Raw genomic sequence first — 57,097 nt, 5'->3', positions numbered from 1 at the left:
ACTCAACCAACCGGACATGCCGGCGGCTCATCACACGTGGTATTGCCACAACTTCGGCGGTGTACTTAAGCCCCGCTACATTATCGGCGCGGAATCACTTGACCAGTGAGCTATTACGCACTCTTTCAAGGGTGGCTGCTTCTAAGCCAACCTCCTGGTTGTCTTCGCAACTCCACATCCTTTCCCACTGAGCACACGCTTAGGGGCCTTAGTTGGTGGTCTGGGCTGTTTCCCTCTCGACTACGAAGCTTATCCCCCGCAGTCTCACTGCCACGCTTACACTTACCGGCATTCGGAGTTTGGTTGACGTCAGTAACCCGGTGGGGCCCATCAGCCATCCAGTAGCTCTACCTCCGGCAAGCAACACGCAACGCTGCACCTAAATGCATTTCGGGGAGAACCAGCTATCACAGAGTTTGATTGGCCTTTCACCCCTAACCACAGGTCATCCCCTCCATTTTCAACTGAAGTGGGTGCGGGCCTCCACACGCTCTTACACGTGCTTCACCCTGCCCATGGCTAGATCACTCCGCTTCGGGTCTAGGACACGCGACTGGGACGCCCTCTTCGGACTCGCTTTCGCTACGGCTACCCCACCAGGGTTAACCTCGCCACGCACCGCTAACTCGCAGGCTCATTCTTCAAAAGGCACGCCATCACCCCGAAAGGCTCTGACGGCTTGTAAGCACATGGTTTCAGGTACTATTTCACTCCCCTCCCGGGGTACTTTTCACCATTCCCTCACGGTACTATCCGCTATCGGTCATCAGGGAGTATTTAGCCTTACCAGGTGGTCCTGGCAGATTCACACGGGATTACACGAGTCCCGTCCTACTCGGGAACCATCACACACAACCAGCACACGTTTCGTCTACGGGACTCTCACCCACTCCGGTCAGGCTTCCCAACCTGTTCGACTACGCACACAACAGCCATGCCCAAGGAATGCAGCCCTCAGACGGATAGCCCCACAACACCGCACATGCAACACCTGCACGCTTGACACACACACGGTTTAGGCTCTTCCGCTTTCGCTCGCCACTACTCACGGAATCATTCTTATTTTCTCTTCCTGTGGGTACTGAGATGTTTCACTTCCCCACGTTCCCCCCACACACCCTATATATTCAGATGCGGGTCACGACACATGACATGTCGCGGGGTTCCCCCATTCGGACACCCTCGGATCACCGTTCGTTTACCAACTCCCCGAGGCTTATCGCAGGTTACAACGTCCTTCATCGGCTCCTGATGCCAAGGCATCCACCATGCGCTCTTGAACACTCACACACCCCCACACACTGACACGCAGCATGACCAGGAGCATCCGAGTCGGATAACACAAGAAACACAACAACAAAATCACACAGAACACCCCACACACACCCACGGCATGTATGCGATGTCCAGATGCTCGCGTCCACTATACGATTCTCAAACAACCAGCAGACCCCACCCCACACACCAACCCGAACGGTTGATGCCGGCAGCAGGACCGCCATCCACAGAAAAACACCCACCCACAAATGTGGGGGCCTGTTCTCCCAGGACCCAACAGCGTGCCCATCCCCCACCAACCGGACCGCACCCTGTGCGACCCGCCGGCAAGCACCCCCACCCGGATCCGAAGACCCCAGTGAGAGCAGTTCTTGTGATGTTCCACCCATGAGCAACCACCACGGACACGAACGGCCCGAGCGTGGCAACACGTAATGTGTTAGCTCCTTAGAAAGGAGGTGATCCAGCCGCACCTTCCGGTACGGCTACCTTGTTACGACTTAGTCCCAATCACCAGTCCCACCTTCGACGGCTCCCCCCCACAAGGGTTAGGCCACCGGCTTCGGGTGTTACCGACTTTCGTGACTTGACGGGCGGTGTGTACAAGGCCCGGGAACGTATTCACCGCAGCGTTGCTGATCTGCGATTACTAGCGACTCCGACTTCACGTAGTCGAGTTGCAGACTACGATCCGAACTGAGACCGGCTTTCTGGGATTCGCTCCGCCTCACGGCTTCGCAACCCTCTGTACCGACCATTGTAGCATGCGTGAAGCCCAAGACATAAAGGGCATGATGATTTGACGTCATCCCCACCTTCCTCCGAGTTGACCCCGGCAGTCTCCTATGAGTTCCCACCATCACGTGCTGGCAACATAGAACGAGGGTTGCGCTCGTTGCGGGACTTAACCCAACATCTCACGACACGAGCTGACGACAACCATGCACCACCTGTACACCAGCCCAAAGGGCTGAACCATCTCTGGCACATTCCGGTGTATGTCAAGCCTTGGTAAGGTTCTTCGCGTTGCATCGAATTAATCCGCATGCTCCGCCGCTTGTGCGGGCCCCCGTCAATTCCTTTGAGTTTTAGCCTTGCGGCCGTACTCCCCAGGCGGGGCACTTAATGCGTTAGCTACGGCGCGGAATCCGTGGAATGGACCCCACACCTAGTGCCCAACGTTTACGGCATGGACTACCAGGGTATCTAATCCTGTTCGCTCCCCATGCTTTCGCTCCTCAGCGTCAGTTACAGCCCAGAGTCCCGCCTTCGCCACCGGTGTTCCTCCTGATATCTGCGCATTTCACCGCTACACCAGGAATTCCAGACTCCCCTACTGCACTCTAGTCCGCCCGTACCCACTGCACGCGCAAGGTTGAGCCTTGCGTTTCCACAGCAGACGTGACAGACCACCTACGAGCTCTTTACGCCCAATAATTCCGGACAACGCTTGTACCCTACGTATTACCGCGGCTGCTGGCACGTAGTTAGCCGGTACTTCTTCTGCAGGTACCGTCACCCGAAGGCTTCTTCCCTACTGAAAGAGGTTTACAACCCGAAGGCCGTCATCCCCCACGCGGCGTCGCTGCATCAGGGTTTCCCCCATTGTGCAATATTCCCCACTGCTGCCTCCCGTAGGAGTCTGGGCCGTGTCTCAGTCCCAGTGTGGCCGGTCGCCCTCTCAGGCCGGCTACCCGTCGTCGCCTTGGTAGGCCATCACCCCACCAACAAGCTGATAGGCCGCGAGCCCATCCCCAACCGAAAAACTTTCCACCACCACTCCATGCGGAGAATGGTCATATCCGGTATTAGACCCAGTTTCCCGGGCTTATCCCAGAGTCAGGGGCAGGTTACTCACGTGTTACTCACCCGTTCGCCACTCATCCACCCACAGCAAGCTGCAGGCTTCAGCGTTCGACTTGCATGTGTTAAGCACGCCGCCAGCGTTCGTCCTGAGCCAGGATCAAACTCTCCATAAGAAAAATACAATCCCAGCCAAAAGAAAAAGACAGAGAAAATGATTTCTCCACCAAATTTTCAATCAACCAGTTACAACAAAAAAACTGGCATCACAAAAACAAACAAACACGCTATTGAGTTCTCAAAGAACAGACGCTGTCCGCAGTTCACCCAACGTTTCCGTTGTGCTCTCCGCAGCGCGGCCGAGTTCCTACTCTAGACCCGAGCCGACCTGCTGCGCAAGTCGTATCTGCTGTGACCTGAGCCACATTCCATCAGCCGGCGGATGTCCGCCGAGAGACTTCATCGGGTGCTGCTCTTCTGCCGTTCCAGTGGAAGCGGGGCGCTGTGATCGGTTCGTATCCGACCGATCCGGCCCGCTCGCTTCGGTGTTTCCGTCGAGCAACAGAGATGACTCTAGACGAGCTCCGCCCGGCGATGCAAATCGGCCGGCGGTGCGTGTCCCGCGGCCCCGGATCCGCGCCTCGAGCGGGGGCCCGCACCCGTTCAGGGGACCCGCATCTCGTCGACGGGCGCCATGAGGTCGGCGGACTGGTTCCGGACGTTCCCCACGGCTCGATCCACCCGGTAGCGCTCGACCCGGTTCGGATCGAAGCCGTCGACGAGCGTGCGGAGGAGTTCCTGCGCCTCGTCCTTGCCCGCTGTCGGATCAGCCCACGCGTTGATGTCTGCGGCGGTGATCATCACCGGCATCCGGTCGTGGACCTCGGCGAGGTGGCCGGCGGCCGGCGCGGTGATGATCGTCGTCGACACCAGCCAGCCGTCCTGCACTGCCGGGTCCGAGGATCCCGGGCCGGCAGTCGCGTCGGCCTCGGCGCCGGCGAAGACCTGCTTGCGGAACTCGAAGAGGCCGGCCATGAAGAGCGGGCCGTCCGCGGCCTGCATGAGCCAGGGCGTCTTGGCGCCCGATGCGTCCGTCTGCCATTCGTAGTAGCCCCCGACGGGAACTGCGCAGCGCTGGCGGGCGAACGCGGAGCGGAACATCGGCTTCGACCCCACCGTCTCCGACCGCGCGTTGAAGGCCCGGAAGCCGATCTTCTCCTCCTTCGCCCACCCCGGCACGAGCCCCCAGCGCGCGGATTCGAGGCGGCGGACGAGCTCACCGGACTCCGCCGGCCGGTCGATGATGATGGGCAGGACCGCACCGGGCGGCACGTTGTACCGGGGAGCGAATCGATATCCCACGGTGTCGATGTCGAGCTCGTCGACGAGGTCGGTCGGATCGAGGTGCATATTCAGTCGTCCGCACATGGCGCCATCCTCTCACCCCACACCGGTCTGCACCGGCTCCTCACCCCACACCGGGCTGCGCGGGCACTGCTGTGCACCGGCCCCTCACCCTGGACCGGCCTGCGCCGGCGCTGCTGCGCACCGGAGCCGCGCACCGCGATCATCGCACCCCCGGGTGTTTCACTAGACTGGACGGCGGCGAAGGATCCGGCCGAGCGACGCAGCGGAGAGAGATGCTCGACGGAGACGACCGGAACAGCGAAGACTGCCGGGACGGCGGAGACGACGAAGGTGAGGGGACGGTCGATGCGCGCGGAGTTCGATCCCATCGAGGAGTCGCGCAAGCAGTGGCTCGCGCACGGCTGGTCCGATTCCGCCGACGGCATGACGCTGGTGACCTCCATCATGCGCGCCCACCAGCTCCTCCTCGCCCGCGTCGATCGCACCCTCAAGCCGTTCGCCCTGACCTTCTCCCGGTACGAGGTGCTCGCGCTCCTCTCCTTCACCCGCCGCGGATCGCTGCCGATGAACAAGATCACCAAGCGTCTGCAGGTCCATGCCACGTCGACGACGAACTCCGTCGACCGGCTCGAGGCAGCGGGCCTCGCCGCCCGGCGGCCGCACCCCGCCGACGGGCGGACCACCCTCGTGGAGATCACCGAGGCCGGTCGCACGCTCGTGGCTCGGGCGACCGCCGCGCTCAACGCCGAGGTGTTCGACTCCCCCGGCCTCGAGGCCGCGCCGCTGCAGCGCCTCCTCGGCGACCTAGCCGCCCTGCGCGCCGGGCTCGAACCCGAGGCCTGACCGGGCCCGGCACGCGGCGGCCGCGCCCGGCGCCCTCCGCACTGCCGCTCCCCGCGCCCCCTCCCCTCGGGCCATCTAGGGTCCATCCAGAATTAGTTGGACGTCCAAGTATTCGCGTCTAGACTGGCCGTGATCGCCGCCACACCGAACAGGCCGCCGCACCGAACGGAAGGAGTCGCCATGGCACGCAGCACCGCAGCTGCCCTGACCTTCGGGCTCACCGAGGACCAGATCGAGCTCGCCGGCATGTGCCGGGAGTTCGCCGACGCCGAGATCGCCCCCCATGCCCTCGACTGGGACGCCGAGCACCACTTCCCCGTCGACGTCATCAAGCGCACCGCAGAGCTCGGGATGGGCGGGATCTACGTGCGCGAGGAGAACGGCGGCTCCGGCCTGGGCCGGATGGACGCCGCACTGATCTTCGAAGCCCTCTCCACCGCCTGCCCCTCCGTGGCGAGCTACATCTCGATCCACAACATGGTCGCCTGGATGCTCGACAAGTACGCGTTTCCCGAGCAGCAGGAGAAGTGGCTCACGCCGCTGACCTCGTTCGAGGCGCTCGGCAGCTACTGCCTGACCGAGCCCAATGCCGGCTCCGATGCCGCCGCCCTGCGCACCACCGCCCGCCGCGACGGCGACCGCTACGTGCTCAACGGCGTCAAGCAGTTCATCTCCGGCGCCGGCGAATCGGAGATCTACCTCGTCATGGCCCGGACCGGGCAGGAGGGCGCGCGCGGGATCTCGACCTTCGTCCTCGAGAAGGGCATGGAGGGCCTGACCTTCGGCGCCAACGAGAAGAAGATGGGGTGGCGCGCCCAGCCCACCCGCCAGGTGTTCATGGAGAACGTCAGTGTGCCGGCGGAGAACCTCATCGGCGAGGAGGGACAGGGATTCAAGATCGCGATGTCCGGCCTCGACGGCGGCCGCCTCAACATCGGCGCCTGCTCGCTCGGCGGCGGCCAGTCCGCGCTCGAGAAGGCGATCACCTACATGGGTGAGCGGCAGGCCTTCGGCACCGAGCTCACCGGGTTCCAGGCGCTGCGCTTCACGCTGGCCGACATGCAGGCCCGCCTCGAGTCCGCCCGCTCCCTGCTGTGGCGCGCGGCCACAGCCTACGACGCCGGCGATCCGAACACCTCGCTGCTGTCCGCGATGGCGAAGCTCACCGCGACCGACACCGGGTTCGACGTCGCCAACGACGCCCTGCAGCTGTTCGGCGGCTACGGATATCTGACAGAGTATGGAATCGAGAAGCTGGTCCGCGATCTGCGGGTCCACCAGATCCTCGAAGGCACGAACGAGATCATGCGGGTGATCATCTCCCGCAAGAGCACAGGAGTGGGATAAATGACGACCTCCCCCGATGACGAGGCGACAGTCATCATTCGGACAGTCGGTGCGCTCGGTCGCATCGAACTCAACAAGCCCAAGGCGATCAACGCCCTGTCCACCGACATGGTGCAGACGATCGACCGGGCGCTGCGGCAGTGGGCCACGGACACCCAGGTGGCCGCGGTGCTCATCACCGGCCGCGGCGAGCGCGGACTGTGCGCGGGAGGTGACATCAAGGCGATCCATCGCGACCTCACGGAGGGCGCGAACGCCGGCAACATGACCTTCTGGGCCGACGAGTACGCGATGAACCACCTCATCGCCGAGTACCCGAAGCCCTACGTCGCGATCCTCGACGGCATCACCATGGGCGGCGGCGTGGGCGTCTCCGTCCACGGCTCGCACCGGCTGGTCACCGAGACCACCAAGGTGGGCATGCCGGAGACCGGGATCGGGCTGTTCCCCGACGTCGGCGGCACCTACCTGCTCGCGCAGCTCCCGAGCGAGGTCGGGATGTACATGGGACTGACCGGCCAACCGGTCGGACCCGGAGCGGCGATCGCCTACGGCCTCGCGGACACGTACATCGACCGCGACCGGATCCCCGAGCTCGTCGAGGCCCTCGAGGCCGAGGCCTTCGCCGTCGACACGGTCATCGCCCGCTTCGCCGAGGAGGCCCCCGAGAACGAGCTCTCCGTGGCCGAGGGGTGGATCGCCGCGTGCTTCTCCGCCGACTCCGTCGTCGAGATCATCGACCGGCTGCGGCAGCACCCGAACGAGGACGCGCAGAAGACGGCGGAGCTGCTCGGGACGAAGTCCCCGCGCTCGCTCGCGGTGACCTTCGAGATGATCCGCACCGCGAAGGACATGAAGCTCGAGGAGGTCCTCGAACGGGATCTCCGCGCCGCCTCGGAGATCGGCCGGCGGCCCGACCTCACCGAGGGCATCCGCGCCCAGGTCATCGACAAGGACCGCAATCCGCAGTGGGACCCGCCCACGCTGGCCGGGATCACCGAGGACGAGATCCGGGCTATTCTCGACACCGAACAGGAGAGGACGGTCTTCCCATGACCGATTTCGACACCGTGCTCGTGGAGAAGGGTGAGGGCTACGGCATCATCACTCTCAACCGCCCCAAGGCCCTCAACGCGCTGAATCTGCAGGTGCTCACCGACGTCACCGCGGCCGCCGCGCAGCTCGATGCCGATCCCGAGGTGTCGGCGATCATCATCACCGGCGCGGACCGCGCGTTCGCCGCCGGAGCCGACATCAAGGAGATGCAGAGCCTCGACTTCGCGACCGCGTACAAGGCCGATTGGTTCGCCGGGTGGACCCGCCTGTCCGAGGTCCGGGTGCCGATCATCGCCGCGGTCAACGGCTTCGCGCTCGGCGGCGGCTGCGAGCTCGCGATGATGTGCGACATCCTCGTCGCCTCGACCAAGGCGAAGTTCGGCCAGCCCGAGATCAACCTCGGGGTGCTCCCCGGGATGGGCGGCTCCCAACGACTGACCCGTGCGATCGGCAAGGCCAAGGCGATGGACCTGTGCCTCACCGGCCGCATGATCGGCGCCGAGGAGGCCGAGCGCTCCGGGCTCGTCGCCCGCGTCGTCGAGCACGAGCAGCTGCTCGACGAGGCGAAGGAGATCGCCGCGACGATCGCGGCGAAGTCGCAGATCGCCTCGGCGATGGTCAAGGAGGCGATCAACGTCGCCTTCGAGACCACGCTCGAGCAGGGGCTGCGCTACGAGCGCCGGCTGTTCCACGCCTCGCTCGCGACGAACGATCAGAGCGAGGGCATGGCCGCCTTCGTCGAGAAGCGCGAGCCGGGCTTCACCCACACCTGAGCCGGCGGCTGCGCGGCCCGGGCTCGCCGGCGGCCTTGGCTCGTCGGCGACTTCGGCTCGTCGGCTTCGCGGCCCGGGGCACGGGCACGACCGCGGTCGGACCGCCCTGCACGCCCGGCGCCCTGTCGTGTACCGGACGTTCGTTCGCCGATGCGCACGAACGCACACCTCGCAGCTCACCCAGGAGCACCGAAAGTTCCCCCAGGTCAGAACATCGACCTGGGGGAACGTCGCATTCAGTCAGCCCTGACTCTTTCACCTTCCATGCAGTTGCGTTAAAGTCCTAGAGGAGAGGCGTCCGCGGACGCCCGCGCCATCGTCGACATTCTGAGGAGAACTCATGGCTCTGCCCGATGTGCTCACCCGCCCGCTGCGACTGCCCGTCATCGCATCCCCGCAGTTCATCGCATCCGGACCGGAGCTCGTCAAGGCCCAGTGCCAGGCCGGCGTGATCGGGGCGTTCCCCACGCTCAACGCCCGCCCGCTGCCGATGCTCGACGAGTGGTTCCACGACATCCGGGAGTCCAACGAGGCCTATGCCAAGGCCCATCCGGGCGAGCCCGTGGGCACCTTCGCCGCGAACTTCATCGTCCACAAGACGAACAACCGCCTTGAGGAGGACCTCGAGCTCGTCGTCAAGCACGAGGTGCCGCTCGTCATCACCTCGCTCGGCGCGCGCGAGGACGTGTACGAGGCCGTCCACTCCTACGGCGGTGCGGTGCTCCACGACGTCATCAACAACCGGTTCGCCCACAAGGCGATCGAGAAGGGCGCCGACGGCCTCATCCCCGTCGCCGCCGGAGCCGGCGGGCACGCCGGACCGCAGTCGCCGTTCGCTCTCATGCGCGAGATCCGTGCCTGGTTCGACGGACCGATCGCCCTGTCCGGCGCGATCGCCCACGGCCAGTCGGTCCTCGCCGCCCTCGCCACAGGCGCGGACTTCGCATACATCGGCTCCGCCTTCCTCTCCACCCCGGAGGCGAACATCCAGGACGGCTACCGGAAGATGATCGTCGAGTCCGGGGCCGACGACATCGTGTACTCCAACCTGTTCACCGGCGTCCACGGCAACTACCTGCGCGGATCGATCGAGGCGGCCGGCCTCGATCCGAACGACCTCCCGGAGTCCGATCCCTCGAAGATGAACTTCGGCTCCGGCGGCAACACCGAGGCCAAGGCCTGGAAGGACATCTGGGGCTCGGGCCAGGGTGTCGGCGCGATCACCGAATCGCTCCCGACCGCGGACCTCGTCGCACGCCTGGCCGACGAGTTCGAGCAGGCGAAGAAGGACCTCTTCGCGCGCCTCGGCGACTGAGTCCCGCCGCCGCTGCCGTCGCCGCGATGGCCGGGCTCTAGGCTGAGCCCATGGGAGTCCTCGCCGCGGCGGCGTTCGCCTTCATCTGGTCGACGGGTTTCGTCGTCGGCCGGTTCATCCACGGCGCCGCGGAGCCCAACGTCTTCCTCGCGCTGCGGTTCGGGATCGCCGCGGTGCTCCTCTTCGCCGTGTGCGCGATCCGGCGCCCGCCGATGCCGGATGCCCGCACCGTCGGGGCGCACCTGGGGATCGGCGCGCTCGTCAACGGCGTGTACCTGTGCCTCGTCTACATCGCGATCGCCGACGGACTGCCGGCCGGCATCATGGCCCTGTTCGGCGGCTGGCAGCCGGTGCTCACCGTGCTCGTCGTCGCCCTGCTCACCCGCCGAGCACCGCGGGTCACCGTCGTCCTCGGCATCGCCGTGTCGCTCACCGGGCTCGTGCTCGTGCTCGGCCCCGGGATGCGCAGCGGTGCGATCACCGGGCTCCTCCTCGTCCTCGCCGTGCTCGCGATCACCGGGCTGACGATCGGCATCATGCTCCAGCCGCGCGTGCGCACCGCGGCGATGCTGCCCTCGCTCGCCTGGCAGATGACAGGCGGCGCGCTCGTCGCCGTGCTCGCTGCGCTCCTGCTCGGCGAGCGCCTGCCCGGGCCGAGCCTGCAGCTGTTCGGCGCGCTCGCATGGTCGGTGCTCGGGATCTCCGTCGTCGGGATGGCGCTCATGCTCCACCTCGTGCGCACGACCTCCCCGACGACCGTGGCGATCGTCGTGCTCGCCGCCCCGCCGCTCGCCGCCGTGCAGACGTACCTGCTGTTCGGCGACACCCTCACCCTCCTCCAGGTGGCCGGCGTCGTGGTGTCACTCGTCGGGGTGGGAGTGGCCCGGGTCGCCGAGGCGCGCTCAGCTCTTCCTGGACGCGTCGGCCCCGCGTCGGAGGCCGACGGAGAGGATCCCGCCGGCCGCCGGCTCGGATGAGCGGGCCGCCGGCGCTGATGAGCGGGCCGCCGGCGCTGATGAGCGCAGCGCCGACTGAAATGGGCGGTCGCCTGCTCAGAGGAGCCAGAACACGAGGCCGACGAGCATGAAGTAGAGCGAGTTCGGCAGCGCGAGGAGCATCGTCTTCACCGGATCGACCTTCGTCTTGAGCGTCGCACCGACGAGCCCGCACACGACGAAGGCGGTGAGCCCCACCGGTGGGAGGTTCTGCGCTCCCGAGGCGATGTGCGAGGCACCGAGGGCCACGTTCACCGGGTCGGCGGCCGAGGCGAGCAGGATGGGGGCGGCGAACGGGATGACGACCGTCTGCGCGGTGGTCTGCGAGCCGGTGAGCATGCCGAGCACCGCGAGACCGATCAACCCGCCGAATGCCACCGCCTGGGAGTCGAGACCCTCGGCAGCCGCGGAGACCTGATCCACCGCGCCGGAGGCGTAGAACATCCCGACCATGAAGCCGGCGCAGAGCTGGATGAGCAGTGTCTGCCGCACGTTCCCGAGGCCGGTCGCGACGATGCTGCCGGCCTGCCGTCGGGCACGGGGGTAGCACAGGGTGACGAGGGTGGAGACGATGATCGCGAGCACGACGACGTGGACGAGTCCCTTGACGACCGGCACGGTCTCGAGCGTGGCGACGAGTCCGCCGAGGCCGGGCACCGCGGTGAAGACGTTGAGGCCGAAGCCGCTGTTGAGGATGACGATGGCGATGAGCACGGCGAGCGGCCCGAACACCGGCCAGGTGCGGCCGAGCATCGTGCCCAGCGGTTCGCTGGGACGCAGCTCCGGCGGCAGGGTGCGGCCCTTCACGAAGCGGAAGGATTCGAGGACCGCGAGGACGAGGGCGATGCTCACGGTGATGTAGGCGATGAGGACGACGGAGCCCGGGTCGGTCCCGACGAGGGAGGCGGAGAGGAAGACCGCCTGAGCGATCGGCGGCATGATCGAACCGATCGAGGCACCGACCATGATCATCATCGCGATCTGCTCGGGCTTGACCTTGAGCTCGGCGAGCGCGGTGATGACGAGGAAGCCGATGACGGTGGCGGCGGCGATCGCGTCGCCGAGCAGGGAGCCGGCGAGGGTCAGAGTGATGAAGATCGCTGCGATGAGGCCTTTGGGCGAGCCCCCGAACAGGCTGCGCAGGGTGTCGAGGACCGCGGTCATCGTGCCGAGCCGCACCTGCGATTCGGCATAGATCGCGCCGAACAGGCTCAGCGCCATGACCCAGGCGAGCTTGTCGACGCCGTCGACCACGCCGAGCGCGAACTCCCCCGGGCCCACCCCTCCGATCAGCGCGGCCGCCACGCCGGCGATGAGAAGTGCCGCTCGGATGTCCCCTCCGATGAGGGGGATCCGTCTGACGAGCGCGATGAGGAACAGCAGGGCGATCGGAACGATGACGACGAGCACGGACACCCCCGGAGCGGACTCGGGCAGGCCTGGGTGTCAGGCGCGAACCGATGTGCTGTGCATCATATCCGGGCGCACGGACGCACTGACGCACAGAGGGCAGGGTACCGGAGGCGCCGCGCCAGCTGGGTCTTAGCCGGTCCCGGAGCCGTGCCGGTTGTCGACCTCGGCGGCGTCCTTGTCATCGCGGTGGATGCCGGTCCGCGGATCGATCTCTAGGAGGAACGCACGGATCTCCACGAGGTGGTCATCCGGGGTGGGCCGACTGACGATCGGGCTGCCGGAGAACCCGTACCCGGGATTCGGCCCGCAGAGCCAGTCGTGGTCCACGGTGCCGTCCGCGCGCCGGGCGATCGCGAACACCTCGCCCTCGATGGTGACCCGCATGGATGGCATGAAGCCCGGGACTGCTGAGGGTTTAGTTGGGACTGCTGGGCTGTGTCAAGGAATGTGGACAGTCCCTACGAGTTTTCCTTCTCTGCTCAGGCCGCCTGGACGAGGTCTTCAGCGGCGCCGTGGTGATCGTTCCAAGCTTGTACCGGTGTCCGGTAGCTCAGCGCTGAGTGGCGCCGACGGCGGTTGTAGAACACCTCGATGTACTCAGCCACCGCCAGCCGGGCTCGACCGCGGGTCTCGAAGACTTGCTGGTAGTACATCTCGTTCTTCAAAGTGGCGAAGAACGATTCGGCCGCCGCGTTGTCCCAGCACACCCCTGTCCGACCCATCGACTGGAAAACCCCGTTCTCACTGCAATAACGGGTGAACTCATCCGAGGTGTACTGCGATCCATGGTCGGAATGGAAAATCGCTCCTGCCGTGGCTCCGCCTTGCGTGCGCGCCATCTCAAGAGCATCGACGACCAGGCTGGCGCGCATGCGCTCGGCGATCTGCCAGCCGATGACCATGCGCGTAGCCAAATCGATCACCGTGGCCAGATACAACCAGCCTTGGCCGGTGCGCAGGTAGGTGATGTCGCCGACCAGCGCCTGCCCCGGCGCATAAGAGTCCGGGTCGAAGTCGCGTTCCAGCCGATCGGTGAAAACCTGGGCCTGCTCATCGACGACGGTAGTGCGCTTGTAGGCGCGCTTCTGGATCGCAGCCAGCCCCAGTTCGCGCATCAGATCGGCCACCAGTCCCACAGAGCAGGGGAACTCGTTGTCGTTGAGCTCGGCCGCGATCCGCCGGCATCCCGCAGTCCCGCGCTGCTGTGCGAAGACCCGTACGATCTCGCTCTTCAGAGCCTCGCGACGCGCCTGCGTCGCCGTGAGGGTCCCGACTCGAGCCCGCCACGCGTAGAACGACGACCGGGCCACGCCCAGCTTCTGACACATCCAGCTGATCGGATAGTTTCCCTTCTCCGCCTCGATCAGGGCTGACTTCTCATTCAGTCCTGCTCCCTGGCGAAGAAGGCCGCGGCTTTTTTTAAGAACTCGTTCTCCATCCGCAGCCGCCGGACCTCGTCTTCCAACTCAGCCAGCCGAGCGTGATCGGCCGGCTTCAACTCTTGAACCGGTTCCGGGTTGTCCTGCCGGTAACGCTTGACCCAATTGCCCAAAGTCCCCGGATTGACCTGCAGCTCGCCGGCCACCTCGACGATCGGCCGATCGTTCTGCACGACCAGCTGGACCGCCTCAGCCTTGAACTGCGGGCTGAACTTCCGCCGTGATGCACTTGCCATGCTCTTGATCCTCTCCCATCAAGAGGAACTGTCCAAGAACCTTGATACACCCCAAGTTCACCTCGTGGGTGTTCACCCAGAAGATCCGCTCAGCAGGACTGCTGCCGTCCTTCGGGACCGTGGGTGATGGGCTCGACAATGCGATGATGGAGTCCTTCTGGTCCTCGATGCAGATCGAATTGCTCAACCGCCAGAAGTGGCGGACCAGGGTCGAGTTGGCGAACGCGATCTTCGAGTACATCGAGGTGTTCTACAACCGTCGACGCCGCCACTCCGGCCTCGCGTACTCCACGCCGCATGACTACGACCTCGCCCACACGATTCAACCACTCACCGCCGGAAGCTAGTCAGAGCGAGTGGAAACCAGACTGTACGTCAGGTCATCTGATCTGGCTTGCCCACTGGGCGGCCTGGAAGGATGTGCACCATGCCCGCTCCCTACCCCCAGGAGTTCCGCGAGGACGTCGTGCGAGTCGCCCGGTCCCGCGAGGACGGCGTCACCATCGCGCAGATCGCGAAGGACTTCGGCGTCCACGAGATGACGCTCCACAAATGGATCCGCCAAGCAGACATCGACGACGGCAATCGCCCCGGGAAGACCCGTGAGGACTCGACGGAACTGCGCGAGCTCTGCCGCCGGAACCGGTTGCTGGAGCAGGAGAACGAGGTCCTGCGTCGTGCTGCCGCCTACCTGTCCCAGGCGAACCTGCCGGGAAAAGGTTCTACCCGCTCGTGAGCGAGCTCGCCGCCGACGGGATCCCCGTCGCGGTGTCCCTGCGGGTCTTGAAGCTCTCCCGTCAGCCCTACTATCGCTGGCGGCACCAGCAGGTCACCACAGCCGAGCTGACCGAGGCCTACCGAGCAAACGCACTGTTGGACGCCCACCGCGACGACCCCGAGTTCGGCTACCGGTTCCTCGTCAGTGAAGCCGCAGAGTCCGGCGAGGTGATGTGTGAGCGGACGGCGTGGAGGATCTGCCGGGACAACCAGTGGTGGTCCGTGTTCGGAAAGAAGCGCGGCAAGAACGGGAAGCGCCCTGGACCGCCCGTCCATGACGACCTTGTGAAGCGGGACTTCTCCGCCGATGACGTCAACGAGCTGTGGCTGACCGACATCACCGAGCACTGGACCGACGAGGGCAAGCTCTACCTCTGCGCCATCAAGGACGTGTTCTCCGGCCGGATCGTGGGCTACTCGATGAGCGACCGGATGAAGGCTTGTCTCGCGGTGAATGCCCTGGACAGCGCGGTATCTCGACGCCGTGACGCCGCCGGTTGCATCGTGCATTCGGATAGAGGCTCCCAGTTCCGGTCACGGAAGTTCGTGCACGCCCTGAACCGTCACCACCTCATCGGATCCATGGGCCAGGTCGGTGCTGCCGGCGATTGTCAGTCTGTAGTCACCGATTCCCGCAAGGATGAGGAAGTCCCGGTCGGTGCGGTCTGACTCTTGCTGGCGACTGACCCACTTGGTGTCTTGGCGTTGATCTGTCGACCGCCCGGCTGGGCACGTAGTGAGCGCTGCCGCCGGACCGGGCGTGACCTAATAGGAGCCTGGAGCAGCATGTTGAGAGCGTCCCCGTGACAGTCCTGTCCACCCGCCGGCGACAGCGTCAGACCACGCTAGCCGTCGAAGGAGACAGGCACCATGAACACACTCGAATCCGTCCGGTCTGGATATGTCGTCGTCGGCGTCGACACCCACAAGCACATCCATGTTGCCGCCGTGCTGGACACCGTGGGCGGCATCCTCGCGACTCTCACCATTCCGACAGAGACGGGCGGCTTCAAGAAGCTTGAGGCCTGGGCGGGAGGTTTCGGAAAGGTCATCGCGTTCGGCATCGAGGGCACCGGCTCCTACGGCGCCACGCTGACCTCGTTCCTGCGACGCCACGGGCACAAGGTTGTTGAAGCGGGGCGTCCCGACCGGCGAGCTCGACGGCAGAACGGGAAGTCCGACACGCTCGATGCGGAGAATGCGGCTCGCTCCGTGCTCGCAGGGTTCGCCACCGCGATCCCGAAGACTGCGGACAACACGGTTGAGATGATCCGCCAGCTCAAGATCGTGCACGACTCCGCCGTTACCGACCGCTCAGCCTCGATGATCTCGATGAAGGCGATGCTCGTCCACGCCGACGACAGCTTGCGCCGTGAAACGAGCCGGATGTCGCCGACCAAGCTCGCTCGCCACCTTGCTGCACTACGCCCTCGCCGCCTCGAGACTCCCGCCGATTCGCTACGTCACTCCCTGCGGTCCCTTGCGCGCAGATGGCAGTACCTAGATGCAGAGATCAAGGAACTTCGCGGATCGATCGAGAAGCTCATCCACGTGACCGCTCCTCAACTCCTTGAGCAGTTCGGCATCGGGATCGATACCGCGGCCGAGATCCTCATCGTCGCCGGCGACAACCCCGAGCGCATCCGCTCAGAGGCAGCGTTCGCGAAGCTCGCTGGCATCAGTCCAATCCCTACCGGGTCGGGCATGACCAGCGGCCGTCATCGCATCAACCGTGGCGGCCACCGGCAGCTCAACGCCGCCATCTACCGGACCGTGATCGTCAGGATGCAGTTCCACGAACCGACCATCGCCTACGTCGCTCGACGCACAGCCGAGGGAAAGAGCAAACGCGACATCATCCGCTGCCTCAAGCGCTACGTCATCCGCGAGGTCTACCACCTCATCAAGATGAACCCTCGAACCGGTGAGATCGCGACTTGACTGCTATAGGAGCGTCAGGCCTGGCTTTCGCCGGAGGCGTTCTGTCCCTGGTCACCGGCATCCGTGAAGCCCTCGGTGGGGTTTAGAACGTGGCGTCGAGGGCTGCGGTGAGGTCGGCGGCCAGGTCTTCCGGGTCCTCGAGTCCCACAGCGAAGCGCAGATGCCCGTACTTCTGAAACTCCGACGGATAGGCAGCCACCCGGGGACCGCTGGTTCCCACATGGACGATGAGCGATTCATCGTGCCCCAAAGACACTGCTGAAGTGATCAGTTCCAAGTTCGCCACGAACCGGTTCTGGGTATCCGGGTCGCCCTCCACAGCGAAGGAGAGCACTCCGCCGTACCCCCGCTCGCCGAACTGACGACGAGCCAGGTCGTGCTGGGGATGACTGGTCAGCCCCGGGTAAGCAACAAAGGCGACCCGCGAATCGGCCTCCAGGTGCTCAGCCAGGTACTGAGCTGAGCTCAGGTGCTGCTGCAGCCGCAGCGGCAGGGTGATCGAGCCGCGCGTGATCAACCACGCGTTGAACGGGGAGATGACTCCGCCCACATCAACCATGGCGTCGGCCTTGATCCGGCTGATCAGTTCGTGCCCACCGATCACAGCGCCGCCCATGGCATCTCCGTGGCCATTGATGTATTTAGTCAGCGAATGCACCACCAAGTCCGCGCCGTCCTGCAGCGGGCGGTACAGCGGCGGTGGGGTGAAGGTGGAGTCCACAGACAGCAGGGCACCGACGTCGTGGGCGACCTGTGCGGCGGCTGAAATATCGGTGACTTTGGTGGTCGGGTTTCCGATGGTCTCCACATGCACCAGCCGGGTGTTCTCCTGTGTGGCGGCCCGCAGAGCTTCAGTGTCTGAGGAGTCGACGAACGTGGTCTGAATGTTGAACTTCTCCGGAAGCAGTTCGGCGAACAAACGCCAGGTGGCCTCATAGGTGACATCGGAGACCACCACGTGGTCGCCGGAGCGCAGGAACGTAAAGGCCACCGCATGCAGTGCTGCCACTCCAGAGGCCAGGGCGACTGCGTCCTCGCCGCCTTCGAGAGCGGCGAGCTTCTCTTGAAGCTTCAACTGGTTCACCCCGGAATTGCGGGTGTAGAGCGGAACTTCCGTACCTGACCAGCTGACCTCTGAGGGGTCCTCCGGCAGGGCGTAGGAGTTCGCCATCACCAGGGGAGTGCGGATGGCCTTGCTGCCTTCATCAATGGCGTTGCCGGCGTGCACCGACTGGGAGGCGAAAGCCAGAGAATTCAGCTGCTTCTTCGAGGGACGCTCAGACATGTCCCCAGACTACGCCGAGGTCCGCCCCCAGGACGCCCCTGCCCAGTTTCTATGTGACGCCGCGTGACATTCGACGACGGCAGAGGCTCTTCTCTCCTCTAGTGTGGGGCGGGTCTGCCTGAAGCCTGAGAGGGGGACATATGCGCCGAGTCACCAAGCGGCCCCGCGGCACAATCCGTGCTGCGCTGGGCCTGCTGCTGGTCGGTTCCCTGACCGGCTGCGCGCCCACCGGCGGCGACAACCACGTCACCATCGTGGGACTGGCCATCGGCTCCGAGGGCAACGAGGCCGTTGCCGAGGAGTTCAACGCCCAGCGCGAGGACCCGGCCACCTTCGCCACCAGCTTCGGCGCGGCCGGGGACCAGTCCCGTGCAGTGGCCAACGGGTTGCCTGCCGACGTCGTCCACTTCTCCATCGGCCCCGATATGACCCGCGTGGTCGATGCCGGCCTGGTCGACGAAGACTGGGACGCCGGCCCCAACAACGGGATCCTCACCACCACAGTGATCGTGTTCGCCGTGCGGGAGGGCAACCCCAAAGGAATCGAGGACTGGGAGGACCTGATCCGCGACGACGTCGGCATCGTCAGTCCCAACCCCGGCTCAGCCGGTGCCGCCCGGTGGAACATGCTGGCCGCCTGGGCCGCAGTGCTGCAGGACGGTGGCACTGAGGAGGAGGCTGAGGAGTACATGGAAGCCTTCGTGGACAACATCGAGGCTTTCCCCGGCTCCGGGCGCGATGCCACCACTGCGTTCCTTGACGGCACCGGCGATGTGCTCGTGACCTTGGAGAACGAGGCCATCCTCGGCATCCAGAACGAGGAAGAGTTTGAGTACATCATTCCCGACCAGACGTTCCTGAGTGAGAACCCCGGGGCGCTGACAGTGGACGCCTCCCCGGCTGCTGAGGAGTTTTTCGACTTCGCGCTCAGTCCAGAGGGGCAGGCGATCTACGCCCAGTACGGGTACCGCCCGGTGGAGTCTGTGGCCGATGAGGTCGAACTCGGACGCTTGGAAGGCGCGAACGACCCGGACGACCCCTTCCCCGAGGTGGAGGAGCTGGCCACTATCGACGACTTCGGCGGTTGGGACCAGGCCACTGAGGACTACTTCTCGGAGGACGGAACTATCACACAGATCATCGAAGAATCTGGGATGGGCTGATGACCGTCGCCGCCAACGCCACCCGACAGACCGCCCGCCGCCGGCGCGGGCTCTTGAGCACCCTCGACCTGCCCGCCGGAATCACCCTGGGTGTGACCGTGCTGTGGTTCAGCCTGCTGGTGCTGATCCCCCTGGCCCTGGTCATCGTGGCCTCCCTGGAGGATGGTTGGGCCACGTTCTGGAGCGCACTGACCAACACGCAGACCGCCAACGCCATTCAGCTGACGCTGCTTTCGGCACTGGCAGCCACTGTGGTCAACGTCGTGGTCGGCACGCTCATCGCCTGGGTGCTGGTGCGGGACTCCTTCCCCGGCAAGCGCCTCTTGGAACTGGTCATCGACCTGCCCTTCGCGCTGCCCTCATTGGTGGCCGGTCTGGTGCTGCTGAGCCTCTACGGACCGGCCAGCCCGCTGGGCCTACAGATCGCCTTCACCCCCTACTCGGTGTTCTTAGCCATCCTCTTCGTCACCCTGCCGTTTGTGGTGCGCACGGTCCAGCCTGTGCTCATGGAACTCGATGTGGAAGTCGAACAGGCCGCCGAATCTTTGGGACCAAGCCGCTTCACGGTGCTCCGGCGCATCATCCTGCCGACTCTGACCCCGGCCATCGCCGCCGGAGCCACCCTCTCCTTCGCCCGCGGGGTCGGGGAGTTCGGGGCCCTGGTGCTGCTGACCGGCAACCGTCCCAACGTCTCTGAGGGCGCCTCAGTGCGAATCCTGACCTACATTGAGGTGGACAACACCGCGGCGGCAGCGGCGGTCGCGGTCTTCCTGCTGCTGGTGGCGCTGATCGCCATCGTGGTACTGGACCTGATCTCCCGGAGGGTGGCCCGTAATGCATGAGCGCACCACTGGCACCTGGATCCGCGGCGGGCTTGTCTCGGTCTACCTCTTCCTTCTGGTGGGGTGGCCGCTGCTGCTGATCATCCAAGAGACCTTCTTCGCTGGGGAGAACCACCTGTTCGCAGCCCTGGCGACCGAGGAGGTCCGCAACGCGGTGCTGCTCACCCTGGCCGCCGCCTTCTGGGCCGTGGTGCTGAACACGATCTTCGGCATCGCGCTGGGCATCCTGCTGGTCCGCTACGAATTCCCCGGCAAACGTGTCCTCGCCTCCCTGCTCGATCTTCCCATCGCAGTGTCCCCTGTGGTGGTGGGTCTGGCGATTCTGCTGGCCTACGGGCCGGTGCACGGGGCGCTCGGCGGCCCCCTGGCCGATGCCGGTCTGCAGGTGGTCTACTCGTTCCCCGGCATCGTGTTGGCGGTCACCTTCGTCTCCCTGCCGCTTGTGCTGCGTTCCGTGGTGCCAGTGCTGCAGGAGATCGGCACCGACCAAGAAATCGCCGCCCGTTCATTGGGCGCCTCGGGCTGGCAGGTGCTGCGCCGGATCACTCTGCCGTCGATCAAATGGGCGGTCGCCTACGGCATCGTGCTGACCCTGGCACGAGCCATCGGAGAGTTCGGAGCCGTGCTCATCGTCTCCGGCGGCATCGTCAACTACACCGAAACCGCCACGATGGCGGTGCAGCGGCTGCACCAAGGCTTCGCCACCGGCCAGGCCTACGCCATCGGCTTCCTGCTGGCCCTGATTGCAGTGGCCGCACTTGTCATCGTCACCATCCTGCGACCCAAGGAGGACACGCGTGGGGATTGAGATCCGCGACCTGTCCAAGAGCTACGGCGACTTCACCGCCCTGGCTGATATCAACCTCACCGTGCCCACCGGCGGGCTCACCGCCGTGCTGGGCCCGTCCGGTTCGGGCAAGACGACGCTGCTGCGCATCCTCGGAGGCCAAGAGACCCCCGATGCCGGCACTGTGCTCATTGACGGGCGGGATGTGACCCACACACCGGCCCGGCACCGCAACATCGGGTTCGTCTTCCAGCACTACGCAGCCTTCAAACACATGTCGGTGGCCAAGAACGTCGCCTTTGGGCCCGAGGTGCGCAAACAGCCGCGTGCCGAAGTGGACCGTAAGGTCCAAGAGCTGCTGGAGCTGGTGCAGCTCGGGGCCTTCGGCGAGAGGATGCCCTCCCAGCTTTCCGGCGGTCAGCGCCAGCGCATGGCCCTGGCCCGGGCGTTAGCCATCGAACCCTCGGTGCTGCTGCTGGACGAGCCCTTCGGCGCTCTGGACGCCAAGGTCCGCAAGGAGCTGCGGGACTGGCTGCACCGGCTGCACGACGAGGTCGAACTCACCAGCGTCTTCGTCACCCACGACCAGGAGGAAGCCCTCGAGGTTGCTGACACTATTGTGGTGGTCAACGACGGCGGCATCGAACAGGTCGGCACCCCGGAGGAGATCTACGACAACCCGGCTACGGACTTCGTCTTCCACTTCATCGGCGAATCCACTCTGCTGGGGGACTCACTACTGCGTCCCCACGACGTCGTCGTCCGCCCCGAGGGCGAGGGCAGTGGGCTGCCCGGCACCATCACCCGGTGGAACCGGGTCGGTTTCGAGATCCGCCTGGAAGTCACCCTGGACCAGGCGGTGCAACCCGGGCCGGTGCATGTGCAGATGACCCGTACTGAAGCCCAAGACCGGGGGCTCAGCCCCGATGACCGCGTGGAGGTCAGCCCGCACCCCCGCGCTGAGCTGCGACCAGCACAGGCATTGGTGGCTGCAGATGGTTAAATGGCAGTATGAGCAGTGCCGAACAGCCCCGCGACCTCGCCCCCGGTACCCAGCAGCTTCACGGTGGAGAGACTGCTGACCTAGAAGTCCGGCCGGTCCGCGCCCCGATCCACCTCAGCGCGGCCTATACCTTCGAGTCTCTGCCTCAGGCCAGAGAAGTCTTCGCTCAGCGGCAGCCCGGCTTCAAATACTCCCGCACCGGCAGCCCGACCGTCGAACTGCTCGAACGGCGACTGGCAGAGCTGGAAGGCGGCACCGGTGCGATAGCCACTGCATCCGGCCAAGCCGCCATCACACTGACCCTGCTGGCCCTGGCCGGACGGTCCGGGCAGAGCCCCGACGGCGAACCCCACCCAGAGGTCCCTGCCGGGCACGTGGTCGCCTCCCAGCGCATCTACGGCGGGACGGCTGATCTGCTCAACGATTCCCTCGCCGAGGCCGGCATCACCGTCACCTGGGTGGACCCGCACCAGCCGGACCAGTGGCGCCGTGCTGCGACTCCACGCACCCGTGCGTTCCTGGTGGAGGCCATCGGCAACCCTCATGCTGACCTGCCCGACATCCCCGCCCTGGCCGAGGCAGCTCAAGAGGCCGGGGCCGCTCTGGTGGTCGACAGCACCTTGGCGTCCCCGTACCTGGTGCGCGCCGGGGACCTGGGTGCTGATGTGGTGGTGCATTCGCTGACCAAGTATCTCACCGGCAACGGCACCACCCTGGGCGGCATCGTGGTGACCACCGGTCGGTTCCAGCCCTCAGCGGATCCCCGACGGTGGCCCCAGCTCACTCAGCCGCGCACACGCTTCGGTGGGCGGTCGCTGGTTGAGCAGTCCGGTGAAGACGGTGCACTGCGGCAGCTGATCCGCACCCAACTGCTCAACGACCTGGGTCCGGCGATGTCACCGCTGAACGCCCAGCGAGCTCTGGAGGGCATCGAAACCCTCGACATCCGGATGCAGCGGCACTGTCATGTCGCCGAGGTCATCGCGGCTCGGCTGGCCGCCGACGAACGAGTCGGCTCAGTGCGTCACCCCAGCCTGCCGGACTCTCCCGACCGGCAGATCGCAGAACGGGACTTCCCCCGTGGGGCCGGATCAGTGCTGTCTTTCGAGCTGAAAGGCGAGGTTGACGCCGTCGAGCGGTTCTTCGGAGCCCTGCAGCTGTTCGCGCTGGCGGTCAATCTCGGCGACGGCCGGTCCATGGCCACCCACCCGGCGTGGACCACACACTGCCGTCTCAGCCCGGAGATGATGCAGGCCGGCGGTATCACTCTGCAGACCGTGCGCCTAGCACTGGGCCGGGAGGACCCGGAGGACCTGTGGGCCGACTTGGACCGTGCGCTGAGCGCCGCCCACGGTTGAGCCGGCAGCCTTCACTGCTCGGTGCGGACTGCCTCCGTGGCCTGCTGCACAGCGTCGAAACGGCTGGGCAGCACGCTGCTCCAGGCCTGCTTCAGCTCATCCAGGCCGATGCCGAAGCTGCCGCCGTCGAAGGGGCCGGCCACCTCGATGCCGCCGGATTCGGCGTCCACCACGCCCAGCCGCAGCGCGGGGAAACCCCGGGCGGTGGTCATATCGGTGAAGCGCAGCTCCTCAGAACGGGGTAGGGCCACCAAAGCCCGCGCCTGGGACTCACTGAACAGCGCGGTGAACGGGTCCACCCCGTCACGTTCGCACAGCTCGACGATCGAGGTGCGGGAGCCGACGCCGAAGCGCAGGCTCATCTCCGCCAGAGCTGCGGCCAGCCCACCTTCGGAGAGGTCGTGGGCGGCATCGATCATGCCGTCACGGGAGGCGTTGATGAGGATCTCGCCCAGGGTCTTCTCCGCGGCCAAGTCGACTGCCGGGGGTCTGCCGCCCAGGTGCCCGCGCAGTCGGGCAAACTCTGAACCGTCCAGCTCATCACCGGTGGTGCCCAGCAGATAGATGGCCTGGCCGTCGGCCCAGCGTTGGAACCCGGAGGGTGTGCGGCGTCCGACGTCGTCGAACTTCCCCATCACCCCGACCACAGGGGTGGGGTGGATGGCCCGGCCGGCGGTTTGGTTGTACAGCGAGACATTGCCGCCGGTGACCGGGATCCCCAGCGCCTGGCAGCCGTCGGCCAGACCGCGCACCGCTTCGGCGAACTGCCACATGATCTCCGGGTCCTCCGGGGAGCCGAAGTTCAGGCAGTCGGAGACCGCCATCGGCACAGCACCTGAGGTGGTCACGTTCCGGTAGGCCTCTGCCAGGGCCAGCTGGGCTCCGGTGTAAGGGTCCAAGTAGGCGTAGCGGCCGTTGCAGTCAGTGGCCAGCCCCACACCCAGGCCGGTCTCTTCGTCCACCCGGATCACTCCGGCGTCGTCGGGCTGGCTCAGTGCCGTGTTGCCGCCGACGAACCGGTCGTACTGATCCGTGATCCAGGAGACATCAGCCATATTCGGCGAACTCATCAGCCCGACGACGGCCTCGCCCAGTTCCTCTGCGGTGGTGGGCAGGTTCTGCCCGGCCTCTGAGGTGCGGAAGGAATCGGCCTGCACCTGGTCCTGCCAGGCGGGACGGTGATAGGGCCGCTCATAGACCGGGCCGTCGTGGGCCACAGTGCGGGGGTCGACGTCGACGATGGTTTCGCCGTCCCACTCGATGATCAGCCGGCCGGTGTCAGTGACTTCGCCGAGCCAGGAGTACTCCACGCCCCATTTGGCCATCACAGCCTTGAAGGCCTCGACGTTCTGAGGAGTGACCACTGCCATCATGCGTTCCTGGGACTCTGACATCAGGATCTCGCCCGGAGTCAGGGTGGGGTCGCGCAGCAGCACATTGGTCAGCTCCACGTGCATGCCGCCCTCCCCATTGGAGGCCAACTCGCTGGTGGCACAGCTGATCCCGGCCGCGCCCAGGTCTTGGATGCCCTCAACGAGTTCGTTGCCGAAGAGCTCCAGGCAGCATTCGATGAGCACCTTCTCGCTGAACGGGTCACCGACCTGTACCGCCGGGCGCTTGGAGGGCTTGGCGTCGTCGAACGACTCAGAAGCCAGCACAGAGGCCCCGCCGATGCCGTCGCCGCCGGTGCGTGCCCCGAAGAGCACCACTTTGTTGCCCACGCCGGAGGCGTTGGCCAGGCGCAGGTCCTCGTGGCGCATCACTCCTACGGCCAGGGCGTTGACCAGCGGATTCTGCTGGTAGACCTCGTCGAAAACCACTTCGCCGCCGATGTTCGGCAGACCCAGCGAGTTGCCGTAGCCGCCGATACCGGAGACCACCCCGGGCAGTACGCGTTTGGTGTCCGGGTGGTCGATATCGCCGAAGCGCAGAAAATCCATCACCGCCACCGGGCGGGCTCCCATGGAGATGATGTCGCGGACGATGCCGCCGATGCCGGTGGCCGCCCCCTGGTAGGGCTCCACATAGGAGGGATGGTTATGGGACTCGATCTTGAAGGTGACCGCCCATCCCTCGCCCAGGTCGGTCACTCCGGCGTTCTCACCGATGCCGACCATCAGGTCTTTGTTCATCTCCTGGGTGACCTTCTCGCCGAATTGGCGCAGGTGCACTTTGGAGGACTTGTAGCTGCAGTGCTCGGACCACATCACCGAGTACATGGCCAACTCCGCGGCGGTGGGACGCCGGCCGAGGATCTCACGGATGCGCTGGTACTCGTTCTCCTTCAGTCCCAGCTCGGCCCAGGGTTGTTCGACCTCCGGAGCGGCCGCAGCCTGCTCAACGGTTTCGATGTTGAATTCGGTGCTCACCGTTCGCTCGCTTCCGTGCTCGCTTCCCGACGCATCCTGGCGGCTGCCTCGGGTCCCCTGCTCGCTCACGTGGTGTCTCCTGCCAGGGAGGAGACCACTGAGGTGAAGATCGTCAGGCCGTCAGTGCCTTCGCGCATACCGATGGCGTCGTCGGGTCCGTACCCGGCCTCCACAGCGTGTTCGGGGTGAGGCATCAGTCCCACCACGTTGCCGCGCTCATTGGTGACCCCGGCGATGCCGTGGCGTGAACCGTTCGGGTTGGCGCCCACGTAGCGGAAGACCACGCGGGACTCGGCTTCGATCCGTTCCAGCTCCTCGGCAGAGACCACATAGTGGCCGTCTTGGTTCTTCATCGGCACAGTGATCAGTTCATTGTCGGTGAACTGGGAGGTCCAGACGGTCTGGTTGTTCTCCACGCGCAGCACCTGGTCCTTGCACAGGAACTTCAGGTGGTCGTTCTTGATCATCGACCCCGGCAGCAGCTGGGCTTCGGTGAGGATTGGGAAACCGTTGCAGATGCCCAGCACCGGCAGTGGGGAGGACGACGCCGCCGCACCGGCTTCCTTCACCACAGTTTCCATCACGGGGGCGAACCGGGCGATGGCCCCGGCCCGCAGATAGACGCCGTAGGAGAACCCGCCGGGCAGCACCACGGCGTCGACCCCGTGCAGGGACTGGCCGGCGTGCCACAGCGGCACGGCAGTTCCGCCGCCCAGACGTACGGCGCGGGCGGCGTCGCGGTCGTCCAGGGTGCCGGGAAAAGGTGAATCGCCCCGGGGATAATGGAGGCAGGGAGATTGGAAGAAGGAGTTTCTCTCATGCCAGTGAAGTACACCGACGAGCTCAGGGCTCGTGCAGTAGAGCTCGTCATTCACGCTCAGGCCGATCCCGCGACTGCCAACGGCTCGATTACTCGGGTCGCGAAAGAGCTCGGGTTGAGTAAGGAGACCTTGCGCGTGTGGGTGCGGAAGCACAAGGAATCCGGCAGGATCACACCGTCGGAGTCTGTGGATCTGGAATCGGAAAACCGACGCTTGCGGGCGGAGCTGGCCGAAGCCAGGCGAGCAAACGAGATCCTGCGCAGAGCATCGGCTTTCTTCGCGGCGGAGCTCGACCGCCCATCAAGGTGATCGTCGACTTCATCGACGAGAATCGTGACGAGTTCGGAGTCGAGCCGATCGTGCGGGTCCTGCGCGGGACTGCTGCACGGATCGCTGTGAGCTCGTACTACGCGTACAAACTGCGCCGGCCCTCGGCCCGGGCTATTCGGGACTGCGATCTCATGGTCGTCATCCAGGACATCTACGAAGCGAACTACTCCTGCTATGGAGTGCGCAAGATGTGGAAAGCGATCAACCGTGATCACGCCGACCGGTTCGGGCCGGTGGCCCGCTGCACGGTCGAGCGCTTGATGCGCCAACTGGGCATCGATGGGGTGCGGCGCAAACGCAAACGTCCCAAGACGGCATCGGCCAGAGCCGAGGAGTGCCCGGAGGACCTCGTCGAGCGGGAGTTCACCGCGCCTGCACCGAACTGCTTATGGGTGGCCGATATCACCTATGTGCCGACGCGCTCGGGGTGGGTGTACACGACGTTCATCCTCGATGTGTTCCATCGCGAGATCGTCGGCTGGCAGGTGACGAACCATATGCGTGAATCCCTGGCCCGGGACGCGCTCACGATGGCTCTGGCGGCGAAGTACCGGGCCGGGCACGATGTATCCGGGCTCGTTCACCACTCGGATCGCGGAGTCCAGTTCCGCTCGATTCGCTATGGCGAGACGCTGGCTGAGTCTGCGATCGTGGCATCGGTGGGTTCGCGGGGCGATTCCTTCGATAACGCGATGGCCGAGGCGCTGAACTCGGTGTACAAGGCCGAACTGATCGACCGGCGGGAGTGGTCGGGAGTGATCGAAGTAATGGCCGAGACGTCGAAGTGGGTGGCTTGGTACAACCACGTCCGACTGCATTCGGCGCTGCACTACCGACCGCCGATCGAGGCGCATTCTGATTGGATCAAACAGCAGACCACTACAGGCGTGGCCGCATAGGAAACCAAGAAAAGAAGCCTCTACCAAACCCAGGGCTTGACACTTCGTCGCCGACGGGTACGTGCGCGAGTACACCTACGACCGTGACGGACACCAGCACGGCGGCGAGGAATTCGTCGCCCGCAAGATTGGCCACGACGCCGCCCGCTCGACGTACATCGTCGACCGGACCCCGCAGAACGAGGGCCTCACGCAGGAGCAGGTCACCGCCCAGCGTGCCCAGGCGTTCGAGGCACCCGAGCGGAAGGCACAGCAGCCCGAGACCGTCGCGATGGGCCAGTAGGAGGACCCCATGGATGAAGACGACATCACCCCCGGCCCAGAAGCTGTACCCGAGCCAGACGAGCCCGAGCCCGACGCGCCAATCTCTCCCAGCAGTGGGCCCGCGGCTCTGGACGAGCCGCCGGGCCCGGTCAACTGGAACCTCCTCGGTGCGGAGGAGGCCGAAGAAGCCTGGCTGGAGCTCAACCGGTGGGTGGACTGGTTGCGCCACGAGTTCGGACTGCCGGCGGCGGTGATTCCTCCGTACTGGCACCGGCACCCGGAGCTGGTCTGGGAACTCAGCGCCCTGCACATCCACTGGCTGTGCGCCTATGACCCGCAGCAGAACGGGTCCGCACCCATCGGGTGGCTCCGGGACTTCGCCGAGTCCCGGCAGCGACTGCGCGACTGGGTCGCAGCTTCGGGGACCAGGCTGGATCGGGACCGCCCGACCCGGCAGACCGTCTGGCCCGGTGAGGAGCAGGCAGAACCGATCGAGGACGCCGCGATCACTGACCGTGATGCCGGCTTCGTGAACTTCGTCGTCTCCGACGTCGCTCGCCGAGAACAAGCCGAGGAGGAATACTACGCCCGGCTGGACCCAGAGACCGGCGAACTGACCCGACCCACCCGCCGCACAGTCTGAGGGCCGGAACCGATAGCGGTTCCGGCCCTCCTGGCATGCTCACCTCACCGGGACAGCTCAGGACCGGCCTTCCTGGACTGCCCGGGCGGCGAGGCCGGTACGAACGGTGGCAGCTCCCGCCGAGGTGCCCGCGAGGACACCTCCGGGGCGGCGGGGCGCTCGAGTGCGGTGTGGGAGAGGTCGTAGCCGCCCCACGGCGAGTAGTGGTGCACGTGACGGGTACCGGAGGAACTTCGCTCGGTGATGATCGGTGCGCCGGGGACCTGCATGTGCTGCGGATAGCGCTCGGTGATCCACTTCATCGCCAGTTTCGACAACGTCGCTCCACCGTCGCGGACGCGGATCGCTGCCGGGAGGACCGGCAACTCACGCCAGCCGGGCACTGCGTGATCGTGCCACGCTTCCACGGCCGTGTTGTCGTCCTCGGCAATGACGTGCCAGTCGCAGAGCTCGCAGATCATCTGGGTGAGCATGCCGCCGGGGCCCTCATGCCCGTCCTCTGGGGAGAGTTCGGCGGAGAAGATCTCCCCGCGGTGCTCACCGAACTCGGTGCCTGCACCGTTCCATCCCTCGCGATGCCACATGTGACTGCGCTTCCACGAGCCGAGAGACCCGTTGAGGAACTTCCAATGCTCGAAGGCCTCATCGAACCGGGCTGGGGTGAAGTAGTCGCGGGTGAAGCTCAGCGGCGCGCCTTCCCATTCGTCCAGGCGTGCGCGGGCATCCTCACGGGCCATCGCGTTGAAGTCGAAGGCGAGTTGCCCGTCGGTATGGTCTGCCATGATGATGACCTCCCTCGCGGGGCAGGCACACCATGCGTCGCGCAACGGAGCACACGCGGCGAGGGCCGCACGGACTTGTCGCCCTTCCACCGTCGTGATCGAGTCGGTAGACTGTGACGTAGGCGATACAAAGTTAGCTACGCTGTCGCATCCTCTGGGTGCGGTGGTTGACAGGTCAGGGGACACCGCCCCTGGCACGTCCCTCCCGAAGATGCGTCGCCTCTTGGGAGGACTGTGCCATGCTCCGCACCATACTCGTCGCCAGCATCCGTACCCGCGGGATCCTGCGGGCCTGGCTCCCCAGCAACATCCTGCTCGACTTCATCCGCACACGCGCCGGCCTGAAGTGGGGCGTGCCCGCCATGCTCATCTCCGGCGTCTACTTCGTGATCGCCTACTGGTGCACCGTCGCGATCGACAACGGCGGGCCCGGGTGGTTGCACCTGGTCTTCCTCGTGTGCGTCTGGTCGGCGTTCAAGTTCCTGATTATGGGTCCGATGAGCCTCGTCCTGTTGGCCAACGCACGCGGCGTCGAACGCGTGCAACGTCAACGTGCAGCACAAGCCACTACTGAGGTCCCAGACGGAGACGAGTCAAACCCCGCCGCGACGAGTCCACAGAAGGATCCCGCGGCGTCGTGACCTGCTCGGCCAATTGAGCTGCGCCATCTGGTTGGGACGGCATCGCGATAGGCGTGCCGACGCCGGATCGTGCTCGTACCCTCTCGGCGAGGTCGTCCGGCTCAGTGTGCGGCGTTGTAGGCGTCAATGGCGGCGTTGGGGACCCTTCCACGGGCAGGAACGTCGCGCCCGTTCTCTTGAGCCCATCGGCGAATTTCGCTGAGCTTGTAACCGCTGCGCTGTCGCGTGTCGGCACTACGAGCACGCGAGGGCGCTTGACCCTTCACGGATCGCGCCACGCGCAGGTAAGGGGCCAGTGCGTCGTGTAGCTCCTGAACGTGACTGCTGGAAAGGTCAATCTCATAGGTCCGCTTGTCGAGCCCGAACGTGACTGCCGTCCCCTCGCCGGGTTCGAGCACTGTGCCGTCGAGATCGTCCACGAGTAGTTCGATGGTCTTCCTGCTCATGGGAGGAGTCTATGCTCCCGGCGATCCCGGCCGTCGCGACGCCTCCTCCTTGAGACTGGCTCTCTGGTCTGAACTGGATGGGATGGAACCGTGTGGTTCCGAATCCGAGACTTTGCGACCCACCGCACGAGTGAGGGGGCGGGGCCCATATGCCTCGCCCCCTCACCTGACTTTCTCATCTCACCGACGGGATCTCTACGAGTAGGCGGTCATGCAGTTCGTCCAGGTCAACACGGATCAGGCGTCCGACCCGATAACCATGGATGGTTCCGTCTGCGATTCTGCGCCGCAGTGTCTTGACCGAGACGCCGAACCGTTCTGCCGCTTCCGTCAACGACACCAAGGCGGGTCTCGATGATTCTGATCGACTCCGAACGTCCATCACTTGTCCTTTCATCTAGCGAGTTCCCCTCCCTTCACAGGTGTCCATCGGTGTCCGGGGAGGACTCTGCTGACTCGCTCGTCTAGGCGGCAAGCTGAGCCTCGACGCGGTCACTCATCCGATTGGCCAGCTCCCGGTCACGAGTCATCGTGGAATGCTGGTAGCGGATCACGACCCGCATGTCAGCATGGCCGCCTCGGCGCATCAACTCGGCCAGCGTCGCACCCTCTTGCGCAAAGAGGGTCAGGCCGGTGTGCCGAAGGTCATGGAACCGGAATCCCAGCGGCACGCTCTTGGCCGCATCCCGGGCGTCACCCCAAAGATGCCCCCACTTCGTGTGAGACAGCGGCACGCTGCCGCGGACGTTGGAAGGAACCACTGGAGCCTTCGCCTCAGGCGCGACGTTGTCTCGCAGATGCTCCTTGAGACGCTCCACCATGACCCGCGGAACGCTCAGCGCTCGCTTGCCGGCCTCGCTCTTCGGGTCCGACATAGCGCCCGTGTTCGCGTTGAACTGCCGGCGCACATGCAGCGTGGCAGTTCCGTCGTCATGCCACTGGATATCCCGGCGCTGCAGTCCGAGGCACTCACCACGGCGCAACTGGCACCAAGCGGCAAGCAGGACCATGATCGAGTACAGATCCGGCGTCGCCTCATAGAGGGCTTCGACCTGCTCCGGAGTCGCAACGTCATCCTCTGGATCATGATCGTGATCATGCCGTACCGATTCCTGCTTGGGGATCGAAATGGGAGGTGCCGCCGGAATAATCCCGTCTCGGGCAGCCTGCCTCAGGATCATCATGAGCACGATCAGCACCGGACGGGTGATGCCATTGAACTTCGACTTCGGGTTCAGCGGCGCCGGAATCTGATCCAGACGATGGGTCATGACCCGAATGCGAGCCATGTCAATGTGTCGGATCTCCGTGTCACCGAACTCGGGAATCAGGTATCCGGTGACCTTGCTCTTGTAAGAACGCACCGTGGCGATCGCCCGCTTCTTTCCCCCGCGTGTCGGTTCGAGGCGAATGAATTCGATCCAGCGCTCGGCGTACTCGGTGAAACCGATCGACCTCGCTTCCTCGGCTTCCGCTTCCGCTCGACGCCGAGCCGCGACGACCGAGGGTGGCTCCCATTCTCCCTGCGCGATTTTCGTGTGTACGCCGGCGAGCCACGTGCGAGCGTCGGTCTTGGTGAGGAACGTCAACGGCTTGTCGTCCTCCGTGCGGGCCGAGTGCATCTGCCCGTCTGGGGCCGGGTAACGCGCCTGCCACCGTCCCGACGGGAGCTTCCGAAGACTCCCCCAGGTTTCTCGCTTCGCCGCCGTCTCACGCTTCTTCATGGTGCTCATCGTGCCCTCCAGGTGCCGCGAATGGACTCACGCGGTCCGTCGTGCCACTCCGTGCCACTAGGGCGTGTCCGATAAATGGTGTAGCCACGCAATAGCCGCGTTGAGTACGACTGCTGCGCGGTAGACGATGGCGAGTTTGTCGTAGCGGGTGGCCAGGGCCCGCCACTGCTTCAGGCGGCTGTAGCCGCGCTCGATGACGTTCCTGCCCCGGTACTTCTCGGCGTCGAACTTCGGCGGCCTGCCGCCCTTGGAGCCGCGGCGCTTGCGGTGGCCCTGTTGATCTTTCGGCTCGGGGATGACTGCTTCAATCCGGCGGCTGCGCAGGTAGGCACGATTGGCCCGCGAGGAGTACGCCTTGTCGCCCAGCAGTGCTGTCGGCCGGGTGCGGGCGCTACCGAGTCCGGGGCGCTGGACCCGCAGCTGATCCATGAGCGGGATGAGCATCGGGCAGTCGCCGTCCTGGCCGGCGGTGCACACGGTGACCAACGGCAGTCCGTGGCCGTCGACGAGCTGATGGGTCTTCGTCGACAGCCCACCCCGGGACCGGCCCAGCGCGTGGTCAGGCGGCTCGACGTCCGGATTCGTGTAGTTCGACGAATCCCTTTTTTAGGCGCGTGATGTTCGTTGCGTGTTGATGAGCACGCGCGATCGTGGAGTCCACCGACAGCGACCAGTCGAGCTCGCCGGCAGCGTCAGCGTGAGCGGTCAAGCGGGCCAGCGCGGTGTCCCAGGTGCCGTCGCCGGCCATCCGGCGATGCCAGGTCCATACCGTCTGCCACTTGCCGAACGTCTCGGGCAGGTCCCGCCAGGCGATCCCGCATCGGTAGCGGTAGATGATGCCCTCGACCATCTGGCGGGCATCAGCGAAGGGCCGGCCCCTGCGGCCGGTCGGAGCAGGCAGCAAGTCAGCGATCAGCGACCATTGAGCATCCGTGAGCAGTTGGAATCTCGACATGCTCCCAGGCTCTCAGCCAGCGAACCACATCATTGTCAGACACGCCCTAGGTCGCGCGGTCCCTTCGATCCGGCCTCTCACCTGGCCTTTTACGGGCCTCGACGCGAGCCCAATGGCACGCTGTGGCACGCAGCTGGTGGCACGCTGCCCCCAAATTTCGGGCTTCGAGCCACCCCGCGCTTGGCTGGAAGGTGCGCTCGTGCCACCCCCGTGCCATACCGAACGGATACTGATGTTCATCTGTGCTCTCCTCTGTCCTTCGGATGGAGGCACGAAAAGAGGCCCGGACCTGCAGAAACCTGCAGGTCCGGGCCTCCCATCAGCCCTTTCGGGCCTCGAGCAAGCTCTGGGGTCTTAGAAGTCCCAGTCCTCGTCCTCGGTGTTGACGGCCTTGCCGATGACGTAGGAGGAACCCGAACCGGAGAAGAAGTCGTGGTTCTCATCCGCGTTGGGCGACAGTGCCGACAGGATCGCCGGGTTCACATCGGTCACGCTCGAGGGGAACATCGCCTCGTAGCCCAGGTTCATCAGCGCCTTGTTGGCGTTGTAGTGGAGGAACTTCTTGACGTCCTCCGCCAGGCCCACCGGGTCGTAGAGGTCGTGGGTGTACTGGACCTCGTTCTCGTAGAGCTCGAAGAGCAGCTCGTAGGTGTAGTCCTTGAGCTCCTGCTTCTTCGTGTCGTCGACCTTCTCGAGCCCGCGCTGGTACTTGTAGCCGATGTAGTACCCGTGGACGGCCTCGTCGCGGATGATGAGGCGGATGAGGTCGGCGGTGTTGGTGAGCTTGGCGTGGCTCGACCAGTACATCGGCAGGTAGAAGCCGGAGTAGAAGAGGAACGACTCGAGCAGGGTCGAGGCGACCTTGCGCTTGAGCGGATCGTCCCCGCGGTAGTACTTGAGGATGATGTCGGCCTTGCGCTGCAGGCTCTGGTTCTCCGTCGACCAGCGGAAGGCGTCGTCGATCTGCCGGGTCGAGGCCAGCGTCGAGAAGATCGAGGAGTACGACTTCGCGTGCACGCTCTCCATGAACGCGATGTTCGTGTACACCGCCTCCTCGTGCGGGGTCAGCGCATCCGGGATGAGCGACACCGCGCCGACCGTGCCCTGGATCGTGTCGAGCAGGGTGAGCCCGGTGAACACGCGCATGGTCAGCGTCTTCTCGTCCTCGGTCAGCGTCGCCCACGACTGCACGTCGTTGGACAGCGGCACCTTCTCCGGCAGCCAGAAGTTGGCCGTCAGGCGGTCCCAGACCTCGCCGTCGATGTCGTCGACGATGCGGTTCCAGTTGATCGCGTCGACGTGCGACACGAGGGTGAGCTTCTCACTCATGAATACTCCTGAAGAATGTGGGTGTGTCCGTTCGGCCCGGCCCGATCCGCGGGCGCCGCGCGGCGGTGCCGCACGGCGCCCTGGTCGGTCAGAGCATGCAGGACACGCAGCCCTCGACCTCGGTCCCCTGCAGCGCGAGCTGCCGGATCCGGATGTAGTAGATCGTCTTGATGCCCTTGCGCCAGGCGTAGATCTGCGCCCGGTTGATGTCGCGGGTGGTGGCGGTGTCCTTGAAGAACAGCGTCAGCGACAGCCCCTGGTCCACGTGCTTCGTGGCCTCGGCGTAGGTGTCGATGATCTTCTCGTAGCCGATCTCGTACGCGTCCTCGTAGTACTCGAGGTTGTCGTTCGTCATGAACGGCGCCGGGTAGTACACGCGGCCGATCTTGCCCTCCTTGCGGATCTCGATCCGCGAGGCGACCGGGTGGATCGACGAGGTCGAGTTGTTGATGTAGGAGATCGAGCCGGTCGGCGGCACCGCCTGGAGGTTCTGGTTGTACATCCCGTGCTCGGCGACCTGCGCCTTGAGCTCGGCCCAGTCCTGCTGCGTCGGGATCGGCACGCCGGCCTCGGCGAACAGCTCGGCGATGCGCTCGGTGGCCGGCGCCCACTCCTGCTCGGTGTACTTGTCGAAGTACTCGCCCGAGGCGTACTTCGACTTCTCGAAGCCGGCGAAGGTCCGTCCGCGCTCCTTGGCGATCTCCATCGAGGCCCGCACGCAGTGGTAGGCCACGGTGTAGAAGTACATGTTCGTGAAGTCGAGGCCCTCCTCGGATCCGTAGTGGATCCGCTCACGGGCGAGGTACCCGTGGAGGTTCATCTGCCCGAGCCCGATCGCGTGCGACATGTCGTTGCCGCGGGCGATCGAGGGCACCGAGTCGATGTCCGAGGTCTCCGACACCGCGGTGAGCCCGCGGATCGCGGTCTCCACCGTCTGGCCGAAGTTCTCCGAGTCCATGGTCAGCGCGATGTTGAGCGAGCCGAGGTTGCAGGAGATGTCCTTGCCGACCTGGTCGTAGCTCAGGTCCGCGTTGTACGTGGTCGGCTCCGACACCTGGAGGATCTCCGAGCACAGGTTCGACATCGTGATCCGGCCGTCGATCGGGTTCGCGCGGTTCACGGTGTCCTCGAACATGATGTACGGGTAACCGGACTCGAACTGGATCTCCGCGAGCGTCTGGAAGAACTCGCGGGCGTTGATCTTCGACTTCTTGATCCGGGCGTCGTCGACCATCTCGTGGTACTTCTCCGTCACCGAGATCTCGGTGAAGGGCACCCCGTAGACCTGTTCCACGTCGTACGGGCTGAAGAGGTACATGTCCTCGTTGGTCTTCGCGAGCTCGAAGGTGATGTCCGGGACGACCACGCCGAGGCTCAGCGTCTTGATCCGGATCTTCTCGTCGGCGTTCTCGCGCTTGGTGTCGAGGAACCGGTAGATGTCCGGGTGGTGCGCATTGAGATATACCGCACCGGCCCCTTGGCGGGCACCGAGCTGGTTGGCGTAGGAGAATGAGTCCTCGAGGAGCTTCATCACCGGGATGACGCCGGAGGACTGGTTCTCGATCTTCTTGATCGGTGCGCCGGCCTCACGGATGTTCGTCAGCGAGAAGGCCACACCGCCGCCGCGCTTGGACAGCTGCAGGGCGGAGTTGATCGAGCGGCCGATCGACTCCATGTTGTCCTCGATGCGCAGCAGGAAGCACGACACGAGCTCGCCGCGCTGCTTCTTGCCGGCGTTGAGGAACGTCGGGGTGGCCGGCTGGAAGCGACCGGTGATGATCTCCTCCATGAGCGCGGTCGCGAGCTTCTCGTCACCGCGGGCGAGGAACAGCGCGACCATGACCACGCGGTCCTCGAAGCGCTCGAGGAAGCGCTTGCCGTCGAAGGTCTTGAGCGTGTACGAGGTGTAGAACTTGAAGGCGCCGAGAAAGGTCTGGAAGCGGAACTTGTGCTGGTACGCCGCCTGGGACAGCTGCTGGATGAACGCGAAGGAGTACTGGTCGAGCACCTCCTTCTCGTAGTAGTCGTGCTCGACGAGGTAGCGCAGCTTCTCCTCGAGGTCGTGGAAGAACACCGTGTTGGTGTTGACGTACTGGAGGAAGAACTGGCGAGCGGCCTGCTTGTCGCGCTCGAACTGGATGCGGCCATCCGCATCGTAGAGGTTGAGCATCGCGTTGAGGGCGTGGTAGTCGAGGTCGGTGTCCTCGCGGATGATCGCCTCTAGGTCGCGGTCGTGCGTAGTCGTTGACACAGTGAATCCAATCCTTCGTCGACGTTCTCGACATCGTCCTCGGTGCCGAGGAGTTCGAACCGGTACAGCAGCGGTACCCGGCATTTGTCGGCCACCCGGTGGGCGGCCCTGCAGTAGTCCTCGCCGAAGTTCGTGTTCCCGGCACCGATGACTCCGACGAGATTGTCCCGGTTGCCTCTGACATTGAGGAACTTGATGACCTGTTTGGGCACCGCCCCGCGGTTGGAGCCGGCGCCGTAGGTGGGGGTGATGAGCACGAACGGCTCACCCACGATGGGGGTGTCCGACCGGGTCAGCAGCGGCAGGCGCAGGCTCGGATGCCTGAGCTTGCCGGCGAACCGGTGGGTGTACTCCGAGCCGCTGGAGTAATAGACGACGAGCATCTCATGCGACGACGGAGGCGGCACCCTGTCCGGAGGAGATCGCGGCGATCTTGTCCGGGCGGAAGCCCGACCAGTGGTCGTTGTCGGTGACGACGACGGGCGCCTGCATGTATCCCATGGCCTTGACGACATCGAGGGCGTTCGGGTCCGTGCTCAGGTCGACCGAGCGGTATTCGATGCCCTTGGAATCGAGGGCGCGGTAGGTCGCGTTGCACTGCACGCAGGCCGGCTTGGTGTACACGGTGATCATTCTGCTGTCCTCCGAAGACGGTTGTTCTCGCTGTCGTCCAGGGCTGCCCGCCGGTCTCCGCAGGAGCCGCGCCGGGTTCTCCGCGTCCGCGGGCCAACCACTAGATGTTGTGTCTGCACTCGAGAGTACCCCTAGATCGTGTGTTACACCAGTGTCATTCCTCACGGCGCGGCGCCGTGCACATGGGGGTGCACAGCCGCCCGGACACCGTCCACAGGAGGCGAATCACACCGGTGTGGTTCCATCACCTGGAACGATGGCCGAGGAGGTCCGCAGACAACGTCCAGCGGCACCGGTTCCGTCCACCGTCCGTCCCCAGGCCGAGGTCGACAATCCACAGGTAAAAACTTCCCCGCCGGTGTGTCGGGGTGCGTCGGAGTCCGTCGGGGTGGGCACCGGAGCACCGGGGTCGCAGCGGGGCTCCCGGTCCGCAGCAGCGGTGGTGCGGCGGAGCTCCCGCGCCGGGTCGGAGCACCTGTGTCCGATCGACGAGCACATGTGACCGGACTGTCACAGCATCCGCCCCGTCGCGTCCGGGCCCCCGTCTAGTCTGGGATCACCGGTCCCCACCGCACCCAGCACGACAGCACCGCACCCGCACGACAGCACCAGGCCGCACGACAGCACGAATGCCAGCAGCACGAACGTCAGCACGAGCACCGGCCCCGCGAGAGGACACCCGATGAGCCAGCCCAACCCGGCGAACACGCAGGAGATCACCCAGGCCGCGACGATCCTGTCCTCCGTGGAGAAGCACCTCGACCGCTTCGTCGTCGGCCAGGGGCGCCTGCGCGAGACCCTCGCCCTGGGCCTGCTCACCGGCGGCCACCTCCTCCTCGAATCGGTCCCGGGTCTGGCGAAGACCACCGCGGCCGCCGCGCTCGCCGGCGCAGTGGGCGGCGAGTTCGCCCGCATCCAGTGCACCCCCGACCTGCTGCCGAGCGACATCATCGGCTCCCAGATCTACAACTCCTCCACCGGCCGGTTCGAGATCCAGCTCGGCCCGGTGCACGCGAACATCGTCCTCCTCGACGAGATCAACCGCTCGAGCGCCAAGACGCAGAGCGCGATGCTCGAGGCGATGCAGGAGAAGCAGACGACGATCGGCGGCACCCGGTTCGACCTCCCCTCCCCCTTCCTCGTCATGGCCACGCAGAACCCGATCGAGCAGGAGGGCACGTACCAGCTGCCCGAGGCACAGCTCGACCGCTTCATGATCAAGGATGTGCTCGACTACCCGGGCCCGGCGGAAGAGCTCGAGATCCTGCGCCGACTCGACGCCGGGGTGTTCGACATCGCCAGCCCGCCGGAGCCCGCCTGCACCCTCGAGGACGTCCGCACCCTCCAGCGCTACGCGCGCAGCATCTACATCGACCCCGCGATCAGCCGCTACCTCGTGGAGATCGTGTCGGCCACCCGGCAGGCGTCGCGCTACATCGGCCCGCTCGCCCAGTTCATCGAGTGCGGCGCCTCCCCGCGCGCCTCGATCGCATTCACCAACGCCTCCCGGGCGCTCGCGATGATCCGCGGCCGCAACTACGTCATCCCCGAGGACGTCAAGGACCTCGCGGTGCGGATCCTCCGCCACCGCATCCTCCTCAACTTCGAGGCCGTGGCGGAGAACATCCCTGTCGAGCGCGTCATCGGTGAGCTCCTCGGCGCGATCAGGACGCCCTGATGGCCGCGCTGCTCACCAAGGTCAAGGCGCGGATGACCATCCACGCCCACCGCCGCACCCGCGGTCTCCTCCAGGGCGATTACGCCTCGGTGTTCCACGGCCACAGTCTCGACTTCGACGACCTGCGCGAGTACGTCCCCGGCGACGAGGTGCGCGACATCGACTGGAAAGCCACCGCCCGCCATTCGACCCCGCTCGTCAAGCGCTACGTCGCCCACCGCCGGCATGCGCTCGCGCTCGTCGTCGACTCCGGGATGGACTTCGAGGCCGTCGCCGCCTCCGGGGAGCCCAAGCGCGAGCTCGCGATCCTGCTCGCCGGCATGGCCGGCTACCTCGCCGTCCGCCACGGCGACGACGTCATGCTCGTCCACGGGGACGCCCGCACCACGCGCTCCACCCCGTCGAAGGGCACCGAGGCGCACCTCGAGCAGCTCCTGCGCCGCATCCAGGCCGCCGGTCGGCACTCCGCCGGCTCCCGCATCGCGACCCAGCTCCAGTGGGTCGCCGACACCCTGCGCCGCCGCATGATCGTCCTCGTCATCGCCGACGACACCCCCGTGTCCGCGGAGAATCTGCCGCTGCTGCGCCGGCTCGCCGCGCAGCACGAGATCATGTGGCTCACCATCGCCGACGCCGACCTCTCCGCGCTCGGCGGGACCGCCGGGACCCCGTACGATGTGCTGGCCGCCGAGCGCGCCGGGGTCCCCGACGAACTCCTGTCCGGCCGCGCGCTGTGGGAGGAGTACCACGCGGCGGAGGCCGCGCGCCGGGCGCAGACCGAGCAGACCCTGCGCCGGGCCGGCATCCCGCACGTGCGCGTCACCCATTCCCACGAGGCGCTGTGGCAGCTGCGCCGACTCATGAAGAGGCAGCGCCGTGGACGCCGCTGACCTCCACCCGCTGCTGCCCGCCTCCGACTGGTGGCTCGTCGCCGCCGCAGCCGGCCTCGCCGGGTTCCTCGTGCTCGCCGGCTGGCCCGTCCTCGCCCACCTGTGGGCACGCTCCGGGGCGCGGACGGACGGCCCGGCCCCCGTGCCCGGCCACACCCGCCGCGAATACCTCGGGAAGATCGACGCGCTCGACACCGCGTGGCGCGCCGGTGAGATCACCGAGCGCGAGGTCGCCCAGCGCCTGGGCACCATCGTGCGCAGGTTCGCCCGCTCCGCCTGGGGCATCGACGTCAGCCACATGACGCTCGCGGAGCTCCGCGCCCACCGGATCGAGCCGATCGCCGTCGCCGTGTCCCGCCTCTACGCCGCCGAGTTCTCCGACGAGGCCGCGATCGACTGCGGCGCCGAGCTCGGCGCCGCGCGGAAGCTGGTGGGACGATGGTCCTGAAGTTCTGGTGGCTCGCCCTCGCCCTCATCCCCGTCGCCGGTCTCACCGTCTGGCGTCTGTCCCGGCCCGGCCGAGCGCGCGCCGGCACCGTGCCCGTCGCCCGCCTCCACCGCCTCACCGGTCTGCCCGAGTTCGCGCGCCGCCGCCGCCGCCTGCTCTGGGGCGCGATCGCGGTGTTCCTCGTGTCCGCCTTCGCCGCCCTGTCCGCGCTCGCCGGGATCGCCCGGCCGGCGCGCACGGAGACGATCAATCCCGAGCGGCACCTGCGCGACGTCGTGCTGTGTCTCGACGCCTCGGGCTCGATGACCTCGTACGACGCGCAGATCATCGAGTCCTACCTCGAGATGATCGAGTCCTTCGACGGGGAGCGGATCGGGATGACGGTGTTCAACTCCACCGCGGTGTCGGTGTTCCCGCTCACCGACGACTACCTCATGGTCGAGGAGTTCCTCACCGAGGCCAAGCTCGGCTTCGAGACCGGCGGCCTCGAGGGCACCGACTTCTTCGCCGGCACGGTCGACACGGAGATCGGCGGCTCCTCGCTCATCGGCGACGGCCTCACCTCGTGCGTGGACAGCTTCGACAAGAAGGGCGAGGAGCGCAGCCGCTCGATCATCTTCGCCACCGACAACCAGATCGCCGGCACCCCGATCTTCACCCTCGCCGAGGCCACGGAGATCGCCGTCGAGGAGGAGGTGCGGGTCTACACGCTCGCCCCTCGTTCCCTCTTCGCCGGATCGGAGATCAGCGAGCTGCAGGACACCGCGCGGACCACCGGTGGGGCCCACCACCAGCTCGGCTCCGCTCAGGCCACCGACGGCATCGTCGAGGACATCCAGCAGCAGGAGGCGCAGAAGACCGACGCGAAGTCGGTCACCCTGGTCCACGACCAGCCGATCGTCCCGCTCACCCTGACGCTGCTCGGGATCATCGCCTGCTTCGTCCTCGCCTGGAGGTTCACCCTGTGATGTCCGAGCTGATGTTCCAGCCCGTCCTCCCCTGGCCGGCGCTCGTCGCCCTCTTCGTCCTGCTCGTCGGCGGGTGCGTGACGCTGGCCGTCCTCACCCCCGCCCGGCGCACCCGCTGGCTGCTGCGCGCCGGCGCGCTCCTCGTGCTCGCCGCGGCCTTCACCCGCCCGGGCGTCCCGCTGGAGACGGCGAGCCAGTCGACCGCGGCGGCCGCCGACGTGTTCGTCCTCGTCGACACCACCGCCTCGATCGTGGCGGAGGACTACGACGGGCAGCGGCCGCGCCTCGACGGCGTCAAGGAGGACATGCGCTCGCTCCTCGAGCAGCTGCCCGGGGCGCGGGTGAGCATGGTGACCTTCGGGTCGAGCGCGGCCGTGCGGGTGCCGCTCACCACCGACCACTCGGCGTTCGCCTCCGCGATCGAGACCGTCGGCCCGGAGGTCACCCTGTACTCCGGCGGCAGCTCGGTGACCGAGGCGCGCGCACTCCTGCTCGAGCGGCTCGCCGCCGCAGAGGAGCAGAACCCCGACAACGCCCGCCTCGTGTACTACTTCGGCGACGGCGAGCAGACCGCCAGCACGGCTCCGGAGTCGATGTCCGAGATCGCCGCGCAGATCGACGGCGGCGCGGTGTTCGGCTACGGCACGCAGAGCGGCGGGCCGATGAAGGAGACCCAGTCGTACTACTCGACCCGCGACGACGGCACCTACATCACCGACAGCACCACCGGCGACCGGGCGCTGTCCGTCATCGACGAGGACCAGCTGCGCACGATCGCCGCCGACCTCGGCGTCGACTACCACCACCGCTCGGCCGGCACCCCGTTCGGCACTGTGCACACCGCCCCGCAGTTCGAGGAGAAGCTCGTCGACGCCGAATCGTTCGGCGGGGTGACCGAATACTTCTGGATCCCGCTGCTCGCGGTGTTCGCCTGGATCGTCGTCGAGGCGACGCTCGCGCTGCGCCGCGTCCGCGCGCTCGCCCGGCTCCATGCCTCACCGCCGGTCCCCTCGACGGCGGCTCCCCCGGCAGCGGGCGCTCCGGCGGCGGGCAGCGCACGGCCGGGTGTCGCACCTCCGGGCGCAGCACAGCAGTACGCCGCACGACCGTCCACCGCGACCCTGGGAGCATCATGGACACCGTGACGAAGCCGCGCACACCGGCCGCCGACGAACGCGCCGCGGGCACCGGACAGGGCGGAGCGGAGAATCCTGATCGCAGCGTGCGCCGGCGGCGGCGCCCGCGGCGCCGGGTGATCCTCAGCCTCGTCGCCGCCGGACTGCTGCTGCTCCTCGCCGCCTACTGCGTCCTGCTCAGCGTGCTGCTGACCTCGGCGCAGAAGGCCTCGGCCGCCGGCGACCAGCAGGAGGCGATCGCCGCCGCGCGCTGGTTCGAGCGGCTCAGCCCCTTCGAGCGGCACAAGGGCCCGTTCAACGTCGGGACCGCAGAGGCGTTCGACCGGAACTACGACCGGGCGCGACCCGAGCTCGAGCGCGCCCTCGAACTCACCCCGGTGGCCGATGAGTGCGCGGTGCGGATGAACCTCGCCTACGTCCACGAGAAGGAGGCCGAGGCGTTCCGCGACGCCGACGACACCGAGCAGGCGAACACGTCCTTCGACGCCGCCCGCACCGTCCTGTCCGAGGCGCCCGAGGAGTGCCGTCCGCAGGGCGGCGGCCAGGACCAGGCGATGGACGAGGCCGAGGAGCGCGTCGACTCCTCGCAGGAGGAGATGAACAACCCGGGACAGGGCTCCGGCGGGGAAGAGGGCTCCGGCGAAGGGTCGGGCGAGGGCGGGGAGACCGGCACGGAGCCCGGTGACAACGGCGGCGAGGAGCCGGGCGGGGACGGACCCGGTGGGGAATCCGGCACCGGGGAATCGGGCGGCAGTCCCGGTGAGGGCCCCGGCGGGGTCGGCGACGAGAAGCGCGAGGAGCTGCGACAGCGGCAGCAGGACTCGCAGCAGCGTCAGGACGAGGAAAACTCCCGCGACAGCGGCGCCGGATACGCCGAGAAGCCCTGGTGACAGGCCGACCGACCGGGCCCGCACCACGGCTGCGGCGATGCCGGTGACACACCGCGGAGCCTTTCTACTGACGAGTAACGTCGAGTGGAGTACTGTGTCCCCATGACCAGCCGGGCCCGGGCGGATCCTCGCGGCCCGCACCGCAGGAGGCACCCCATGACCACCCACGAACCCCTCGGCCCGGCCGACTACAGCCGGACCCCGCGCTTCGCCGGCCCGCCGACCTTCGGGCTGCTGCCGCGGCTCGATGAGGTCGAGGCGGCCCGCCCCGGCGCGCCGATCGACGTCAAGATCCTCGGCGTCCCGTTCGATGCCGGGGTGAGCTACCGGCCCGGCGCGCGGTTCGGACCCGCCCACATCCGGCAGTCCTCGAAGCTGCTGCGACCGTACAACCAGGCCACGGACGTCCACCCGTTCTCCACCCAGCAGATCGCCGACTGCGGCGACCTCGGTGTCAATCCCTTCGACATCCCCGCCGCGATCTGCACGGTCGAGGAGACCGCCGACGCCCTGAGGGCCGACGGCGCCAAGCTCCTCACCCTCGGCGGCGACCACACGCTCGCACTGCCCAACCTCCGCTCCGTGCACCGCACCCACGGACCCGTCGCGGTGCTCCACTTCGACGCCCACCTCGACACCTGGGACACGTACATGGGCGCCCCGTACACCCACGGCACCCCGTTCCGCCGCGCCTCCGAGGAGGGCCTGCTCGACCTCGCGCACTGCATGCACGTGGGCATCCGCGGACCGCTCTACGGCAGCGAGGACCTCACCGACGACGCCGTGCTCGGCTTCCGGATCCTCTGCAGCGACGACTACCAGTTCCGTCCGCTGCCCGACATCGTTGCCGACATCCGGCGCCGCCTGGCCGACCGGCCGGTCTATCTGTCCATCGACATCGACGTCCTCGACCCGGCGGCCGCTCCCGGCACCGGCACCCCGGAGGCCGGCGGCATGACGAGCCGCGAGCTCCTCAATTCGCTGCGCGGGCTCCAGGGGCTCGACATCGTCGGCGCGGAGATCGTCGAGGTCGCCCCGGCCTACGACCACGCGGAGATCACCGGACTCGCCGCCGCCCAGGTGGGCTACGAGATCCTGTCCCTGTGGGCCGCCGGACGGGCCGGCGCCCAGGTTCCGACGGGACCGGTTGCCGAGCACCTCGACGGAGGCCGGGCATGACGATCCTCCCCGATCACCACCGCAACGGCGGCCTCGCGGTCGTCTCCACGCTCGCCGCCCACGGGGTCGACACGATCTTCGGCATCCCCGGCACCCACAACCTCGAGTTCTACCGCCACCTGCACCACTACGGCATCCGCGCGGTGACCCCGCGCCATGAACAGGGGGCGGGCTACGCCGCGGACGGCTACTTCCTCCTCAGCGGCCGACCCGGGGTTGTGATCACCACCTCGGGACCGGGGCTGACGAACGTCATCACCGCCGCGGCCACCGCCTATGCGGAATCCCGGCCCATGCTCATCCTGTCCCCCGGCGTGCCCACCGGTATGGAGGGCGCCGATGCCGGCCTCCTCCACGAGACCAAGGACTCCTCCGGGGCGCTCAGCCGCCTCCTCGTCGCCTCCCGGCGGGCCCGCACCGCCGAGGGCGCGGCCCAGGCGGTCGCCGAGGCGTTCGCCCTGTTCGCCTCGTCGCGGCCCGGGCCCGTCCACATCGAGGTGCCTCTTGACGTGCTCGAGGGCCCCTGGTGGGGTACCGCCCCGCAGCCGCTCGCGCCGCAGCCGCCGGTGCCCACGGCCGACACCGTGGCCCGCGCCGCCGAGCTGCTCCGCACCGCCGACCGTCCGCTCATCGTCGCCGGCGGCGGCTCGCGGCACGCGGCGGACCGGCTCACCGCGCTCGCCGAGCGCCTCGACGCGCCGGTGGCGACGACCTGCAACGGCAAGGGCGTCCTCGACGAGGCCCATCCGCTGTCGCTGGGCTCGAACGTGCGGTTCGGCGCCGTGCAGGAGGCGAGCCGCGCCGCCGATGTGCTCGTCGTGCTCGGCACCGAGCTCGCCGATTCCGACCTCTGGGGCGGCACCATCGGTGCGCAGAACGTGTCCGGCACCGTAGCGGGGTCGGCGACGCCCGGACCCGCCGGATCCGCCGACGGCCTCACCGTGGACTCGGCGCTCGACGTGCGTGCCCCGCGCCCCGACGGGCAGCAGGTCATCCGCTGCGACATCGACCCCGACCAGCTCAACAAGAACCTCATCGGCGACGTGCTCGTCCATTCCGACACCGGGGCCTTCCTCGATGCCCTCCTCGCAGCGCTCGGCGAGGATGCCGGACACGGTGGGGGTTCCGGGCTCGGATCCCGGCCGGATTCCGGGTCCGAGGCCGGGTCCGATCCCGAGCCGGTGGGCACCTCGGCGGGGCGGCACCGGGCAGAGTCGCTGCGCGCGGCGTGCGCCGAGGAGTTCGACGGCGCGGGCCTCAACGCGCGCATCACCCGGGCCGTCGCAGCGGCGGGCGGACCGGGCGTGGTCATCGGCGGGGATTCCTCGCAGGTGACCTACGACGGCACCGTCCACGCCCTGGAGGCCCACACCCCGGACCAGCTGCTCTACATGCCCGGATTCGCGACGCTCGGCTACGGCATCCCCGCGGCGCTCGGCGCCAAGGTCGCCGCACCCGAGCGGCCGGTGGCCGCGCTGCTCGGCGACGGAGCGGCGATGTTCTCCGTCCAGGAGGTCATGACCGCGGTCGAGCTCGGGCTCCCGATCCCCTTCATCGTCGTCGACAACGGCGGCTACGCGGAGATCGAGGACCAGATGACCGCACGCGACATGCCCCCGTTCGCCGTCCGGCTCGACCGCCCCGACTTCGCCGCGCTCGGCCGGTCGATGGGCGCCCACGGCGTCACGGTGGCCCTGCCCACCGGTGCCGGGGAGGCGGGCGCGCTCGCCGAGTTCGATGCGACGCTGCGGAGAGCCGTCGCCGACGCCTTCGCCGCCGGCCGGCCGACCGTCGTCCATGTCATCGCACCGCGCCGAGCCCCCTCCGCGGACGCCTGACCGGACCACGCAAGCGCCTCCCGTCCTTCCACGCCCACCGATCCAGTCCCACCGACCCCAGCCCCGCAGGCTCGCTGACCTGCCGATCCATCTCGCCGGACCCGCCACGGCCGGCCGCACCGAGGAGAATCCCATGGACGTCGCTATCGTCCTGCTGTACCTGGCCGCCATGATCGCCTTCGGGTTCTGGGGGCGGATGCGCGCCAAGAACCAGGAGGACTACCTGGTCGCCGGCCGGCGCCTCGGCCCCGTGCTGTTCACCGGCACCATGGCCGCGGTCGTGCTCGGCGGCGCCTCGACCGTCGGCGGCGTGGGCCTGGGCTACGAGTACGGGCTGTCGGGCATGTGGCTCGTGTTCTGCATCGGCCTGGGCATCGTGCTCCTGTCGCTGCTGTTCGCCCCGAAGATCCAGCGCCTCGAGATCTACACGGTCTCGCAGATGCTCGGGCTGCGCTACGGCTCCGGCTCGCGCCTGGTGTCCGGTCTCATCATGACCGCCTACGGCCTGATGATCTCGACGACCTCGACGGTCGCCTACGGCACGATCTTCCACGCGCTGCTCGGCATCGACCGGGTGCCGGCGATCCTGCTCGGCGGCTCCGTCGTCATCATCTACTCGATGCTCGGCGGCATGTGGTCGATCACCCTGACCGATTTCGTCCAGTTCATCATCCAGACCATCGGCATCTTCCTCATCCTCCTGCCCCTCGTCATCACCGAGGCCGGGGGCTTCGGGACGATCGCCGACGAGCTCGGCCCGAGCGCGTTCGATCCGGTGGCGATCGGTCCGGAGTCGATCCTCACGTACTTCCTCATCTACACGCTCGGGCTGCTCATCGGGCAGGACATCTGGCAGCGCGTGTTCACCGCGCGGGCCCCCGGCGTCGCCCGCTGGGGCGGCCTGTCGGCCGGCATCTACTGCTTGTTCTACGCCGTCGCCGGCGCGCTCGTCGGCACCGCGGCCCAGGTCATCGTGCCCGGCATCGAGGTCAGCGACGACGTGTTCGTCGCCGTCGTCGACTCCTCCATGACCCCGGTGCTCGCCGGCCTCGTCCTCGCCGCCGCGCTGTCGGCGGTGATGTCGACGTCCTCGGGCGCGCTGCTCGCCGCCTCGACGGTGTTCCGGCAGGACGTCGTCGAGCCCGTGCTCGCCGATCGCGGCGTCCCGCGCTCACGCCTCGGCAGCGCGCTGGCGCAGAACCTCGTCAAGGAGACCGGCGACGAGGTCCGCGACTCCCGCCTCTACCTGCTCGGCCTCGGCATCCTCTCGGTGATCCTCGCCTGCCTCATGCCGAGCGTCGTCGAAGCCCTCACGGTCGCCTACAACCTGCTCGTGTGCGGCCTGTTCGTGCCGATCCTCGGCGGGCTCGTGTGGAAGCGCGGCACGATCACCGGGGTGCTCGCCGGGATGATCGTCGGCTCGCTCACCACGATCATCATCATGGCCACCATGAACATCTTCGCGAACCCGGCGATCTACCTCGGTCTGCTCGCCTCCGCGGTCGCCTACGTCGTCGGCTCGCTCGTCTCGAAGCCCACCTCGCCCGAGGTGCTCGCCGCCTGGCGGGAGCGCATCGCCCGCTGACCCGGGCCTCACCCCGATGGGTCGCCGGTGTACGGCCGAGGTTGCGAACTCCTGCGGATCCGCTCTCAGGAACCTTCGGATATCGAGGTCTCAGGGTGGCGCAGCAGGGAGGCGAAGCCGGCGATCATCGCGCGCGCGTCGACCTCGGTCGTCGGCTGCGCGGCGTCGGCCGCGGCGATGAGCTCCTCCTTGTCGAAGCCGAGCGCGGCGAGCTCGTCGGCATTCCAGCTCCGGACGTTCTCCGGGCCGGCCTCGGGGTGGAACTGCAGGCCCCACGCCGCCTCGCCCAGCCGGAACGCCTGGAGCTCGCAGGCCTCGCTGCGCGCGAGCAGCACCGCGTCCTCGGGCAGCCGGGTGATCCGGTCGACGTGGCTCTCGATGAAGGCCGTCTCCGTCCGCAGGCCGCCGAACAACGGGTCGGCGGCCGCGGCCTCGGTCAGGGTGATCGGTGTCGAGCCCTTCTCCGGGGCTCCGGAGTTCGCTGCAACCGCACCGCCGCCGACGTGCGCGATGAGCTGCCCGCCGAGGCAGATCCCCAGCTGCGGCATCCCTGTCTCGAGCGCCCGGCGCACGAGCTCGGCCTCGCGCGCCAGCCACGGCGCCCCGGTGGTGTCGTCGGGCATGTACCCGCCGCCGAGCATGATGAGGCCGTCGTAGTCGCCCAGCGCCTCGGGTTCGGGGATCGTGCCGGCGGCTCCGACGCGCACATCGATGTCGAGGTGCTCGTCGATGAGCCACTGCGTGAGGCGCCGGGGGCCGGACTCGATGTCGTTGACGATGAGGAGGACGCGGGGCATGGGGAGGACGGTGCCTTTCGGTCGAGGAGCAGGGTTTCGCAGTACAGGATTTCGAGGTGCAGGATCTCGAGGTGCAGGATCTCGAGGTGCAGGGTGTCGAGGAGCGGAGTACCGGACCCGGCTCTCAATGGGCGGCGGTGGTGGCGCGGTGGCGGTCGTCGTGGGCCTCGAGCGCGCGCAGCACGTTCTCGGACCCGAGCTTCCGGAGGTCGGCCTCGCTCCAGCCGCGACCGGCGAGCTCGGTCAGCAGCGCCGGGTACGTCGAGGCGTCGTCGAGCCCGGTGGGCATCGTGTCGGTGCCGCAGAGGTCGCCGCCGAGACCCACGTGGTCGATGCCGACGCGCTCGCGCATCCGGTCGCAGTGGTCGGCGACATCGGCCGGCGTCACCTCCGGCGGCTCCCCCACCTCGCCGGCCTCGACCCACCGGCGGCGGGCGTCGGTGACGAAGGAGGGGACGAACGTCACCATCGCGACTCCCCCGTTGGCGGGCAGCCGGTCGAGGACGTCGGCGGGGATGTTGCGCGGGTGCGGGTTGAGCTCGAAGGCGCACGAGTGGCTGAAGATCACGGGCAGCTCGCTGATGTCGAGCGCCTGGTGCATGACGCTCGGGGCGACGTGCGAGAGGTCGACGATCATCCCGATCCGGTTCATCTCTGCCACGACCTCCCGGCCGAAGGCGGTGAGCCCGCCGTGGCGCGCCTCGTCCGTGGCGGAGTCCGCCCAGCTGTGGGTCGTCGACCACGTCAGGGTCATGTAGCGCACGCCGAGCCGGGCGTACATCCGCAGCACGGACAGGGATTCGTCGATCTGCTGCCCGCCCTCGACGCCGAGCAGCGAGGCGACCCGCCCGGTGCCGGTCGCCGCGCGGATCTGCGCGGCGGTCGGGGCCCAGACGAGGTCGTCCGGGTAGGCGTCGACCATCCGGTGCACGAGGTCGATCTGCTCGAGCGTGGCGCGCACCGCGGCCGGCCCGGTGATCGAGCTGTGGACGTAGACCGACCAGAACTGGGCGCTCACCCCGCCGTCGTGGAGCTGCCCGAGCGTGGTGAAGGGCGAGACCGCGGCGTCGTGGAGGTCTGCGACGGAGCCCCCGCGCGTCTCCCGCAGGTGCCAGGGCAGGTCGTTGTGGCCGTCGAACACGTCGATCATGTCAGTCCTCCGTCGGGGTGCGGTGCGGGTCCTCGGGACCACTCGCAGCGTCCGCCGCGCGCCCGTAGATCTCCGGCTGCAGGTACGCTCCGATGATCTCACCGGCGCGGCGCATCAGCGGCATGACCTCGAGCACCCGGTCGGTGTCGGGCTCCCAGTTGGCGAACACCGCGTAGGCCACACGGGATTCCCGCGTCATCGCAACACCGGCGTCGCAGCGGACGGTGGAATCCGTGCCGGTCTTGTTCCACACCCAGGATCCGCGCGTGTAGTAGTAGTGCGCCAGCGGGTCGGGTTCGAAGGCCGAGGCGACCATCGAGGTGTCCGCGCCGGCCCCGAGCCAGCGGCGCAGCACTTCCGAGTGGGCGGCGTCGAACAGCTCGTCGCGGGCGAGCCGGGCCATGAAGTCGGCGATCTCCGCGGCGGTGCCGCTCGACAGCCGGGACGGGGCGCCGGCGGGGCGGGGCCAGCGGAGGAAGTCGTGGAGGGCGGAGTCGGTGTACCCGAGCTCGGCGGCGCTCGCAGCGACCCGGTCGAGGCCGACGCGACGCAGGAGCACGTTCGTGCCGAAGTTGTCGCTGAATGCACCGATGAGCATCCCGATGTCGAACACGCTCAGGGAGTCCTGCTGGAGCAGGTACCAGAGCCCGGATTCGTCGACCCGCTCCGAGGGGCGGCGACGGAGCCGTTCGTCGAGGGACAGCTCGCCGCGGTCGACCATCCGCAGGGTCGCGTGGAGGAGGAAGATCTTCGCGATGCTCGCCGTCGACAGCACGCGCTCGGGGGCGTGCGAGAACAGCGTGGTCCCGGTGTCGACGTCATAGGCGAGCGCGGAGAACTCGACCCCGGGCAGTGCGCCGAAGTCGACGTCCGGGAGCGCGCGGGCAGGGATTCCGGGGGTGGGGTTCTCGGGAGTGCGGTCCGGCTGCCGGTCTGCGGTCATGGGGTCTCCTTCGGATCGATGAGGGTGAGGGCGGGTGCGCCGCCGGCCGGGGCGTGGAGGGCGGCGGCGACGCCGAGCGGCACGCTCAGCGCATCCTCGGCGTGGCCGAAGCCGAGCTCCCACACCACCGGGATGCCGAGGGGGCCGAGCACCTCGTGCACGAGCGCCTCGATCTGCGCGACCGACCCGCAGTCCTCCCAGGAGCCGAGCGCGACCGCCCGGGCCCCGTCCGTCCAACCGCTGCGGACGAGCTGGAGGAGGAGGTTGTCGAGGCGGGCGGGCGTCTCGTCGACGTCCTCGAGGAGCACGATGCCGGTCCCGGACGCCACGGGCAGCGGGTTCTCCGGCGCGCCGAGCGAGGCGGCGAGCAGGCTGAGGTTGCCGCCGGTGATCCGGCCGGGCACGGGCGCGCCGTCGGGTGCCGGGATGAGGGTGCGCGCCTCGGGCCCGGCGATGGAACGACCGCGCCATGGCTCGAACAGCCAGGAGCGGACGTCGGCGGCGATCCTCGTGGAGGTGCGGAACACCGCGTTGCCGACCATCGGGCAGAACAGGGTGGGCACCCGCAGATGGTGCGCCCATGCCTGGTGCAGCGCCGTGACGTCGGAGGACCCGGCGAGCAGCTTGGGTCGGCCGTCGGGCCGGGTCGCGTGGGCGGCGAGGCGGGAGAAGTCGAGGCCGTCGAGCAGACGCATCGCCCCGTAGCCGCCGCGCAGGGCGATGACGGCTGAGGTGCGCGGGTCGCACCAGGCGGCCTCGAGGTCGGCGCGGCGCTGCTCGTCGGTGCCGGCGAGGTACGGTAGCTCGGGGTGGACGGCCCGGACGTGCTCACCGACCACCACCTCGAGGCCCCAGCCCTCGAGGGTCGCGAGGGCGTGGTCGAAACCGGCCGCGTCCGTCGGGCTCGATGCCGCGATGAGGTGCACCCGGTCCCCGGGGACGAGCGGCGGGGAATCGAGGTACGCCTCGGCGGCGGTGCGATTCATACGGTGCCCCCGTTCACTCGCTCACCCGGTCGAGCCGGAAGCTCGGGACCGCGCCGAGCAGCGTGCGCGTGTATTCGTGCTGGGGGTCGAGGAGGACGTCCTCGACCGGTCCGCGCTCGACGATCCGCCCCTCGTACATCACGGCGACGGTGTCGGCGATGTTCCACGCCAGCCCGAGGTCGTGGGTGATGACAAGCGCGGTGAGCCCGAGCCGGCGGCGCAGCTCGAGGATGAGCGACAGGATCTCCCCGCGCACGGACGCGTCGAGGCTCGCCACGGGCTCGTCGGCGATGAGCACCTCGGGGTCGAGGGCGAGTGCCCCGGCGATGACGACGCGCTGCCGCTGGCCGCCGGAGAGCTCCTGCGGGATCGACTCGAGGTAGTCCTCCGCCGGGGTCATCTCCGTGTTCGTCAGCGCTTCGATGACGCGGGCGCGCTCGTCGCCGGTGAAGTGCTGCACGCGCAGGCCCTCGGCGACGGACTCGTAGACGCTGAGCTTGGGGTTGAGCGAGCCGGACGGGTCCTGGAGGATCATCTGCACCTCCTTGCGGAAGGCGCGCAGGTCCTTGGGCCGGCGGCTCAGCGGCTTCCCGCGGAACCGGATCTCCGAACCGGGGTCGGTCTCCTGGAGGCCGAGCAGGCTGCGGGCGAGCGTCGTCTTCCCGCAGCCGGACTGGCCGACGACGGCGAGGATCTCACCGCGGTGGAGGGCGAGGTCGACGTCGCGCACCGCGCGCACGTGGCGGCCGCGGGCGGAGAAGGAGACATTGAGGTTCTTCGCCTCGAGCACGACCTCGTCGGTCATGGTGAACTCTGCGGCGCCCGCACCGGCGGCCGTGCCGGGTGAGGCCCCGACCTCGGCAGCGGATCCCGTGTCGGCCTCGGCACCGGTTCCGGCCTCGGCACCGGCTCCCGCCCCTGATCCGGCACCGGCACTCGCCTCGGCTCCGGCCGTTCCCGTCCCGGCGGCGGGGGCGATCCGAGCCGGGTTGCGGGTGACCGGGTTGAGCCGCGAGTGCCGGTCGCCGATCGTCGGGAACGCCTCGGCGAGCTGCCGGGTGTAGGCCTCCTCGGGGTCGGCGCAGACGACCGCGGAGTCGCCGATCTCGACGATCTCCCCGTCCTTCATGATCGCCAGGCGCTCGCACACCTCGGCGAGCACGGAGAGGTCGTGGGAGATCATGAGGAGCGTGATCCCGCGGTCGGCGACGAGCCGCTGGAGCACCTGGAGGACCTGCCGCTGGACGATGACGTCGAGTGCGGTGGTGGGCTCGTCGGCGATGATGACGTGCGGCTCGCAGGCGAGCGCCATCGCGATCATCACCCGCTGCTTCTGCCCGCCGGACAGCTCGTGCGGGTACGCCTTGGCTTTGTCGGCACTGAGGTCGACCTGCGCGAGGAGCTCGTGCATCCGGGCCGTGCGCTCCTCCTTCGTGCGCCAGCCGTCCTTGACGTGGAGCTCGAGCGCCTCGAGGATCTGCCGGCCCACGGTGCGCACCGGGTTGAGGGAGTGGAGCGCCCCCTGGAACACGATCGAGGCGTCCGACCAGCGCAGGGCGCGCAGCTCACCGAAGTTGAGCTCGCCGAGGTCCCGGCCGCCGACGAGCACCGTCCCGGTGAGCGTCGCGTTCGACGGGAGCAGCCGGAGCAGGCTGAGGATGAGCGTGGACTTCCCGGACCCGGATTCCCCGGCGATCCCGAGCGTGCCGCCGGCAGGCACGGTGAGCGACACGCCGCGCACCGCGGCGATCTCGCCGCGCCGGGTGTTCGAGGAATAGCGGATCGTGACGTCGTCGAAGACGATCTCCTGCATCAGCGGCTCCTCAGGGTCGGGTTGGCGATCGACTCGAAGGCACGGCCGACGAGGGTGAAGGCGAGCACCACGATGACGATCGCGACGCCCGGGGTGAGGATGTACCACCAGTAGCCGCTCGTCGCAGCGGACACGTCCATCGCGTTCTTGAGGATCGTGCCCCAGGACTGCTGGGTGGTGTCGCCCAGGCCGAGGAACGCCAGGGTCGATTCGGCGATGATCGCGGTCCCGACGGTGAGCGTGGTGTTCGCCATGACGAGCGGGAGCACGGCCGGGAACAGGTGCTTGACGATGATGTGCCAGTGTCCGGCGCCGAGCACGCGGGCGCGCTCGATGTAGAGGCGCGACTCCGCGGACAGGGTCTGGGCACGCACGACGCGCGCGGTGCCCGCCCACGAGGTGATGCCGATCGCGAGCACGATCGTCCACACCCCGCGGTCGAGCACGGAGGACAGGACGATCGCGAGCAGCAGCGAGGGCAGCACGAGGAAGAAGTCGATGATGCGCATGATGAGGCCGCCGAGGAACCCGGTGAAGTGGCCGGCAGCCATGCCCATGATCGTGCCGATGATCATCGACATCGCGGTCGCGGCGAGCCCGACGAGCAGGGAGACGCGGGCACCCCACACCATCCGCACCCACAGCTCGCGGCCGTAGTTGTCGGTGCCGAGCAGGTGCTCGGCCGAGGGAGGGGCGTAGCGCGGCTGGTCGAGCTGCTGGGTGACGTCGAGCATCGAGCGGTCGGCGATGACGGGTGCGAGGATCGCGATGAGCGACACGATGACGAGGACGACGGCGCCGAACACGCCGGCCGGGTCCTGGAGGAACATCTTCCAGGCGCGTCCGGCGGCGGCCTTGCGGCGGTTGAAGGCGACGGCGCGCGGTGACAGGACGGTGGACATCTCAGGCCCTCCTGACGCGGGGATCGAGCTGGCGGTAGAGGAGGTCGGCGATGAGGTTCATCACGATGATCGCGGCGGAGAACACGACGAACGTGCCCTGCAGGAGCGGCAGGTCGGGGCCGCTGATCGCCTCGTAGGTGAGCTTGCCCAGCCCCGGCCAGGAGAACACGGTCTCCACCGTCACCGCGCCGGCGATGAGTCCGCCGATGTGCATGAACACGAGGGTGACGGTGGGCAACAGGGCGTTGGGCACCGCGTGCTTGCGGCGCACGCCGTCCTCGTTGAGACCCTTGGCGCGGGCGGTGGTGAGGTAGTCCGCGCTCATCTCCTCGAGCAGGGAGGCGCGCATGACGAGGAGGTACTGGGCGTAGATCACCGCGACCATGGTGATGACCGGGAGGATGAGGTGCTCGGCGACGTCGATGACGTAGGCGAAGGTGCCGGGTTCGACGCCGGGCGAGACCATGCCGCCGGTGGGCAGCCACTGGAGCGTGCCGCCGAACACCATGAGGAGGATGAGCGCGAGCCAGAAGGTCGGCACCGACCACAGGATGAGCGAGGTGCCGGTGGTGGCCTTGTCGAACAGCGAGTTGCGCTTCCAGGCGGCGAGCTGCCCCATCCACAGGCCGAGCACGATCGCGATGATCGCCGCGGTGCCGGTGAGGAGCAGGGTGGGCCAGGCGTACTGCGCGATGAGCGAGCTCACCGACTGCTGGTAGACGTAGCTCTCCCCCATGTCCCCGGTGAAGATCCCGGTGAGGTAGTCCCAGAACTGGACGAGGAGCGGCTGATCGAGGCCGTACTCGGCGCGCAGCGCTGCGACCTGCTCGGCGGTCATCGGTCGTTCGCGGGCGATCTTGGCGACGGGATCGCCGGGCAGGATCCGGAACGCGAAGAAGCCGAGGAGGATCACCATGAGCATGCTGATCGCGGCTCCCCCGAGCTTGCGGCCGAAGTAGGCCAGGAACGAGGTGCCGGCCGGCGGCTCGTCGATGTCCTGGGAAGCGATGTCCTGGGGAGCACCGTTCCGGGGAGCACTGTCCTGGGGAGCACCGAGGGCGGGGCCCCGCGTGGGATCCTCGCCGGCCGCGGTGCGCGGCTCCGCGACGGCCGGATCGTCGACGTGCGGGTCGACGGGCGGCTCGGCGGACGGGGGGTTGGCTGACACTTCTGACTCCAATCGGTGCGGCGCCCTCAGGGGCGCGGCACAGCGGTCCGGCGCCCGATCACCGGGGTGGTCGGGCGCCGGACGGTGACATCAGGCGCGGTCGTCGGCGCTCTTGCGGCGGGTGAGGGCGAAGATCACCACTCCCACACCGGCGAGCACGGCGATGCCGATGCCGATCCAGGCGCCGGTGCCGAGGCCGCCGGACTCACCGCCGGACTCGCCGCTCACGGGCTCGACCGTGTAGAAGCCCCAGTAGCCGGCCTGACCGGCGATCATGCCGTCGGCCTCGGGCTGGGTGGTGAAGCCGTCGAAGCGGTCCGAGCGGTAGGCCTCGAGCGCCTGCGGGTACCACAGGGCGATCTGCGCGGTGTCGGTGTAGTTGAGGCGCAGCGCCTCGCGCACGAGCTCCTCGCGGGCTCCCTCGTCGAGCTCGGTGTGCTGCTGGGCGTAGAGCTCGTCGAACTCCGGGTTGCAGTAGCCGTCCTGCGAGGACGGTCCGTTGCCCTCGGCGTCGGGACGCGAGGCGCAGGTGTTGATGCCGAGCTGGTAGTCCGGGTCCGGGTTGATGCTCCAGCCGGTGATGTACATGTCGTAGTCCCCGGCCAGGGTGCGGCTGGAGATCGTGTCGGCATCGGACGCCTCGACCTCGAGCTCGACGCCGAGGTCGGCGAGCCACGGACCGAGGAACTCGCCGATCGCCTGCTCGGGCTGGGAGGCGGAGTCGACGAGGAGTCGCAGGGAGAGCTTCTCGCCGTCCTTCTCGCGGATGCCGTCGGCACCCTCGGTCCAGCCGGCGTCCTCGAGGGTCTGCTTCGCGGCCTCGACGTCGTGCTCGAGGATGGCCTCATCGTCCTCCGGCAGGTGCCACTTGGGGAACGCCGAGGGGATGAAGCTCGTCGCCGGGTCGGCGTAGCCCTGCATGACCTGCTCGCGCAGGGTGTCGATGTCGATGCCCTGGCGCAGCGCCTGGCGCACCGCGACGTCGGTGAGGGCCTCGTTGCCGGTGCCGTAGGACTCGCCCTCGGGGGTCTCCGCACCGGAGTTGAAGCTGATGGAGGTGTAGCGGCGGCCGGTGCCGGCGTTGATCTCGACGTTGTCCGCCCCCTCGAGCGCGGTGACCTGCTCCGGGGTGAGCCCGGTGATGAAGTCGACCTCGCCGGAGCGCAGCGCCTGCACCTGGGCGTCGGAGTTCGTGTAGTAGATGTACTGGATCGTGTCGATCTGCGGGGCGCCGCGCCAGAAGTTCGGGTTGGCCCTGAGCGTGATCGACTGGTTGGGCTCGTAGCTCTCGAGGACGAACGGGCCGGAGCCGACGACGTCGGTGTCGCCCGGGTCGCCGACCGCATCCTCCTTGGCCGACCACACGTGCTCGGGGACGACGGGGATCTCGGTGCCGGGGTTCGGCGCCTGCGGCTCGGTCAGGGTGATGACGACCGTGGAGTCGTCGGGTGCCTCGACGGTGTCGAAGTTCTGCACGAGGCTGCCGTTGGCCGCGCCCATGCCCGCCGGGTCCTCCATCATCTGGGTGTAGGTGTAGACGACGTCCTCGGCGGTGATCGGTTCGTCATCGGACCACTTCATGCCCTCACGCAGGGTGAAGGTCCAGGT

Annotated in this window: 50 protein-coding genes, 2 rRNA genes, 2 pseudogenes and 1 other annotated feature (2 of these 55 cut by a window edge); of the genes and pseudogenes, 28 read left to right on the top strand and 26 right to left on the bottom strand. The window is 67.4% G+C overall.

Translation table 11 applies throughout. The features are described from left to right. The 3 genes from FDF13_RS07610 to FDF13_RS07600 all read right to left on the bottom strand — a co-directional run. Positions 1–1,290, bottom strand: a 23S ribosomal RNA gene (locus FDF13_RS07610); it reaches 1,820 nt to the left of the window's first position. A 439-nt stretch (positions 1,291–1,729) separates the two neighbouring features. Next, positions 1,730–3,257 (bottom strand): 16S ribosomal RNA (locus FDF13_RS07605). Together the 16S and 23S rRNA genes form the textbook arrangement of a ribosomal RNA operon. A 487-nt stretch (positions 3,258–3,744) precedes the next feature. Continuing rightward, positions 3,745–4,509: an SOS response-associated peptidase gene (locus FDF13_RS07600; RefSeq protein WP_137319120.1), complete on the bottom strand. Its 765-nt coding sequence runs from the start codon at positions 4,507–4,509 to the stop codon at positions 3,745–3,747. Positions 4,510–4,794: 285 nt separating this feature from the next. On the opposite strand from FDF13_RS07600, the gene FDF13_RS07595 reads away from it, so the two are divergent. From FDF13_RS07595 to FDF13_RS07570, 6 genes are all read left to right on the top strand, one after another. Further along, entirely contained in the window at positions 4,795–5,292 is a 498-nt protein-coding gene (locus FDF13_RS07595; RefSeq protein ID WP_137319119.1) for a MarR family winged helix-turn-helix transcriptional regulator, read from the top strand. 180 nt (positions 5,293–5,472) lie between these two features. After that, positions 5,473–6,639 carry an acyl-CoA dehydrogenase family protein gene (locus FDF13_RS07590; RefSeq protein ID WP_137319118.1) on the top strand — a complete coding sequence of 389 codons (1,167 nt, stop codon included), beginning with the start codon at positions 5,473–5,475 and terminating at the stop codon, positions 6,637–6,639. Continuing rightward, entirely contained in the window at positions 6,640–7,695 is a 1,056-nt protein-coding gene (locus FDF13_RS07585; protein WP_137319117.1) for an enoyl-CoA hydratase/isomerase family protein, read from the top strand. Further along, the gene (locus FDF13_RS07580; RefSeq protein ID WP_137319116.1) at positions 7,692–8,468 is read left to right on the top strand and encodes an enoyl-CoA hydratase; all 777 of its coding nucleotides are present in this window, start codon (positions 7,692–7,694) and stop codon (positions 8,466–8,468) included. The genes FDF13_RS07585 and FDF13_RS07580 overlap by 4 nt, the downstream gene beginning before the upstream one ends. A gap of 340 nt (positions 8,469–8,808) precedes the next feature. Next, positions 8,809–9,783 (top strand): nitronate monooxygenase family protein, encoded by a 975-nt coding sequence (locus FDF13_RS07575; RefSeq protein WP_137319115.1) that lies wholly within the window; start codon positions 8,809–8,811, stop codon positions 9,781–9,783. A gap of 50 nt (positions 9,784–9,833) precedes the next feature. Further along, complete coding sequence (locus tag FDF13_RS07570; RefSeq protein ID WP_137319114.1) at positions 9,834–10,760, top strand: DMT family transporter; 927 nt, start codon at positions 9,834–9,836, stop codon at positions 10,758–10,760. Positions 10,761–10,835: 75 nt separating this feature from the next. Here the strand turns inward: FDF13_RS07570 and FDF13_RS07565 are convergent, their stop codons facing one another. The 3 genes from FDF13_RS07565 to FDF13_RS07555 form a co-directional block, all read right to left on the bottom strand. After that, positions 10,836–12,194 (bottom strand): TRAP transporter large permease subunit, encoded by a 1,359-nt coding sequence (locus tag FDF13_RS07565; protein ID WP_217494832.1) that lies wholly within the window; start codon positions 12,192–12,194, stop codon positions 10,836–10,838. 126 nt (positions 12,195–12,320) lie between these two features. Continuing rightward, positions 12,321–12,584 carry a hypothetical protein gene (locus FDF13_RS07560; protein WP_137319113.1) on the bottom strand — a complete coding sequence of 88 codons (264 nt, stop codon included), beginning with the start codon at positions 12,582–12,584 and terminating at the stop codon, positions 12,321–12,323. An 86-nt stretch (positions 12,585–12,670) separates the two neighbouring features. After that, positions 12,671–13,866, bottom strand: a protein-coding gene (locus tag FDF13_RS07555; RefSeq protein WP_137319112.1) for an IS3 family transposase whose coding sequence is annotated in 2 segments (ribosomal slippage) — positions 12,671–13,611 and positions 13,611–13,866 — 1,197 coding nt in all. Because the reading frame shifts where the segments join, the coding sequence is not laid out codon by codon here. A 53-nt stretch (positions 13,867–13,919) separates the two neighbouring features. Between FDF13_RS07555 and FDF13_RS07550 the strand changes: the two are divergent. The 3 genes and pseudogenes from FDF13_RS07550 to FDF13_RS07535 form a co-directional block, all read left to right on the top strand. Beyond that, a pseudogene (locus FDF13_RS07550) lies at positions 13,920–14,213 on the top strand (integrase core domain-containing protein); the annotation flags it as partial. An 80-nt stretch (positions 14,214–14,293) separates the two neighbouring features. Continuing rightward, positions 14,294–15,243, top strand: a pseudogene (locus tag FDF13_RS15255) (IS3 family transposase); the annotation flags it as partial. 270 nt (positions 15,244–15,513) lie between these two features. Next, positions 15,514–16,584, top strand: coding sequence for an IS110 family transposase (locus FDF13_RS07535; RefSeq protein ID WP_137319110.1), 1,071 nt, complete (start codon positions 15,514–15,516; stop codon positions 16,582–16,584). A gap of 82 nt (positions 16,585–16,666) precedes the next feature. Here the strand turns inward: FDF13_RS07535 and FDF13_RS07530 are convergent, their stop codons facing one another. Then, positions 16,667–17,869 carry a PLP-dependent aspartate aminotransferase family protein gene (locus tag FDF13_RS07530; RefSeq protein ID WP_137319109.1) on the bottom strand — a complete coding sequence of 401 codons (1,203 nt, stop codon included), beginning with the start codon at positions 17,867–17,869 and terminating at the stop codon, positions 16,667–16,669. Between the two features lie 140 nt (positions 17,870–18,009). Between FDF13_RS07530 and FDF13_RS07525 the strand changes: the two genes are divergently transcribed. Genes FDF13_RS07525 through FDF13_RS07505 form a run of 5 tightly spaced genes read left to right on the top strand, consistent with a single transcriptional unit; the run spans position 18,010 to position 23,022 of the window. Further along, positions 18,010–19,032, top strand: coding sequence for a sulfate ABC transporter substrate-binding protein (locus FDF13_RS07525; protein ID WP_137319108.1), 1,023 nt, complete (start codon positions 18,010–18,012; stop codon positions 19,030–19,032). Then, positions 19,032–19,874, top strand: coding sequence for a sulfate ABC transporter permease subunit CysT (cysT, locus tag FDF13_RS07520; protein ID WP_137319107.1), 843 nt, complete (start codon positions 19,032–19,034; stop codon positions 19,872–19,874). Before FDF13_RS07525 ends, cysT begins: the two co-directional genes overlap by 1 nt. After that, positions 19,867–20,682 carry a sulfate ABC transporter permease subunit gene (locus tag FDF13_RS07515; RefSeq protein ID WP_137319106.1) on the top strand — a complete coding sequence of 272 codons (816 nt, stop codon included), beginning with the start codon at positions 19,867–19,869 and terminating at the stop codon, positions 20,680–20,682. The genes cysT and FDF13_RS07515 overlap by 8 nt, the downstream gene beginning before the upstream one ends. Continuing rightward, positions 20,672–21,664: a sulfate/molybdate ABC transporter ATP-binding protein gene (locus FDF13_RS07510; protein WP_137319105.1), complete on the top strand. Its 993-nt coding sequence runs from the start codon at positions 20,672–20,674 to the stop codon at positions 21,662–21,664. The genes FDF13_RS07515 and FDF13_RS07510 overlap by 11 nt, the downstream gene beginning before the upstream one ends. 8 nt (positions 21,665–21,672) lie before the next feature. Beyond that, positions 21,673–23,022, top strand: a complete 1,350-nt coding sequence (locus FDF13_RS07505) for an O-acetylhomoserine aminocarboxypropyltransferase/cysteine synthase family protein (protein WP_137319104.1) — start codon at positions 21,673–21,675, stop codon at positions 23,020–23,022. An 11-nt stretch (positions 23,023–23,033) separates the two neighbouring features. Here FDF13_RS07505 and purL read toward each other — a convergent pair whose 3' ends face one another. Further along, entirely contained in the window at positions 23,034–25,391 is a 2,358-nt protein-coding gene (gene purL / locus FDF13_RS07500) for a phosphoribosylformylglycinamidine synthase subunit PurL (protein WP_137319103.1), read from the bottom strand. 65 nt (positions 25,392–25,456) lie between these two features. Continuing rightward, positions 25,457–26,140 (bottom strand): phosphoribosylformylglycinamidine synthase subunit PurQ, encoded by a 684-nt coding sequence (gene purQ, locus FDF13_RS07495; protein WP_254668966.1) that lies wholly within the window; start codon positions 26,138–26,140, stop codon positions 25,457–25,459. A 69-nt stretch (positions 26,141–26,209) separates the two neighbouring features. Between purQ and FDF13_RS07490 the strand changes: the two genes are divergently transcribed. The 4 genes from FDF13_RS07490 (at position 26,210) to FDF13_RS07475 (ending at position 28,348) form a co-directional block, all read left to right on the top strand. Then, positions 26,210–26,521 carry a transposase gene (locus tag FDF13_RS07490; RefSeq protein WP_137318392.1) on the top strand — a complete coding sequence of 104 codons (312 nt, stop codon included), beginning with the start codon at positions 26,210–26,212 and terminating at the stop codon, positions 26,519–26,521. Further along, positions 26,482–26,598, top strand: a sequence feature (AL1L pseudoknot). Its footprint overlaps the gene before it by 40 nt. Further along, complete coding sequence (locus FDF13_RS07485) at positions 26,518–27,441, top strand: IS3 family transposase (protein WP_175406904.1); 924 nt, start codon at positions 26,518–26,520, stop codon at positions 27,439–27,441. Its footprint overlaps the feature before it by 81 nt. Before FDF13_RS07490 ends, FDF13_RS07485 begins: the two co-directional genes overlap by 4 nt. Positions 27,442–27,502: 61 nt before the next feature. Next, positions 27,503–27,724 carry a hypothetical protein gene (locus tag FDF13_RS07480; protein WP_175406903.1) on the top strand — a complete coding sequence of 74 codons (222 nt, stop codon included), beginning with the start codon at positions 27,503–27,505 and terminating at the stop codon, positions 27,722–27,724. Positions 27,725–27,733: 9 nt separating this feature from the next. Then, on the top strand, positions 27,734–28,348 hold the full coding sequence (locus FDF13_RS07475) for a hypothetical protein (protein ID WP_137319100.1): 615 nt from the start codon (positions 27,734–27,736) through the stop codon (positions 28,346–28,348). 44 nt (positions 28,349–28,392) lie between these two features. Here FDF13_RS07475 and FDF13_RS07470 read toward each other — a convergent pair whose 3' ends face one another. Continuing rightward, positions 28,393–29,130, bottom strand: a complete 738-nt coding sequence (locus FDF13_RS07470; protein ID WP_137319099.1) for a DUF6349 family protein — start codon at positions 29,128–29,130, stop codon at positions 28,393–28,395. Positions 29,131–29,369: 239 nt separating this feature from the next. Between FDF13_RS07470 and FDF13_RS07465 the strand changes: the two genes are divergently transcribed. Continuing rightward, a complete protein-coding gene (locus FDF13_RS07465) occupies positions 29,370–29,771 on the top strand; it encodes a sulfate permease (RefSeq protein WP_175406902.1) in 402 nt (133 codons plus the stop codon). Between the two features lie 101 nt (positions 29,772–29,872). Here the strand turns inward: FDF13_RS07465 and FDF13_RS07460 are convergent, their stop codons facing one another. The 8 genes from FDF13_RS07460 to nrdH all read right to left on the bottom strand — a co-directional run bounded on the left by FDF13_RS07460 (position 29,873) and on the right by nrdH (position 37,118). Beyond that, on the bottom strand, positions 29,873–30,217 hold the full coding sequence (locus FDF13_RS07460; protein ID WP_137319098.1) for an Lsr2 family protein: 345 nt from the start codon (positions 30,215–30,217) through the stop codon (positions 29,873–29,875). A 175-nt stretch (positions 30,218–30,392) separates the two neighbouring features. Further along, a complete protein-coding gene (locus FDF13_RS07455) occupies positions 30,393–30,599 on the bottom strand; it encodes a helix-turn-helix domain-containing protein (protein WP_137319097.1) in 207 nt (68 codons plus the stop codon). A gap of 82 nt (positions 30,600–30,681) precedes the next feature. Further along, positions 30,682–31,950 (bottom strand): site-specific integrase, encoded by a 1,269-nt coding sequence (locus FDF13_RS07450; RefSeq protein ID WP_137319096.1) that lies wholly within the window; start codon positions 31,948–31,950, stop codon positions 30,682–30,684. A gap of 57 nt (positions 31,951–32,007) precedes the next feature. Beyond that, positions 32,008–32,905 (bottom strand): IS5 family transposase gene (locus tag FDF13_RS07445; protein WP_175406828.1). Its coding sequence is split into 2 segments (ribosomal slippage): positions 32,008–32,547 and positions 32,549–32,905, totalling 897 coding nucleotides; the frame shifts between segments, so codons are not numbered across the junction. A 354-nt stretch (positions 32,906–33,259) separates the two neighbouring features. Continuing rightward, a complete protein-coding gene (gene nrdF / locus FDF13_RS07440; RefSeq protein WP_137319095.1) occupies positions 33,260–34,234 on the bottom strand; it encodes a class 1b ribonucleoside-diphosphate reductase subunit beta in 975 nt (324 codons plus the stop codon). Positions 34,235–34,322: 88 nt separating this feature from the next. After that, positions 34,323–36,485, bottom strand: a complete 2,163-nt coding sequence (nrdE, locus tag FDF13_RS07435) for a class 1b ribonucleoside-diphosphate reductase subunit alpha (RefSeq protein WP_254668734.1) — start codon at positions 36,483–36,485, stop codon at positions 34,323–34,325. Beyond that, positions 36,455–36,868, bottom strand: coding sequence for a class Ib ribonucleoside-diphosphate reductase assembly flavoprotein NrdI (gene nrdI, locus FDF13_RS07430; RefSeq protein ID WP_137319093.1), 414 nt, complete (start codon positions 36,866–36,868; stop codon positions 36,455–36,457). Before nrdI ends, nrdE begins: the two co-directional genes overlap by 31 nt. Position 36,869: 1 nt before the next feature. Further along, positions 36,870–37,118, bottom strand: a complete 249-nt coding sequence (nrdH, locus tag FDF13_RS07425; protein ID WP_137319092.1) for a glutaredoxin-like protein NrdH — start codon at positions 37,116–37,118, stop codon at positions 36,870–36,872. 682 nt (positions 37,119–37,800) lie between these two features. Here nrdH and FDF13_RS07420 point away from each other — a divergent pair. The 9 genes from FDF13_RS07420 (at position 37,801) to FDF13_RS07380 (ending at position 47,730) form a co-directional block, all read left to right on the top strand. Then, positions 37,801–38,796 (top strand): MoxR family ATPase, encoded by a 996-nt coding sequence (locus FDF13_RS07420; protein ID WP_137319091.1) that lies wholly within the window; start codon positions 37,801–37,803, stop codon positions 38,794–38,796. Then, positions 38,796–39,686 (top strand): DUF58 domain-containing protein, encoded by an 891-nt coding sequence (locus tag FDF13_RS07415; RefSeq protein ID WP_137319090.1) that lies wholly within the window; start codon positions 38,796–38,798, stop codon positions 39,684–39,686. The genes FDF13_RS07420 and FDF13_RS07415 overlap by 1 nt, the downstream gene beginning before the upstream one ends. After that, positions 39,673–40,134 carry a hypothetical protein gene (locus FDF13_RS07410; protein ID WP_137319089.1) on the top strand — a complete coding sequence of 154 codons (462 nt, stop codon included), beginning with the start codon at positions 39,673–39,675 and terminating at the stop codon, positions 40,132–40,134. The genes FDF13_RS07415 and FDF13_RS07410 overlap by 14 nt, the downstream gene beginning before the upstream one ends. Next, complete coding sequence (locus FDF13_RS07405; protein WP_137319088.1) at positions 40,125–41,102, top strand: VWA domain-containing protein; 978 nt, start codon at positions 40,125–40,127, stop codon at positions 41,100–41,102. Before FDF13_RS07410 ends, FDF13_RS07405 begins: the two co-directional genes overlap by 10 nt. Then, on the top strand, positions 41,102–42,247 hold the full coding sequence (locus FDF13_RS07400) for a VWA domain-containing protein (RefSeq protein WP_137319087.1): 1,146 nt from the start codon (positions 41,102–41,104) through the stop codon (positions 42,245–42,247). The genes FDF13_RS07405 and FDF13_RS07400 overlap by 1 nt, the downstream gene beginning before the upstream one ends. After that, on the top strand, positions 42,235–43,128 hold the full coding sequence (locus FDF13_RS07395) for a hypothetical protein (protein WP_137319086.1): 894 nt from the start codon (positions 42,235–42,237) through the stop codon (positions 43,126–43,128). The genes FDF13_RS07400 and FDF13_RS07395 overlap by 13 nt, the downstream gene beginning before the upstream one ends. A 156-nt stretch (positions 43,129–43,284) precedes the next feature. After that, complete coding sequence (speB, locus tag FDF13_RS07390) at positions 43,285–44,307, top strand: agmatinase (protein WP_137319085.1); 1,023 nt, start codon at positions 43,285–43,287, stop codon at positions 44,305–44,307. Continuing rightward, positions 44,304–46,145: a thiamine pyrophosphate-binding protein gene (locus FDF13_RS07385; protein ID WP_137319084.1), complete on the top strand. Its 1,842-nt coding sequence runs from the start codon at positions 44,304–44,306 to the stop codon at positions 46,143–46,145. Before speB ends, FDF13_RS07385 begins: the two co-directional genes overlap by 4 nt. A gap of 133 nt (positions 46,146–46,278) precedes the next feature. Further along, a complete protein-coding gene (locus FDF13_RS07380) occupies positions 46,279–47,730 on the top strand; it encodes a sodium:solute symporter (RefSeq protein WP_137319083.1) in 1,452 nt (483 codons plus the stop codon). Positions 47,731–47,795: 65 nt separating this feature from the next. Here the strand turns inward: FDF13_RS07380 and FDF13_RS07375 are convergent, their stop codons facing one another. The 8 genes from FDF13_RS07375 to FDF13_RS07340 form a co-directional block, all read right to left on the bottom strand. Next, complete coding sequence (locus FDF13_RS07375) at positions 47,796–48,527, bottom strand: type 1 glutamine amidotransferase (RefSeq protein ID WP_137319082.1); 732 nt, start codon at positions 48,525–48,527, stop codon at positions 47,796–47,798. A 124-nt stretch (positions 48,528–48,651) separates the two neighbouring features. Then, positions 48,652–49,677, bottom strand: a complete 1,026-nt coding sequence (locus FDF13_RS07370) for a dipeptidase (RefSeq protein ID WP_137319081.1) — start codon at positions 49,675–49,677, stop codon at positions 48,652–48,654. Position 49,678: 1 nt separating this feature from the next. Beyond that, on the bottom strand, positions 49,679–50,620 hold the full coding sequence (locus tag FDF13_RS07365; RefSeq protein WP_137319080.1) for a serine hydrolase: 942 nt from the start codon (positions 50,618–50,620) through the stop codon (positions 49,679–49,681). Then, a complete protein-coding gene (locus tag FDF13_RS07360; RefSeq protein WP_137319079.1) occupies positions 50,617–51,606 on the bottom strand; it encodes an LD-carboxypeptidase in 990 nt (329 codons plus the stop codon). Before FDF13_RS07360 ends, FDF13_RS07365 begins: the two co-directional genes overlap by 4 nt. Positions 51,607–51,619: 13 nt before the next feature. Beyond that, positions 51,620–53,419 carry an ABC transporter ATP-binding protein gene (locus tag FDF13_RS15250; RefSeq protein ID WP_137319078.1) on the bottom strand — a complete coding sequence of 600 codons (1,800 nt, stop codon included), beginning with the start codon at positions 53,417–53,419 and terminating at the stop codon, positions 51,620–51,622. Then, positions 53,419–54,321: an ABC transporter permease gene (locus FDF13_RS07350; protein WP_175406901.1), complete on the bottom strand. Its 903-nt coding sequence runs from the start codon at positions 54,319–54,321 to the stop codon at positions 53,419–53,421. The genes FDF13_RS15250 and FDF13_RS07350 overlap by 1 nt, the downstream gene beginning before the upstream one ends. Position 54,322: 1 nt before the next feature. Then, positions 54,323–55,489, bottom strand: coding sequence for an ABC transporter permease (locus tag FDF13_RS07345; protein WP_217494830.1), 1,167 nt, complete (start codon positions 55,487–55,489; stop codon positions 54,323–54,325). Positions 55,490–55,579: 90 nt separating this feature from the next. After that, positions 55,580–57,097 carry the 3' portion of an ABC transporter substrate-binding protein gene (locus FDF13_RS07340; protein ID WP_254668733.1) on the bottom strand. 336 nt of this gene lie beyond the right edge of the window, so 1,518 of the gene's 1,854 nt are visible here — the last part of the coding sequence; its start codon lies off the right edge, out of view; its stop codon occupies positions 55,580–55,582.

Origin of the sequence: Brevibacterium sp. CS2, from assembly GCF_005280295.1 — a bacterium.
Taxonomy (GTDB): Bacteria; Actinomycetota; Actinomycetes; order Actinomycetales; family Brevibacteriaceae; genus Brevibacterium; species Brevibacterium pityocampae.
This window is presented reverse-complemented; position numbering and strand designations above follow the sequence as displayed.

Bases quoted from the DNA above. Each gene is read 5' to 3' on its own strand.
- FDF13_RS07600 (WP_137319120.1), bottom strand. From the start codon at position 4,509: ATGTGCGGACGACTGAATATGCACCTCGATCCGACCGACCTCGTCGAC.
- FDF13_RS07385 (WP_137319084.1), top strand. From the start codon at position 44,304: ATGACGATCCTCCCCGATCACCACCGCAACGGCGGCCTCGCGGTCGTC.
- FDF13_RS07575 (WP_137319115.1), top strand. From the start codon at position 8,809: ATGGCTCTGCCCGATGTGCTCACCCGCCCGCTGCGACTGCCCGTCATC.
- FDF13_RS15250 (WP_137319078.1), bottom strand. From the start codon at position 53,419: ATGCAGGAGATCGTCTTCGACGACGTCACGATCCGCTATTCCTCGAAC.
- FDF13_RS07400 (WP_137319087.1), top strand. From the start codon at position 41,102: ATGTCCGAGCTGATGTTCCAGCCCGTCCTCCCCTGGCCGGCGCTCGTC.
- FDF13_RS07525 (WP_137319108.1), top strand. From the start codon at position 18,010: ATGCGCCGAGTCACCAAGCGGCCCCGCGGCACAATCCGTGCTGCGCTG.
- FDF13_RS07450 (WP_137319096.1), bottom strand. From the start codon at position 31,950: ATGAGCACCATGAAGAAGCGTGAGACGGCGGCGAAGCGAGAAACCTGG.
- FDF13_RS07570 (WP_137319114.1), top strand. From the start codon at position 9,834: ATGGGAGTCCTCGCCGCGGCGGCGTTCGCCTTCATCTGGTCGACGGGT.
- FDF13_RS07515 (WP_137319106.1), top strand. From the start codon at position 19,867: ATGCATGAGCGCACCACTGGCACCTGGATCCGCGGCGGGCTTGTCTCG.
- FDF13_RS07505 (WP_137319104.1), top strand. From the start codon at position 21,673: ATGAGCAGTGCCGAACAGCCCCGCGACCTCGCCCCCGGTACCCAGCAG.
- FDF13_RS07535 (WP_137319110.1), top strand. From the start codon at position 15,514: ATGAACACACTCGAATCCGTCCGGTCTGGATATGTCGTCGTCGGCGTC.
- FDF13_RS07395 (WP_137319086.1), top strand. From the start codon at position 42,235: ATGGACACCGTGACGAAGCCGCGCACACCGGCCGCCGACGAACGCGCC.
- FDF13_RS07460 (WP_137319098.1), bottom strand. From the start codon at position 30,217: ATGAGCAGGAAGACCATCGAACTACTCGTGGACGATCTCGACGGCACA.
- FDF13_RS07580 (WP_137319116.1), top strand. From the start codon at position 7,692: ATGACCGATTTCGACACCGTGCTCGTGGAGAAGGGTGAGGGCTACGGC.
- FDF13_RS07415 (WP_137319090.1), top strand. From the start codon at position 38,796: ATGGCCGCGCTGCTCACCAAGGTCAAGGCGCGGATGACCATCCACGCC.
- FDF13_RS07375 (WP_137319082.1), bottom strand. From the start codon at position 48,527: ATGCCCCGCGTCCTCCTCATCGTCAACGACATCGAGTCCGGCCCCCGG.
- FDF13_RS07470 (WP_137319099.1), bottom strand. From the start codon at position 29,130: ATGGCAGACCATACCGACGGGCAACTCGCCTTCGACTTCAACGCGATG.
- FDF13_RS07595 (WP_137319119.1), top strand. From the start codon at position 4,795: ATGCGCGCGGAGTTCGATCCCATCGAGGAGTCGCGCAAGCAGTGGCTC.
- FDF13_RS07530 (WP_137319109.1), bottom strand. From the start codon at position 17,869: ATGTCTGAGCGTCCCTCGAAGAAGCAGCTGAATTCTCTGGCTTTCGCC.
- FDF13_RS07475 (WP_137319100.1), top strand. From the start codon at position 27,734: ATGGATGAAGACGACATCACCCCCGGCCCAGAAGCTGTACCCGAGCCA.
- FDF13_RS07465 (WP_175406902.1), top strand. From the start codon at position 29,370: ATGCTCCGCACCATACTCGTCGCCAGCATCCGTACCCGCGGGATCCTG.
- FDF13_RS07380 (WP_137319083.1), top strand. From the start codon at position 46,279: ATGGACGTCGCTATCGTCCTGCTGTACCTGGCCGCCATGATCGCCTTC.
- FDF13_RS07420 (WP_137319091.1), top strand. From the start codon at position 37,801: ATGAGCCAGCCCAACCCGGCGAACACGCAGGAGATCACCCAGGCCGCG.
- speB (WP_137319085.1), top strand. From the start codon at position 43,285: ATGACCACCCACGAACCCCTCGGCCCGGCCGACTACAGCCGGACCCCG.
- FDF13_RS07405 (WP_137319088.1), top strand. From the start codon at position 40,125: ATGGTCCTGAAGTTCTGGTGGCTCGCCCTCGCCCTCATCCCCGTCGCC.
- FDF13_RS07455 (WP_137319097.1), bottom strand. From the start codon at position 30,599: ATGGACGTTCGGAGTCGATCAGAATCATCGAGACCCGCCTTGGTGTCG.
- FDF13_RS07560 (WP_137319113.1), bottom strand. From the start codon at position 12,584: ATGCCATCCATGCGGGTCACCATCGAGGGCGAGGTGTTCGCGATCGCC.
- FDF13_RS07360 (WP_137319079.1), bottom strand. From the start codon at position 51,606: ATGAATCGCACCGCCGCCGAGGCGTACCTCGATTCCCCGCCGCTCGTC.
- nrdH (WP_137319092.1), bottom strand. From the start codon at position 37,118: ATGATCACCGTGTACACCAAGCCGGCCTGCGTGCAGTGCAACGCGACC.
- FDF13_RS07490 (WP_137318392.1), top strand. From the start codon at position 26,210: ATGCCAGTGAAGTACACCGACGAGCTCAGGGCTCGTGCAGTAGAGCTC.
- nrdI (WP_137319093.1), bottom strand. From the start codon at position 36,868: ATGCTCGTCGTCTATTACTCCAGCGGCTCGGAGTACACCCACCGGTTC.
- FDF13_RS07370 (WP_137319081.1), bottom strand. From the start codon at position 49,677: ATGATCGACGTGTTCGACGGCCACAACGACCTGCCCTGGCACCTGCGG.
- cysT (WP_137319107.1), top strand. From the start codon at position 19,032: ATGACCGTCGCCGCCAACGCCACCCGACAGACCGCCCGCCGCCGGCGC.
- FDF13_RS07585 (WP_137319117.1), top strand. From the start codon at position 6,640: ATGACGACCTCCCCCGATGACGAGGCGACAGTCATCATTCGGACAGTC.
- FDF13_RS07365 (WP_137319080.1), bottom strand. From the start codon at position 50,620: ATGACCGCAGACCGGCAGCCGGACCGCACTCCCGAGAACCCCACCCCC.
- nrdF (WP_137319095.1), bottom strand. From the start codon at position 34,234: ATGAGTGAGAAGCTCACCCTCGTGTCGCACGTCGACGCGATCAACTGG.
- FDF13_RS07350 (WP_175406901.1), bottom strand. From the start codon at position 54,321: ATGTCCACCGTCCTGTCACCGCGCGCCGTCGCCTTCAACCGCCGCAAG.
- FDF13_RS07590 (WP_137319118.1), top strand. From the start codon at position 5,473: ATGGCACGCAGCACCGCAGCTGCCCTGACCTTCGGGCTCACCGAGGAC.